This window comes from Vibrio sp. Sgm 5 (assembly GCF_026241575.1).
In the GTDB taxonomy this organism is placed as follows: domain Bacteria; phylum Pseudomonadota; class Gammaproteobacteria; order Enterobacterales; family Vibrionaceae; genus Vibrio; species Vibrio jasicida.
In genome coordinates this window covers 1-53,213 of the sequence record NZ_JAPHPY010000042.1, presented here as the reverse complement: position 1 = coordinate 53,213, position 53,213 = coordinate 1, and the positions used below count along the sequence as shown (strand labels likewise).

General features: G+C 46.6%; 53 protein-coding genes. 18 read left to right on the top strand and 35 right to left on the bottom strand.

Going from position 1 to position 53,213, the window contains the following annotated elements; translation table 11 throughout:
• Positions 1 to 100 precede the first annotated feature (100 nt).
• From OQJ86_RS20010 to yidD, 3 genes are all read right to left on the bottom strand, one after another.
• Positions 101 to 898 carry a Cof-type HAD-IIB family hydrolase gene (locus OQJ86_RS20010; RefSeq protein WP_038869755.1) on the bottom strand — a complete coding sequence of 266 codons (798 nt, stop codon included), beginning with the start codon at positions 896 to 898 and terminating at the stop codon, positions 101 to 103.
• A 149-nt stretch (positions 899 to 1,047) separates the two neighbouring features.
• A complete protein-coding gene (locus OQJ86_RS20005) occupies positions 1,048 to 2,022 on the bottom strand; it encodes a DUF3137 domain-containing protein (protein ID WP_265989641.1) in 975 nt (324 codons plus the stop codon).
• A 31-nt stretch (positions 2,023 to 2,053) separates the two neighbouring features.
• Entirely contained in the window at positions 2,054 to 2,404 is a 351-nt protein-coding gene (gene yidD / locus OQJ86_RS20000) for a membrane protein insertion efficiency factor YidD (protein ID WP_265989639.1), read from the bottom strand.
• Between the two features lie 246 nt (positions 2,405 to 2,650).
• Between yidD and OQJ86_RS19995 the strand changes: the two genes are divergently transcribed.
• On the top strand, positions 2,651 to 4,330 hold the full coding sequence (locus tag OQJ86_RS19995; protein ID WP_265989637.1) for a pseudouridine synthase: 1,680 nt from the start codon (positions 2,651 to 2,653) through the stop codon (positions 4,328 to 4,330).
• A gap of 78 nt (positions 4,331 to 4,408) precedes the next feature.
• Here OQJ86_RS19995 and OQJ86_RS19990 read toward each other — a convergent pair whose 3' ends face one another.
• The 9 genes from OQJ86_RS19990 to OQJ86_RS19950 form a co-directional block, all read right to left on the bottom strand.
• Positions 4,409 to 5,749, bottom strand: a complete 1,341-nt coding sequence (locus OQJ86_RS19990; protein ID WP_265989635.1) for an MATE family efflux transporter — start codon at positions 5,747 to 5,749, stop codon at positions 4,409 to 4,411.
• Positions 5,750 to 5,958: 209 nt separating this feature from the next.
• Complete coding sequence (locus tag OQJ86_RS19985; RefSeq protein ID WP_265989633.1) at positions 5,959 to 6,981, bottom strand: LacI family DNA-binding transcriptional regulator; 1,023 nt, start codon at positions 6,979 to 6,981, stop codon at positions 5,959 to 5,961.
• A gap of 134 nt (positions 6,982 to 7,115) precedes the next feature.
• Positions 7,116 to 8,210: an ABC transporter ATP-binding protein gene (locus OQJ86_RS19980; protein ID WP_038869766.1), complete on the bottom strand. Its 1,095-nt coding sequence runs from the start codon at positions 8,208 to 8,210 to the stop codon at positions 7,116 to 7,118.
• Positions 8,210 to 9,559, bottom strand: coding sequence for a GH1 family beta-glucosidase (locus OQJ86_RS19975; protein ID WP_265989630.1), 1,350 nt, complete (start codon positions 9,557 to 9,559; stop codon positions 8,210 to 8,212). Before OQJ86_RS19975 ends, OQJ86_RS19980 begins: the two co-directional genes overlap by 1 nt.
• A 23-nt stretch (positions 9,560 to 9,582) precedes the next feature.
• Positions 9,583 to 10,467 carry a carbohydrate ABC transporter permease gene (locus OQJ86_RS19970; RefSeq protein WP_039975225.1) on the bottom strand — a complete coding sequence of 295 codons (885 nt, stop codon included), beginning with the start codon at positions 10,465 to 10,467 and terminating at the stop codon, positions 9,583 to 9,585.
• Position 10,468: 1 nt separating this feature from the next.
• Positions 10,469 to 11,458 carry a carbohydrate ABC transporter permease gene (locus OQJ86_RS19965; protein ID WP_038869770.1) on the bottom strand — a complete coding sequence of 330 codons (990 nt, stop codon included), beginning with the start codon at positions 11,456 to 11,458 and terminating at the stop codon, positions 10,469 to 10,471.
• Positions 11,459 to 11,518: 60 nt separating this feature from the next.
• Entirely contained in the window at positions 11,519 to 12,766 is a 1,248-nt protein-coding gene (locus tag OQJ86_RS19960) for an ABC transporter substrate-binding protein (RefSeq protein WP_038880189.1), read from the bottom strand.
• Positions 12,767 to 12,788: 22 nt separating this feature from the next.
• Positions 12,789 to 13,793 carry a LacI family DNA-binding transcriptional regulator gene (locus OQJ86_RS19955; protein WP_045424808.1) on the bottom strand — a complete coding sequence of 335 codons (1,005 nt, stop codon included), beginning with the start codon at positions 13,791 to 13,793 and terminating at the stop codon, positions 12,789 to 12,791.
• A 418-nt stretch (positions 13,794 to 14,211) separates the two neighbouring features.
• On the bottom strand, positions 14,212 to 15,543 hold the full coding sequence (locus OQJ86_RS19950; protein WP_038869775.1) for a carbohydrate porin: 1,332 nt from the start codon (positions 15,541 to 15,543) through the stop codon (positions 14,212 to 14,214).
• A gap of 447 nt (positions 15,544 to 15,990) precedes the next feature.
• Here OQJ86_RS19950 and OQJ86_RS19945 point away from each other — a divergent pair, with 447 nt between their 5' ends.
• Positions 15,991 to 17,175, top strand: a complete 1,185-nt coding sequence (locus tag OQJ86_RS19945) for a GGDEF domain-containing protein (protein WP_265989622.1) — start codon at positions 15,991 to 15,993, stop codon at positions 17,173 to 17,175.
• A gap of 20 nt (positions 17,176 to 17,195) precedes the next feature.
• On the opposite strand, the gene OQJ86_RS19940 is transcribed toward OQJ86_RS19945, so the two are convergent.
• Complete coding sequence (locus OQJ86_RS19940; RefSeq protein WP_038869778.1) at positions 17,196 to 17,477, bottom strand: hypothetical protein; 282 nt, start codon at positions 17,475 to 17,477, stop codon at positions 17,196 to 17,198.
• A gap of 163 nt (positions 17,478 to 17,640) precedes the next feature.
• Positions 17,641 to 17,925 carry a pyrimidine/purine nucleoside phosphorylase gene (locus OQJ86_RS19935; protein ID WP_005448986.1) on the bottom strand — a complete coding sequence of 95 codons (285 nt, stop codon included), beginning with the start codon at positions 17,923 to 17,925 and terminating at the stop codon, positions 17,641 to 17,643.
• Between the two features lie 221 nt (positions 17,926 to 18,146).
• Here OQJ86_RS19935 and OQJ86_RS19930 point away from each other — a divergent pair, with 221 nt between their 5' ends.
• Together OQJ86_RS19930 and OQJ86_RS19925 are read left to right on the top strand one after the other, a co-directional pair.
• Positions 18,147 to 18,650 (top strand): DUF2850 domain-containing protein, encoded by a 504-nt coding sequence (locus OQJ86_RS19930; RefSeq protein WP_265989619.1) that lies wholly within the window; start codon positions 18,147 to 18,149, stop codon positions 18,648 to 18,650.
• Between the two features lie 394 nt (positions 18,651 to 19,044).
• Positions 19,045 to 21,585, top strand: a complete 2,541-nt coding sequence (locus OQJ86_RS19925; RefSeq protein ID WP_265989617.1) for a glycosyl hydrolase family 18 protein — start codon at positions 19,045 to 19,047, stop codon at positions 21,583 to 21,585.
• A 113-nt stretch (positions 21,586 to 21,698) separates the two neighbouring features.
• Here the strand turns inward: OQJ86_RS19925 and OQJ86_RS19920 are convergent, their stop codons facing one another.
• Positions 21,699 to 22,553, bottom strand: a complete 855-nt coding sequence (locus OQJ86_RS19920; protein WP_038869784.1) for an alpha/beta fold hydrolase — start codon at positions 22,551 to 22,553, stop codon at positions 21,699 to 21,701.
• Between the two features lie 122 nt (positions 22,554 to 22,675).
• The gene (locus tag OQJ86_RS19915) at positions 22,676 to 23,266 is read right to left on the bottom strand and encodes a TetR/AcrR family transcriptional regulator (RefSeq protein WP_038869909.1); all 591 of its coding nucleotides are present in this window, start codon (positions 23,264 to 23,266) and stop codon (positions 22,676 to 22,678) included.
• Between the two features lie 253 nt (positions 23,267 to 23,519).
• Between OQJ86_RS19915 and OQJ86_RS19910 the strand changes: the two genes are divergently transcribed.
• A complete protein-coding gene (locus OQJ86_RS19910; RefSeq protein ID WP_265989614.1) occupies positions 23,520 to 24,545 on the top strand; it encodes an acyltransferase in 1,026 nt (341 codons plus the stop codon).
• A 420-nt stretch (positions 24,546 to 24,965) separates the two neighbouring features.
• Complete coding sequence (gene nhaD / locus OQJ86_RS19905; RefSeq protein ID WP_038869787.1) at positions 24,966 to 26,396, top strand: sodium:proton antiporter NhaD; 1,431 nt, start codon at positions 24,966 to 24,968, stop codon at positions 26,394 to 26,396.
• A gap of 26 nt (positions 26,397 to 26,422) precedes the next feature.
• Here the strand turns inward: nhaD and OQJ86_RS19900 are convergent, their stop codons facing one another.
• Positions 26,423 to 26,818, bottom strand: a complete 396-nt coding sequence (locus OQJ86_RS19900; RefSeq protein WP_038869788.1) for a GFA family protein — start codon at positions 26,816 to 26,818, stop codon at positions 26,423 to 26,425.
• Positions 26,819 to 27,036: 218 nt separating this feature from the next.
• Here OQJ86_RS19900 and OQJ86_RS19895 point away from each other — a divergent pair, with 218 nt between their 5' ends.
• Complete coding sequence (locus OQJ86_RS19895; RefSeq protein WP_038880163.1) at positions 27,037 to 27,645, top strand: YitT family protein; 609 nt, start codon at positions 27,037 to 27,039, stop codon at positions 27,643 to 27,645.
• 72 nt (positions 27,646 to 27,717) lie between these two features.
• On the opposite strand, the gene OQJ86_RS19890 is transcribed toward OQJ86_RS19895, so the two are convergent.
• The 3 genes from OQJ86_RS19890 to OQJ86_RS19880 all read right to left on the bottom strand — a co-directional run bounded on the left by OQJ86_RS19890 (position 27,718) and on the right by OQJ86_RS19880 (position 30,494).
• Complete coding sequence (locus OQJ86_RS19890) at positions 27,718 to 28,539, bottom strand: hypothetical protein (protein ID WP_038880160.1); 822 nt, start codon at positions 28,537 to 28,539, stop codon at positions 27,718 to 27,720.
• A gap of 108 nt (positions 28,540 to 28,647) precedes the next feature.
• The gene (locus OQJ86_RS19885) at positions 28,648 to 29,130 is read right to left on the bottom strand and encodes a methylated-DNA--[protein]-cysteine S-methyltransferase (protein WP_038869793.1); all 483 of its coding nucleotides are present in this window, start codon (positions 29,128 to 29,130) and stop codon (positions 28,648 to 28,650) included.
• Positions 29,127 to 30,494, bottom strand: coding sequence for a DNA-3-methyladenine glycosylase 2 family protein (locus OQJ86_RS19880; RefSeq protein WP_095760321.1), 1,368 nt, complete (start codon positions 30,492 to 30,494; stop codon positions 29,127 to 29,129). Before OQJ86_RS19880 ends, OQJ86_RS19885 begins: the two co-directional genes overlap by 4 nt.
• Before the next feature lie 203 nt (positions 30,495 to 30,697).
• On the opposite strand from OQJ86_RS19880, the gene OQJ86_RS19875 reads away from it, so the two are divergent.
• Together OQJ86_RS19875 and OQJ86_RS19870 are read left to right on the top strand one after the other, a co-directional pair.
• Complete coding sequence (locus OQJ86_RS19875) at positions 30,698 to 30,901, top strand: hypothetical protein (RefSeq protein ID WP_020195070.1); 204 nt, start codon at positions 30,698 to 30,700, stop codon at positions 30,899 to 30,901.
• A 349-nt stretch (positions 30,902 to 31,250) separates the two neighbouring features.
• Positions 31,251 to 31,694: a DoxX family protein gene (locus OQJ86_RS19870; protein ID WP_265989605.1), complete on the top strand. Its 444-nt coding sequence runs from the start codon at positions 31,251 to 31,253 to the stop codon at positions 31,692 to 31,694.
• 160 nt (positions 31,695 to 31,854) lie between these two features.
• Here OQJ86_RS19870 and OQJ86_RS19865 read toward each other — a convergent pair whose 3' ends face one another.
• On the bottom strand, positions 31,855 to 32,748 hold the full coding sequence (locus tag OQJ86_RS19865; RefSeq protein ID WP_009696587.1) for a LysR family transcriptional regulator: 894 nt from the start codon (positions 32,746 to 32,748) through the stop codon (positions 31,855 to 31,857).
• Positions 32,749 to 32,896: 148 nt separating this feature from the next.
• Here OQJ86_RS19865 and OQJ86_RS19860 point away from each other — a divergent pair, with 148 nt between their 5' ends.
• Positions 32,897 to 33,250, top strand: coding sequence for a DUF413 domain-containing protein (locus tag OQJ86_RS19860; RefSeq protein ID WP_005434702.1), 354 nt, complete (start codon positions 32,897 to 32,899; stop codon positions 33,248 to 33,250).
• Positions 33,251 to 33,396: 146 nt separating this feature from the next.
• Here the strand turns inward: OQJ86_RS19860 and OQJ86_RS19855 are convergent, their stop codons facing one another.
• Positions 33,397 to 33,648, bottom strand: coding sequence for a DUF3081 domain-containing protein (locus OQJ86_RS19855; protein WP_009706732.1), 252 nt, complete (start codon positions 33,646 to 33,648; stop codon positions 33,397 to 33,399).
• Between the two features lie 375 nt (positions 33,649 to 34,023).
• On the opposite strand from OQJ86_RS19855, the gene nagB reads away from it, so the two are divergent.
• On the top strand, positions 34,024 to 34,824 hold the full coding sequence (gene nagB / locus OQJ86_RS19850; protein ID WP_005434699.1) for a glucosamine-6-phosphate deaminase: 801 nt from the start codon (positions 34,024 to 34,026) through the stop codon (positions 34,822 to 34,824).
• Positions 34,825 to 34,942: 118 nt separating this feature from the next.
• Here nagB and OQJ86_RS19845 read toward each other — a convergent pair whose 3' ends face one another.
• The 8 genes from OQJ86_RS19845 to OQJ86_RS19810 all read right to left on the bottom strand — a co-directional run bounded on the left by OQJ86_RS19845 (position 34,943) and on the right by OQJ86_RS19810 (position 42,004).
• Positions 34,943 to 35,809, bottom strand: a complete 867-nt coding sequence (locus OQJ86_RS19845; RefSeq protein WP_009706731.1) for a phage antirepressor KilAC domain protein — start codon at positions 35,807 to 35,809, stop codon at positions 34,943 to 34,945.
• A gap of 151 nt (positions 35,810 to 35,960) precedes the next feature.
• The gene (locus OQJ86_RS19840) at positions 35,961 to 36,389 is read right to left on the bottom strand and encodes a hypothetical protein (RefSeq protein ID WP_005434695.1); all 429 of its coding nucleotides are present in this window, start codon (positions 36,387 to 36,389) and stop codon (positions 35,961 to 35,963) included.
• A 183-nt stretch (positions 36,390 to 36,572) separates the two neighbouring features.
• The gene (locus OQJ86_RS19835) at positions 36,573 to 37,454 is read right to left on the bottom strand and encodes an L-ribulose-5-phosphate 3-epimerase (protein ID WP_038898432.1); all 882 of its coding nucleotides are present in this window, start codon (positions 37,452 to 37,454) and stop codon (positions 36,573 to 36,575) included.
• An 8-nt stretch (positions 37,455 to 37,462) separates the two neighbouring features.
• The gene (locus tag OQJ86_RS19830) at positions 37,463 to 38,110 is read right to left on the bottom strand and encodes a 3-keto-L-gulonate-6-phosphate decarboxylase UlaD (RefSeq protein WP_265989597.1); all 648 of its coding nucleotides are present in this window, start codon (positions 38,108 to 38,110) and stop codon (positions 37,463 to 37,465) included.
• Positions 38,111 to 38,115: 5 nt separating this feature from the next.
• Positions 38,116 to 38,937, bottom strand: a complete 822-nt coding sequence (locus tag OQJ86_RS19825; protein WP_265989643.1) for a Cof-type HAD-IIB family hydrolase — start codon at positions 38,935 to 38,937, stop codon at positions 38,116 to 38,118.
• Positions 38,938 to 38,941: 4 nt separating this feature from the next.
• Entirely contained in the window at positions 38,942 to 39,634 is a 693-nt protein-coding gene (locus OQJ86_RS19820; protein WP_009696581.1) for an L-ribulose-5-phosphate 4-epimerase, read from the bottom strand.
• 9 nt (positions 39,635 to 39,643) lie between these two features.
• Complete coding sequence (locus OQJ86_RS19815) at positions 39,644 to 40,120, bottom strand: PTS sugar transporter subunit IIA (RefSeq protein WP_009696580.1); 477 nt, start codon at positions 40,118 to 40,120, stop codon at positions 39,644 to 39,646.
• A gap of 123 nt (positions 40,121 to 40,243) precedes the next feature.
• Positions 40,244 to 42,004, bottom strand: a complete 1,761-nt coding sequence (locus OQJ86_RS19810; RefSeq protein ID WP_005434683.1) for a PTS ascorbate-specific subunit IIBC — start codon at positions 42,002 to 42,004, stop codon at positions 40,244 to 40,246.
• A 386-nt stretch (positions 42,005 to 42,390) separates the two neighbouring features.
• On the opposite strand from OQJ86_RS19810, the gene ulaR reads away from it, so the two are divergent.
• Positions 42,391 to 43,146: an HTH-type transcriptional regulator UlaR gene (ulaR, locus tag OQJ86_RS19805; RefSeq protein ID WP_265989590.1), complete on the top strand. Its 756-nt coding sequence runs from the start codon at positions 42,391 to 42,393 to the stop codon at positions 43,144 to 43,146.
• Between the two features lie 123 nt (positions 43,147 to 43,269).
• A complete protein-coding gene (gene ulaG, locus OQJ86_RS19800) occupies positions 43,270 to 44,337 on the top strand; it encodes an L-ascorbate 6-phosphate lactonase (protein ID WP_265989588.1) in 1,068 nt (355 codons plus the stop codon).
• A 282-nt stretch (positions 44,338 to 44,619) separates the two neighbouring features.
• Here the strand turns inward: ulaG and gltS are convergent, their stop codons facing one another.
• A complete protein-coding gene (gene gltS, locus OQJ86_RS19795; RefSeq protein ID WP_005448891.1) occupies positions 44,620 to 45,846 on the bottom strand; it encodes a sodium/glutamate symporter in 1,227 nt (408 codons plus the stop codon).
• A gap of 447 nt (positions 45,847 to 46,293) precedes the next feature.
• On the opposite strand from gltS, the gene OQJ86_RS19790 reads away from it, so the two are divergent.
• The 3 genes from OQJ86_RS19790 to OQJ86_RS19780 are packed head-to-tail and all read left to right on the top strand — an operon-like array spanning position 46,294 to position 48,349.
• Positions 46,294 to 46,665, top strand: coding sequence for a GntR family transcriptional regulator (locus OQJ86_RS19790; RefSeq protein ID WP_005428840.1), 372 nt, complete (start codon positions 46,294 to 46,296; stop codon positions 46,663 to 46,665).
• Positions 46,662 to 47,519 (top strand): ABC transporter ATP-binding protein, encoded by an 858-nt coding sequence (locus OQJ86_RS19785; RefSeq protein WP_265989580.1) that lies wholly within the window; start codon positions 46,662 to 46,664, stop codon positions 47,517 to 47,519. The genes OQJ86_RS19790 and OQJ86_RS19785 overlap by 4 nt, the downstream gene beginning before the upstream one ends.
• The gene (locus OQJ86_RS19780) at positions 47,519 to 48,349 is read left to right on the top strand and encodes a hypothetical protein (RefSeq protein WP_265989578.1); all 831 of its coding nucleotides are present in this window, start codon (positions 47,519 to 47,521) and stop codon (positions 48,347 to 48,349) included. Before OQJ86_RS19785 ends, OQJ86_RS19780 begins: the two co-directional genes overlap by 1 nt.
• 79 nt (positions 48,350 to 48,428) lie before the next feature.
• On the opposite strand, the gene OQJ86_RS19775 is transcribed toward OQJ86_RS19780, so the two are convergent.
• From OQJ86_RS19775 to OQJ86_RS19765, 3 genes are all read right to left on the bottom strand, one after another.
• Positions 48,429 to 48,554 carry a hypothetical protein gene (locus tag OQJ86_RS19775; protein WP_265989575.1) on the bottom strand — a complete coding sequence of 42 codons (126 nt, stop codon included), beginning with the start codon at positions 48,552 to 48,554 and terminating at the stop codon, positions 48,429 to 48,431.
• A gap of 72 nt (positions 48,555 to 48,626) precedes the next feature.
• A complete protein-coding gene (locus tag OQJ86_RS19770) occupies positions 48,627 to 49,790 on the bottom strand; it encodes a tetratricopeptide repeat protein (protein WP_265989573.1) in 1,164 nt (387 codons plus the stop codon).
• Between the two features lie 74 nt (positions 49,791 to 49,864).
• Positions 49,865 to 50,434, bottom strand: a complete 570-nt coding sequence (locus OQJ86_RS19765; RefSeq protein WP_010644408.1) for a TetR/AcrR family transcriptional regulator — start codon at positions 50,432 to 50,434, stop codon at positions 49,865 to 49,867.
• Between the two features lie 135 nt (positions 50,435 to 50,569).
• On the opposite strand from OQJ86_RS19765, the gene OQJ86_RS19760 reads away from it, so the two are divergent.
• Positions 50,570 to 51,667: a flavin monoamine oxidase family protein gene (locus OQJ86_RS19760; RefSeq protein ID WP_104026195.1), complete on the top strand. Its 1,098-nt coding sequence runs from the start codon at positions 50,570 to 50,572 to the stop codon at positions 51,665 to 51,667.
• 195 nt (positions 51,668 to 51,862) lie between these two features.
• Positions 51,863 to 52,390: an RNA methyltransferase gene (locus OQJ86_RS19755; RefSeq protein WP_038869860.1), complete on the top strand. Its 528-nt coding sequence runs from the start codon at positions 51,863 to 51,865 to the stop codon at positions 52,388 to 52,390.
• A gap of 95 nt (positions 52,391 to 52,485) precedes the next feature.
• Here the strand turns inward: OQJ86_RS19755 and OQJ86_RS19750 are convergent, their stop codons facing one another.
• A complete protein-coding gene (locus OQJ86_RS19750) occupies positions 52,486 to 53,031 on the bottom strand; it encodes an OsmC family protein (RefSeq protein ID WP_265989566.1) in 546 nt (181 codons plus the stop codon).
• Positions 53,032 to 53,213 lie beyond the last annotated feature (182 nt).

The window sequence follows — 53,213 nt, the reverse complement described above, 5'->3', positions numbered from 1 at the left end:
CGAATACATTAGCGCAAACCAACTCCGTTATTACTAAATTGTAGTTGCAATAACGGGGCGGACCATACATTTTTTATGTTCGAAACTGGCGAGGCAGAGATTAAAGTACTTTCTCTTTGATCACTTTCATTACGCCCGAGTCACGATTGCTTGGTGCGGAGAAACGTGCGATTTTCTTCACCGCTTCGTGCGCGTTTTCCATCGCGTAGGAATGCTCGCTCACTTGCAGCATCTCTAGGTCATTCAGGTAATCACCAAACGTCATGGTCTCTTCTGGACCAAACCCCATGGTATCTTGAAGGTGTTTGATCGCCGCGCCTTTTGATGCTTCTGCATTCATCACGTCTAGCCAAATCTTCGCGCTCACCACAACTTGATGACTGTGACCAAACTTCGCACTCATGGTTGGGAAAACCAACTCTTCAGAACCACCAAAGTGACAAATCGCTACCTTGATAAACTCATCGTCAACGGCCAATAGATCTGGCACGTATTCACAGCGATGGTAGTACTTCTGGAACTCTTCCAACGCTTTAGGATCTTTGGTTTCAATGTAAGCCGAACGCTTACCACACAGCACTAGGTGCGTGCCTTCAATTTCACGAGCCGCTTGGATGATCGCATCAATTTCTGTTTTTGGAATGGTGCAGCTATATAGCTCTTTATCTTGGTACATCACCAAGGTGCCGTTTTCCGCCACATAAATCATACGGTCTTGAATCGGTGCAAACGTATCGCGCAAACTGTAGTACTGACGCCCCGATGCCGCCGAGAATAGAATGCCCTTCTCTTCTAGCTGCAAAAACAGATCAAAGAACTCAGGGTCTAAACGACCGTATTGGTCAAGTAAGGTGCCATCCATATCGGTGGCAATAAATTTGATGCTAGCTTGTGACATGAACTTAAACTCAAATAAAGCAGCGCAGGTCACTCATCGAATGAAAGCAGGCTGCAAAAAATAGTCTTGGTAAGGTACAGGATATTGGGTGAATCTCAAGCCGAAATGATAGGGTATCATTCAGGAATCAGCTTGAGATAATGAGGAAATTAGGCGGTAGCCAAGGTACTAGATTCCGCCATGGGCTGAACCATTGGTTTGGCCAGCCCCAGACTGTGAATGGTGCCAATCAAGAAATCGAGTTCGCGATAAATCTCAGCAACGGCTTCAAACTCCCCCGCTGGCTCATCCAATTTTGGCTCAAACAGTTCTTTCCAATGCGAAATGGCAATATAGAGCTTTCCGTTCACTTGAGAAAACGACAAGCGAGAAAACTCGCTCTCACGATGAAAAGTCAGCACACGCTCGATCAATTCATCCGTCAGCAGTTGCTTTGCGGTGTCTAAATCGTCGCTGTACACCTCATACTGTTGGTCAAACTCTGGGTGACCCATTCGCACTCTTTTACCTATCTGAATCTTGAAGAAGCGGTCCCACAGCTTTTCACGAAGCGTTGGCCCATCATCGCGGTCACTCAAAACAAAGGTGCAAACGTCGTCATTCATCGGAACGTCTATTTCACAAAACAACCCCGCAAAAAACACGTGATGCTTACTCGAACTATCGCTTCCTGAACTGATGAGCTTCGACGCTTCTATCTCAGACATAACCACCCTCGCCTCTCCAATGGTGCCTGAAATAAAATCATCACTCTCGAAACCATCACAACGGTCTAAATACAAACCACTGCGCTCGAAGGCTTCTTTGGAAAGTTTACGATTTGGGTCCCATGTGAGTGAGGGCTCAATGTGCGCTAACAAGCTCTGCATGATGTGCTGCTTGTAGGTGGTGCGAAACTGATTGTGCTTTTGATTGAAGTACGCCCAACCGCCGAGCATCAATGCCAAAAGAACAAACATCATTGCGGAGGTAGTGAGGTCAAACACGACGGTGCCAAAGAAACCCAGAACCGCCAAACCTAGAAACTTGCGTCGACGCAGTGCTTCTAAACGTAAAGCTTCAAGCGGTTCGAGCTTGTGCCTTAAGTCATTTTCAAACAGCGTTTTGAGCTGATCTGTCGTCATCACTTTCCTTTCATTTTTAGAGTTGAGTCCATTACCAACAATGGCAAGATGAGTCGCTGCTACCGCTACAAGCGTCACTCGGAACGCAATCCAAAGAGCTGCATCCCATGTCCGTTACACAAGATGAGTCTTTGTTCTTACGCCGCTTGCGATTACGGGAAGGTTCCTTAGCTTGAAGACGCTGATGAGCATGTCGACAGCGTGTAAACTGCTCTTGAACACTGGTATAGCTAGAAAACACGCCTTTGCGTTGAATCATTTTGCTGATGGCAGCAGAACAAGAATCCGTGCCGTAATACACCGCATGAGCGCAGCGGAAGCCTTTGTGTGGGGAAAGATAGCGTTGATAAAATCGTATCAATGCCAACACCAGTTTAGACATGCTTTTCCTTTTGCATCTAATGAGTCATTCGAGAACCATGCTCTCAACTATCAATCAAAACAGTACATCACTCAAATTAATCATTTCAAACGCAATCCTAATTTCTGCGCTCTAAGCGATGAAAATCATTGAGATAGGAAGTAAAGGCAAGCCGACACAGCTAGCCTAGAAGCGCCTTCGAATAGCAATCACTGCCAAAACAGGTACAATCCGTGCTCGATTTTTATTTCGCGCGGACTCACTCTCATGCACTCGCCTGAACAATGCTTTACTCGATTTACTGCGGACATTTCTGGCTACGACTTGCCGGCGCAGTTTACGTTTCCGTTCTACTACACGCCTCACCCATTGTGTGTATTGGCTGCCGGGCAATTGCAGCAGCACCTAATGACACAAACTGACTTCGAACACAATTTCGGTCTTGAGGATGAGCAAAACGGACGCGGCAAGATGTTCGGTGTTTTGCTAGTACGTAACCCGCAAGGTGAGCTTGGTTATTTCAGCGCTTTCTCTGGCAAGATTGCCGATCAAAACTTGCTTCTAGGTTTTGTTCCACCCGTATTCGACATGCTGACAGAAGAAGGTTTCTTCCGAGGTGAGACAGATGCCATCAATGCTGCGAACGCGGAATACAAAGCCTTTGCTGCCAACCCAGAATTGGCACAACTGAAAGCAGAAATCAAAGCCGACCGTGAAGCGTATCAGCAAGAAGAAAATGCCCATCGCCAAGTTATGATTGCCGGCCGTGCAGAACGCAAACAGCAACGCAAACAAGGTGAACAAACTCTGAGTCCAGAAGATCTGACAGTGCTATTGGATGATTTGGGTAAACAAAGTGTGGCTGAGAAGAATGTGCTCAAGTACCTCAAACAAGCTTGGGACGAAAAGCTCGCAATCAAAGAAGCGCGCTTAACCGAACTAGAACAAAAACTGGCAGAACTCAAAGAGCAGCGCAAAGACTTGTCTAACGCGCTACAACACAAACTGCATAAGCAATACCGCTTCTTGGACAACCACAGCGCCGAGCGCGATTTGGTAGATATTTTTGCTCCTACCACCAATCCAGTACCACCAGCAGGCGCTGGAGAGTGCGCAGCGCCGAAACTGCTTCAGTTCGCATACAAACATGGCTACCAACCGCTTGCATTAGCTGAGTTTTGGTGGGGCGTATCGCCGAAATCGGAAGTGCGCCAGCACAAAAAGTTTTACCCATCTTGCAACAGCAAATGCCAACCGATTTTGGGGCACATGCTGCAAGGCTTGGATGTTGAACCAAACCCATTGGCAGAAAACTGGGCAGAAGATAAAGAGCTGGAAATTCTCTTCCAAGATGAAGCCCTGGTGATCGTCAACAAGCCTTCGGGTCTGCTTTCCGTTCCGGGGAAAACCATCAAGGATTCGGCATACACACGCCTACAAGCGATGTTCCCAGATGTCGAAGGGCCGTTCGTCATTCACCGCCTAGATATGGCGACATCGGGGATTTTAGTGTTTGCTTTAACCAAACGCGCCAACAAGAGCCTGCAAAAGCAATTCATCACACGTGGCGTACAAAAGCGTTATATTGCGCTGTTAGAAGGCGTGTTAACCGAACCTGAAGGTGAAATCTCGCTACCGATGCGTGGCGATCCAGATGACCGTCCACGTCAACTGGTGTGCTTTGAACACGGTAAGCCCGCTGAAACTTACTGGCAACTGATTGAAGTGAAAGACGGACGCAGCAAGGTATACATGTACCCGAAAACAGGGCGAACCCACCAGCTTCGTGTACACAGTGCTCACCACATGGGTTTGAACATGGCGATGGTTGGCGACGGCTTGTATGGCGAGAAATCCAATCGTCTGCATTTGCATGCGGAGATGTTGGAGTTGGACCATCCATACAGCAAAGAGCGTATGTGTTTCCAAGCAGAGTGTGAGTTTTAAAACGACTTATCAATGCAGAATAGATAGCAAAAAGGCACTGAATTTCAGTGCCTTTTTTACGTTTAGAGCGAGATAAGGTTAACTCACCTTAAACTTGGTCCACACTTGAGAGCGCCAGCGTCTTGCCATGATGATACCGCGTACCCATTCATCCAGAGCAATCGCCATCCAAGCACCAATCACGCCGTAACCCAAATGAATACCGAAGAGGTAAGAAAACACCACACCCAAGCCCCACATGCTCAGAATACCCATCTGTACTGGGAACTTGATATCTCCAGCGCCTTTCAGTGCCGAGATGAAGATAAGGTTAAACACGCGGCCCGCTTCTAGCACGATTGAGCCCATCACTAATGCGCCTGCCAATGCCAAGATTTTAGGCTGATCGGTAAATACACTCAAAATCTCTTCGTGGAACAGGTAGATCAAACACGTTGCCGCCGTTGATGCAGCAAAGCCAACTAAGAAATAAATCTGCACGCGTTTCAGAATACTGGTTACCCAACCTTTACCTATGTAATAGCCAGTCTGAATTTGAGCCGCCTGTCCAATGGCCAACGCAAAGGCGAACGAGAAACGCGCGATGTTTTGCGCATAAGTAAACGCCGCAAGTGATGACGTCCCCATTTGCACTACAAAATACACGATACAGATCTGCGCCATGTTGTAAGACAGCACCTCACCCGCGTTCATACCACCGATTTTTAAGATCTTCTTGAACACGTCTTTCGGCACTTGTTTTACCTTGGACATAGGCAGTTCAATGCTGCTGCGTTTCAAAATCACGCCCAACAATAACGTACCAATGACTTGGCTAACTACCGTTGCAACCGCTACGCCCTCTACTCCATAAACAGGCAAGCCAAATGGCTGATAAAGTGCAATGTAGTTACCGATGATGTTGAACACACCAGAAATCAGGTTCACTACCATTGGTGAGCGTGAATAACCGTGGCTACGCAGAATCGTGGTAAAGACGATACCGATGGTGACGTTGAACGTCATCGCACCGCTGATCAGCAGGTACTCGCGCGCATATTGCTCAACCTGAGCTTCTAAACCGTAATACGGTAAGAAGAAAACCGCGCCAATCACGGCGAGTACACTTAAGAACGCACCAACAATGACCGATAACGCAACACTGGCGACACCGACATCGACCGACTCTCTTTCACGCCCTGCACCGTTATATTGCGCAATCAAAATGCCCGTGCCACTACTGACAAAGGTGGATACGATGATCAGGAAAAACGTTAATTGAGTGATAACGCCGACCGCAGACACGGCTTTGTCTGAGTAACCACTCAACATGAATACGTCACTGGTTCCTAAAGCCGTCCGTAGCAAAATTTCGACAAGTATCGGCCAAGCCAATGCCACGATGGACATACGTTGGTTGATATTCTGGCTTTTAGGCATGTGTTTGGGACCTTTCCTACAACTAAAACTGCCCCACAGAAAACTGTGAGGCAGTTCAAAAAATTAGATTTCTTAGAATTTGGCTATGTTTGTTGATTGTGTATTTAATCAACAAAATGCAGGCGCGAATTCTAGACGGACTTTGGTCACAAATACAGCGATATTTCGCCTGTTTCGCAAAATATTTTCTAATGGATTAGAGACGCACTTTAACTCGGAGAACGAAACTTAGACACAGTCGATTGACGGACAATCAGATCAATCGGTGGCAGACGAACTTCGTGCCTATCTCCGCTCAACAAATTGAGAATGGACTCAGCACAAACTGCACCAACTTCTTCAATCGGTTGACGCATTGTGGTAAGCGCAGGTGTGAAATATTGCGAAGTTGGCAAGTCATCAAAACCAATCACAGAGACATCTTGAGGCACACGAATACCATGATCATGCAATGCCTTTATCGCCCCATAGGCCGTTTGGTCATTGGCGGCAAACAGTGCTGAAAAGTGCACTTTCGATTCAATCAACTCAACGGTTTTTTCATAACCGGTTTCACTGCTGAAATCGCCTTGCTTGACCAATTTTGGCAACACTTTAATACCTGCTTCTTGCAGGGCATTTTTGTATCCCACAAAACGAGCCACCGCATCCGGTTGATTCAACAACCCTTTGATATGGGCGATATTCACATGGCCCTGTTGCATTAGATGCAGCGTCGCCATGTATCCGCCCAATACATTATCTATATTTATCGATCGAACCTTGTCACCTATCACGTCATATCCAACAGCAACGACGGGAATTCGCTGGGCATAATCGAGAATCTGCTCTTCCGTTAAACTGCCCGTCACGATGATTACACCGTCTACATTACTCTTTGCCAAATACTCCAAAGCATGAGATTCCAGTGAACGCTGCCAATGCCCTGTAGCAATCACAAGTGAATACCCCTGAGCATTGAGCCCCTTTTCCATGTCATTCAAGATACGACTGGAGTGTGGACTTTCAGGATGCTGGATCAGCACACCTATCGTCATTGAACGCGTATTGGTGCCCTGTCCCATTTGATAGTTCGGTTTGTAACCGAGTGATTTGATCGCCTTTTCAATATTCTGACTTTTCTCGTCAGAGACATACGTCGTGCGATTGAGGAAACGTGAAACGGTACTCGGGGAAACCCCCGCCAACGTTGCCACATCATAAATGGATGCCGCTTTTTTATTTTTTTTCATTGTAGGAATTTTCCCAGCAAGCTAATAATAAAAATATAAGTTGCGACGGGGAGCGCGACAACGTTTTGATAAGGGAAATGAGAACTAGATAAGTCGCCAGTACGCAAACGCGCACTGGCTTTCATATCGGGGATTTAGAATGTTGCGAGCGAGTTTTCACTCAGCGCATCAAATAGATGAATAGCATCCAAATCTAAGTAAAGTGTGAGTGTGTCCACATCCACTTCTGCGGCTTGAGTTTCCACCATCAAAGGCTGGCCCGCGATTTCAGTCTTCAATAGAATGCTGGCGCCTAGTAGCTCCTTGTCTTTAATTTTGACAGGGAATGGCAGTACGCGATCGTGATCGACCTGTTCTGCACGCAGATGGATATCCGTTGGACGAACACCAAAGTGCAAAGCTAAGTTCTTAGACGCATGCGCTTTAAAACGTTCTGGCAACGGAATACGAACCTCGCCCAATTCCACTTCCCAGTTGCCTTCCTCACCCACTAGCTTCGCATCCAGCATGTTCATTGATGGGTTACCAATAAACTGAGCCACAAATTTGTTTGCCGGGCGTTGGAACACTTCTGTTGGTGTACCGACCTGAGCCACATAACCATCTTTTAGAATCACGATGCGATCCGCCAATGTCATGGCTTCAATCTGATCATGTGTCACGTAAATGGTAGTGGTCTTCAGTTCACGGTGAAGGTGTTTGATCTCTTCACGCATGACGCCACGTAACTTGGCATCTAGGTTCGACAACGGCTCATCAAACAGGAATACTTTTGGCGTACGTACCATTGCACGACCCATTGCCACGCGTTGACGTTGACCACCAGACAACTCTTTTGGCTTACGTTCTAATAACGCGTCAAGCTCAAGCATTTTCGCAGCTTTGCGTACTTCGACATCGATTTGGTCTTTTGGCATCCCTTTTAGCTTAAGGGCAAAAGCGATGTTCTCGTAAACCGTCATATGTGGGTACAGTGCATAACTTTGGAACACCATCGCAAGGTCACGGTCTTTGGCATCGACTTTGTTCATCAACTTGTCACCGACGTAAATCTCACCACCAGTGATGCTTTCCAACCCCGCAAGCATACGTAGTGTAGTCGACTTACCACAGCCCGAAGGACCGAGAAAAACCACAAACTCGCCATCTTGAACCGTAAAGTCGAAGTGTTTCACAACCTCAACATCATCGTAGGATTTCTTGATGTTTTTGAATTCGACTTTTGCCATTACTGGTTCTCCTCTGCTCGATCTAGCAGCATGTTGCGATAAGCAATTGCGCTCGCTTTTAAGGTGCGTTTTTGTGTTTGGTAATCCACGTGAACAATGCCAAAGCGCTGCTTATAACCATAAGCCCACTCAAAGTTATCCATTAGGCTCCAAGCGAAGTAACCATCGACCTTCACACCAGCCTTAATAGCTGCATCTAGCGCTTCTAGGTGCTGCTGGAAGTAACGCACACGTTGCTCATCATTCACTTCGCCGTCAATGCAATGGTCATCGCCAGCCGCGCCGTTTTCAGTGATGTAAAGTGGTGGTAGGTTCGAGTAACGGTCGTTCAAACGCAGGAGTAAATCCGTCAGCGCTTGTGGGTGAATTTCCCAACCAATGAATGTGTGCTCTTGCTCCGGTTGAGGTACTGTTTCAATATCGCCATGTTCGTTGTAGCGCACCACACAACGGGTGTAGAAGTTAATGCCAATAAAGTCCAAGTCAGTTTGAATAATATCGAGGTCGCCTTCCAGAATCATAGGTAGGTTATGCGCCTGACGATCCAACACAATTTGAGGGTATTCCCCCTTCAGTACTGGGTCCATAAACCAATGGTAGCCTTCTGCATCACTGTATTCTGCCGCACCAATGTCTGCATCACTGTATGGGTAAGCTGGCGTCGCATTGAAGACACAACCGTGCATCGCATTGGGTGCATTCTTACGCATGTGTGGAATCGCAAGACCATGGGCCAACATCAAGTGGTGCGCAGACAAGAAACCTTCACGTTCCCCCTTAAGACCCGGAGCATGCTCGCCCCAGCGGTAACCTAAATAAGCAGAGCAGAACGGTTCGTTTAATGTTGCGTACGAATCAATTTTGTCGCCGAAGTAAGCACTAACTACTTTTGCGTATTCCTCAAACTTGTAGGCTGTTTCTCGGTTTAGCCAACCGCCTTTGTCTTCAAGGTATTGCGGTAGGTCCCAGTGGTATAGAGTCACGAAAACCTTCAAACCGCGAGCGTGGCACTCATCGATGATTTGCTCATAGAACTTCAAGCCTTCTTCATTCACCTTACCATCTTCAGGAATGATGCGAGGCCACGCCATCGATAGACGGTAAGCGCCCACACCCAAACCTTGGATCATCTCGATGTCTTGCTTCCACAAATGGAAGTGGTCACACGCCACGTCGCCATTATCTGCGTTATCGACAGCACCTGGCTTATCGCAAAAGGTGTCCCAGATTGAAGGCGTACGCCCACCCAGTTGTGCGCCACCTTCAATTTGATAAGAAGACGTTGCGACACCGAATAAGAACTCTGGGCTGCGTAGTTTAGAATCTTGTGGTAATTGGAATTTATTCATTGTTATAAAACCTTTTATTTCGCTTAGCCCTTGACGGCACCAGAGGTCAAACCGCTGATCATCTGTTTTGAGGCAAATAAGTAAGTAATCACTAACGGTAAAATGGAGATGGTGGTTCCGAGCATCACCGCTCCCCACGGCGTATTCGGAATGCCCTGCACACTTCGCAGTGCCTGCGTAATCACGTAGTTTTCTGGCGTTGTCAGAACCACAAGTGGCTGCATAAACATGTTCCAGAAGAAGACAAACTGCACGATTGCTAGGGTTGCGAGCGCCGGTTTCATCAGTGGCAATACCACGCTCCAGTAAGTACGGAATTCACCTGCGCCATCTAACTTCGCCGCTTCTAACAGCTCTTTAGGAATCGATGCCACGACGTGTTGGCGCATCAAGAAAATACCAAATGGTGTGGTCGTGAACGGCAACCAAACCGCTAAGTGGTTATCGAGTAAGCCAAGAAACTTCACGATCATGAAGTACGGGATCAAGCTCAATACAGGTGGAATCATCATCGAACCAACCAGCATGCCAAACAGCAGGTTTTTTCCCTTGAACTTGTACACCGCAAAGGCGTAACCACCCATGCTACAAAACAACAATGAAATCGTGGTACCTAGGAACGCGATGTATATAGAGTTAAACATCGCCTGCCAAAAAGGCATGATTTCCAGTAACTTGGCGTAGTTCACCGCGAGGCTGTCACCAATCGCAAAGCTGATGCCTGTGCCGAAGATTTCAGTGCGGTCACGCGTCGATAGCAACGCCGACCAAATGAACGGGAATACGGTCATGATGGCAGACACCACCAACACAGTGCCGAGCATCACCATCAGTATCTTGGTAAAGATCTCGATGCTGCGGTCGCTTGGACGCCAACGCTGCGCCGTAGGTAAGGTAGTTGTAGTCATCTTATTGCTCCCCTAGACCTTTCTTACCGAAGAAGAAGAATTGAATCGCCGTACAGCCTGCAATCAAGGTAAACAGTAACCATGAAATCGCTGACGCAGTCCCCATCTCTAACCACTCCCAGCCCACTTTGTAGAGGTACATAGAGATGGTTAAACCTGATTGGCCTGTACCACCCGTACCGCGCGTTAGGACAAAAGGTTCTTCGAACAGCTGCAAGTTACCGATGATGGTCATGGTGACCGCAAAGAAGATGAATGGACGAATCATTGGCAGCGAAATGCTCCAGAAACGACGCCATGCGTTTGCACCGTCCATGCGTGCCGCTTCTAGGATGTCTTTAGGAATCGTCATCAAGCCCGTGGTGTAAAGCACGATGTTGAAACCGGTGTATTTCCAGAACACCATGATGGCGATAGAAGGCTTCACCATAGTTGCATCATCTAACCAACGGATTGGTTGGAAATCGTTCACCCAAGAGAATGCCCAGCCGAACAGCGTGCTATCTGCCAACGCCATCAAGCTTTGGTTGATAATCCCTGAGTTTGGCGAATACATGTTAAAGAAGATGAGCGACGCAGCCACCGTTGAAGTTATGAACGGCAAGAAGTAAGCCGACGTCAACCAATGACGGAAGCGATCTCCTAGCGACACCAAGATGTACGCAACAGGCAATGCCACCAAGTGTTGCGCGACACCAGAAGTTACAGCTAGCCAGAGTGTGTTCTTTAATGAACGCCAAAGCCACGGGTCGGTCAGTGCAATGTGGTAATTCTCAAAACCCACATAATCCATCGCCCCCAAACCTTCAACAGGGTTCCACTCATGGAAGGAAAGAAAAATAGAAAACAGTAACGGGAAAATCCCAAACACGGAAAAAATAATCAAAAACGGCAGTAGGAATCCATACGGTGTAAGCGCTTTCAAATTTAGACGAGAAAAAATACTCTCACGCTCTGATGTTTCCATTACCTTGCTCGCTGCCTGATTCATAGTAACGACCTCTCATCAGGAGGGCGTGGTGCCCTCCTTGCTTACCAAATAGCAAATTGCTTACATGTTGCGAGTACGGCGCTTGATCATGCGCTCTGCATCTTTCAATGCCGTTTCAATGTCTTTGCCTTCATCCAACACTTCCATCAGTGCATTTTCTAAGATGATAGAGCGAGCAACGTGGTCGCCTTTAGCTGGTGCCACTGGTTTGATGTTTTGTGCTACTTCTGCAAACAGTAAGCGCGCCTGCTGACCACCTAAGAATTCAATTTTCTCTTCAAACATAGGGTCGTCGTAAGTTGTGGTGTTTGCAGGGAACGCTGCAATAGTGTCGAAGTGTTTAAGTTGAATCTCACGCTTAGTTGTCATGTATTCGATCAGCTTCCAAGCGTCATCTTGGTGCTTAGATTGCGTAGGAATCGATAGAAATGAGCCGCCCCAGCTTCCGTAAATACCATCAGGAAGGTTAGATACGCCCCAGCTGCCTGCTGTTTCTGGCGCAATCCAGTTGTTTAGGTGACCAAGTAGCCAAGCACCAGAAAGCTGTGTTGCAAATGTGCCGTTACGGAAGCCTTCGTACCATTCGTTTGACCACGCAAGAATGCGACCGTCCAAGCCTTTATCACGGATCTCTTTTGCTACTTCAAAAGCGTGAACAAAGCGCTCTGACGTCACTACTGGGTTGCCGTCTTTATCAAAGTAAAGACCTTCCCCCTCGGGTACTGTGGTGAAGATGATCGCTTGCGCCACATCTGCTGCAGAGGCAATCAATTGAACATTCTGTTGTTTCAATTTTTCACCCGCCGCGATGTAAGAATCCCAATCTTTGATCGCTTCGTTGATATCAATACCCGCTTTTTCAAAAATGTCAGTGCGGTAATACATCACACCTGGACCAAGGTCGACAGGCATACCGTACACATCACCGTCTGCGCCTTTACCTTGCGCCCATGCATAAGGTGCGAAGCTCTCTGCATATTTATCAGCGCCGTATTTTTCAGACAGGTTAACCAAACCACCCGACGCCACAAATGGGCCTATTTTCTCTACATCAACAACAATCACATCACCCGCACCAGAGCCCGTTGCTAGGTTGGTTGTTAGCTTTGTATGGTGATCACCGTGGTTATTCATCAGGTAATCAACCTTAATCCCTGTTTCTTTCTCGAAATCCGGTAGCAGCACTTTCAAACTGCTGTCGAAATCTGGGAAGCCATCAAAGCGAATTTTGGATTCATCAGCTGCGTTTACCGTCGCAGCCACACCCAATGCAGCGGTCATCGCAAGCGTCAAAGTTTTCAGTTTCATGTTGTTGTCCTTAATTATCGTTTTATAGGGTATGCAGTTCCTTGACCGAACTTCTTGGCACTAAGGCCGGTGATAATTTGAAGTTCACATCTCGTTTGTTTTTATTGAGGATTTGAATCACGAGCTGGACAGCTTCAGCACTCATTTGCTCAATAGGGAAGTTAACTGTGGTAAGGGCTGGCGTGAGGTAGCGCGCAAACAAAATGTCATCAAATCCAACCAGAGATACTTGCTCAGGAACATCAACGCCATGGGCTTTAAGCACTTCATAAGCACCAAAGGCCATGTGATCATTACAAGCAAATACGGCAGTAAAATGACAATCGCGCTTCAACAACTTGCGCATTGCGCTTTCCCCAGACTCTTCGGTAAAACCGGCCTCTGAGACCAATGCTTCGTCATACTCCATTCCCGCTTCTTCAAGAGCCTTGCGGTAACCTTGTAGACGCCCCCGTGCATCGGACTTGTCCAGAGGGCCGGTGATACACGCTATGTTGCGATGCCCCATACGCAACAAGTATTCGGTCGCCAACTGGCCACCAAATTCGTTGTCGATCTCAATACAGCTTTGTGCCATTTCAGGGATGAAGCGGTTAACTAACACCACCGGCATACCCTTTTCTTTAAGATCGATTAAATAATCATCTGTTAGGTTTTGTGCGTGCAAAATCATGGCATCAACGCGTCGACCAAGCAGGAACTCCACCGATTCACGCTGACTTTGTTCTGAGTTAGAACCCGCTGTAACAATCACGTGGTAGCCAAAACGACGTAGACGCTCTTCCATGCTGTGTAAGATGCCAGAGTAAAATGGACCACCAAGCTCCGGCACTATGATGCCAATGCTGCCCGTACGGCTTGATGCCAATGCCTGCGCAATAGAATTAGGACGATAGCCAAGTGTTTGAATCGCTTTTTCGACTTTCAGCTTTTTATCATGACTCACTCGGCTGGTGCCGTTGATCACACGAGAAACCGTAGCCTGAGAAACACCAGCGTATTCAGATACATCTTTAATCGTCGCCACAAGAAACCTCTTCCACTTGAACCTCAAGATTCAATCTTGCTTCGAGATAAGCTCCTCGAAACCGCTTTCATGGCAGCTAGTATTTCGGATTCACTGATGTGTTATCGTGAGAGAAATCACACCGAAATCCCTTTAAATTCGGGCAATGTTTGAAAGAATGAGGCGCGTGGCAGTTTGCTTTCATTTCATGAAACCGTTTCATGAAATGGTTATTTCACGCTCAAATAAAACCAAGCAAAGGCATTGATTTAACAACTCTTTAATATCGATCCATGAATCAAAAACGGCGAGTAAGAAACAAAAAAAGAGCCGCAAATGCGGCTCAAAATAGGGTTAAGAATGGACAGTTTGGCACTCAACTGGCTGCAATGAGCGCCATGACAAAATAGAGAGAGTTAAGAGTGTAGTTTGAGATGGCTTACCACCAAGCTTCCCACATCGCACCTAGGCTAACCGTATCTTGCTTAGGATCGTTGATGCCAGTCGCTTTGTTGTCCACCTCACCGACTGTTGCGTAGAAGCGCAGCATTGGTCGAGCACCAGCGCCCCAATCAAACGAGATGTTTTGTGATAGGGTGACTTTCCAACCTGTGTTGTCATCGTCAGCACGTGCGTAGTCGACCATCTGGTAGCCTGCTTCTAACCACGTAGAGTGTGCATCGTTCCAAAAGTACATCGGACGTACGATAGCACTGTAGTTGGTGCGCTCATCTTCCACCGCACTTGAACCATCAACGGAATAATCGTGGTAAGCCAATAGGTATTCAATCGCGGCTTTTTCACCGAGATCGGCATTACCTTCGAAACTTGCATAAATCGTAGTGAGGTCTTCTGTTTTCCAGAATACGCCGTTATCGGCATTGTCTGAATAACGCAATACTAAACGGTTTGAACCACTATCGTGTGCACGAGAGATCACCGCACCCAATTGGTACGCGTCTATGTGCTCAGAGCTATCAATCGCTTCGGAATCAAAGCCGTAGTTTGCGTACAACTCTAGATCTGCAAAACCCATGTCGATACCATGCAATTTAGAAGTGAAAGCGTATGCGCCGCTGTCACCCGTTCCTGCACCACCCGTACATGAGATAGAAGGGTTTGAACCTGGATCGACAATTTCTGGGCTACAATTTTCTACCGCTGCAACCACACCGAAATCCAGCTTCACAGAGCCAAGCTCAAGGTTATTGATACCACCACCTTGACCATCATGCATCATCCAAAAGTAGTCATTGATGCCTTGTTGTGGACGTTGATGGAAATCACGACCCGCCCAAATGTAAGCATTCGGCTGGCTTTCGAAAACATTCGTTACCCCTGCGTAAGCCTTTTTCAGGTTTACTTCATCGCCCCAGTGATCGAACATCACAACCACATCCCAGATCGCACCGCTGTCATTCTTGAACGCTTTCGCTAACTGGAATTCACCGCCGTTACCTTCGTTACCTAATCGACCAATTGCTGATGACCCATTAAATGAACCATCAACCATCACATATTTCTGGTCGCCAGCTTGATAATGTGCGCCGTAGCGAGCATAGCCGGAGAAGACAACACCATAAGGAATCTCAATATCCGGAGTCAGTACAGCCGGTTGTTGATCATCAACATAATTAGGATCGATGCGATTCTCCAGTTCTTGAATGCGTTTTTCCAGAGCTTCTACATCAGAATCGGCAGCAAAAGTAGAGAGAGAAGCAAGCGAAGCGGCCACTGCAAGCGCGAGAGGTAAAACCTTTAAGTTTTTCATGTGATTTCCCTAAGTTTTTAGTAGGTGTAATTATTTCAATAGGGATCTTAAGGAATGAAACGTTTGAAAAGCCGCTACGGCTTCACATGGCCATCGTGTTCAAAATGACATGAAACAACGCGTGAAACTAAAAATATTTATTAGCTCGTAAAATCAGACAGTTAAAATAGTGCTTGTTAGATTTTACATTTTGAAATCGCTTTCATTTCACAGGATTGTTTAATTTCTATCACGTTAATTTGTGCAAAATAAGAGCAATCCACTCATGATGACATGAAACATTTCATAATCATGAAACATTTCATACTTCGTAAATTTCTTACAAATTCAACAAGTCACATAAATAACAAACATGCTTCATATCACAATTAAGGGCTTTGCTATTCCATGTACTACTTAATTACGACCTAGAATAGGCATTAAGTAAGTCTAAAGTAGGGATACACAATGTCGAAATTGGCCGGAGCACGCCTAGAAGAAATGGCGGATATCCGATCGACAAGAAAAAAGAAGATAGTTTTTCTCTGTTCTAGCATCGCCACTGCATTTTTAACCTATGGCTCTGTCCTACACTACCTTGAAGGAAATTGGGGGCTCAGCTTACTCATTGGTTTATGTGCTTTGGCATGCTTAACCATCAGCTATTTGATCAAAGTCCGTGGTCACCACCAATACGCCGATCTGCTACTCACAGGCGTATTGATGTTTGATGGACTGTTGCTACTGCTTTATAACGACGCCCCTTCAGGTCGACTGCTTTGGCTCTACCCGATAGTGGCCGCCATTATCTTGATCAACGAATTCAAAGTCGGTCTGCTGTTTAGCGTGACGTACTCCCTCATCATCTTTTTCGGTTTAACCTTTTTAGAGAGTGTACCCACCGCCAGTGACATGACCGAGCGCCGATTTATGTTTACGCTGGTGGCGATCTGCTTTGTTTGTCATACCTTTTCTTACTATTACTCTAAAGTCGTGAACTACATTCAAACCCTGTATCGCGAAGGCATCGAAGAACTGGCTTACCTTGACCAGTTAACAGGATTAGCCAACCGTTGGAGTTTTGAAACTTGGGCACGTGCCAAGTTAGAAGAGTTGGAACAAGTTGAGACCAAAAGTGTCACGGCTTTAGTCTTTTTAGATATCGATAACTTCAAGCACATTAACGACAACTACGGACACGATGTTGGCGACCGTGTGTTAAAGCACTTTGCGACTCGCTTAAAAAACAACATTCGTAATAAAGACAGAAAAACGGACAAGCATGACTACTCAATTGCTCGCTTTGCTGGTGACGAGTTTGTCTTAATGCTTTACGACGTGCGCGGTAAGAAAGACCTAGACAATATTTTGGATCGTATCGTCAACCTGTTCCAAAAAGGCTATCAAACGGACGACAACATCAATGAGTTAACCATGAGTGTAGGAGCGGCCATTTACGGCCAAGATGCAACAGATTTATCTGAACTGACTCGTTGCGCAGACAAAGCTATGTACGCTGCGAAGCACACTGGCAAAAACCAGTATGCATATTACGAGCATTGCTCACATGCAGAAGAGTTGCGTCATCAAAGACACTCGTTGGTTGGCGCAATGGGAAATGTGACTTCATTGCAGCGTGACGCCAGCTTATAAACCAAACTGTAGAGCCTAAGTTAGGCGTACATATACATGGCCCATAAGCCAACAAGTAAAAACGTGACAAGCCAGATCACTTGGCCGATTTTGCTTGGTTTATCATCTCGTGGGACAAGAACAGGTTTGAGCGCTCGCTCTTTCATTTTGCCGACAAGGCTTTTCTCAATCGCTCGCTTATAGAAAGCACGTCGTTTTTGAGCCGCGTTGGCCACCTTAGTAAAGCGGTGACGTTGCTCATTAGTAAAATCCGTTGCCTCATAGCGAGGAGGAAGATCGGAATGTTTAGGTTGTACTGCCATCTCATCCTCCTTGGTCGATGGGTGCACCTGTTTTAAGTATATACATAATTAACGCTTTATTGCCAAAAACCGTTGCATCTGAATAACATGCATAAAAAAAGCCACCCGCAGGTAGCTTCTATATAAATCAGTCTTCAATCACTTGTCAGAGATGGCGCTGTGCTTATAAGTACTCACATAGGTAAGCCGTTGCGTCTTTAACTTGAAGCTCAAATGATGAGTTACCTTCGACTTCAAAAAACTCACCGCTGTTGTAAGTCACCCAATCAACCTCTCCAGCTTTCTTTACGATCAGTGCACCTTTGACGACACTCATACGTTCAGGAGCTTGTGTACCAAACGTGTATTCACCTGGCAACATCACACCGACACTGACATCCTGTCCTTGTTGGCTAAAACCCAGTGACTTTACGCCACCAGCAAAATAACTGTTTTCCTTAATACTCATTCTTTGGTTTCCTTATCAAAAATCAGCTCTTTTTTACCCTGTTTCGGTTTACGACTCAAGTCTCTAAATTGACCTTTTTTGAGCTATCGAATACTCAATAACTGTGTTTCGGAATGTAAAAGTGGACATCAGATCATAGTTTAGGTGTCGCAAAGGCGAGATTGTTTGTTTTTGCAGCGTAAGCTTCTCACCATATTAAAAAAGGAAAACAAGCAGGGATCATGACGACCACACCGCGCCGAAAACGCCAGAAGAAACCAGAACCGCAACCTTCATTTTGGGCTCGTCATCAGTTCAGAATCATCAAAGGAGGATTTGCGACGTTTGGCTGCGCGCTGTTGAGCTTTCTCGGCTACCAACTTTACGCTTCTTATCTCGACTATATCGATCCAGATAAAGTGTATGGCGAATGGATTGAAATTGGTGCGCCGCCTTATCAGACCGAACAACTTTCCTTTACGCCCGACGGGGTCTTTCGCAACCATCGCCTCGTCGCTACCCAGTTTGAGTTCGATGGCAAAGTTGTCACCCTAAACACCGGACTAGGTAAAACAGCCTACCAACTGTCTGGTTCTCACCTCTCTCCCCAAATACGTCGCGTAGAACCAAAGCTACCTGACCAACGTTTTATTCTTAAAGGATTCGAGCACACCGTACAAGGTTCAGAAATTGGTGCCGCGTCCAAACGCCGAGCCGCATTGAGCGAGCACTTCAATCGCAAGTAATCTTGTTATCGACCCCATCAATCATACGTATCTTTCCCCAAATTCAACAGGGCCGTTACTGGCAATTTCTAACGTAACTTGCTCTGTTACATAATAAAAATTTAATTTCACTCGCAAAATAACACTGCCAGACTGAGTAGATAATTAATTAAACGCATGCAAAATATTTATAAATTATTGGCTCAATATTGTATTTTCTATGCAAAACAATGTTTCTTGTAGTGAGATTTGTGTAACAGAGTCGAATCTTGATTTATTTTTTTTTGAAAAAAAAAAAGGTTCTGAAATGCTGAATGTGATGCTTTTGCACAGTGTGTGAATCGGTTGTCTTTTCTGTCGCAAGAGCAGCTTGTGTTCGTGAATGAACATAAAATCAAGGATTGAGAGAGAAGTTATGATTCGATTTAACCTATGTGCAGCTGGGGTTGCCCTAGCTCTTTCTGGCGCTGCAAATGCGGCTCCAACAGCACCAAGTATCGACATGTATGGTTCTAATAACCTGCAATTTTCTAAAATTGAACTGGCAATGGAAACCACATCTGGCTACAACGACATGGTTAAGTACCATGAGCTAGCTAAGATCAACGTGAAATTTAACCAGTGGAGTGGTACTTCTGGTGACACTTACAACATCTACTTTGATGGAGTTCAAGTCGCAACAGGCCCTATCACTGGTAGCCAAACTACTGCGTCGTTTGAATATGGCCAAGGTGGTTTGTACCAAATGGAAATCGAAGCGTGTGACGCAACAGGCTGTGCGAAAAGCGCACCAGTAGAGATTACGATTGCGGATACAGACGGTTCTCATTTACCGCCGCTAACTATGAACGTTGACCCGAACAACAAAACCTACAACACCGACCCAAGTGTTGTCATGGGTACTTACTTTGTTGAGTGGGGCATCTATGGCCGTGACTACACGGTTGATAATATGCCGGTCGACAACCTGACTCACATCCTTTACGGCTTCATCCCAATTTGTGGTCCAAATGAATCAGTGAAATCGGTTGGTGGCAATAGCTTCAACGCACTGCAAACCGCTTGTCGTGGTGTGAACGACTACGAAGTGGTTATCCATGACCCATGGGCAGCTTATCAAAAGAGTTTCGCGCAAGCTGGTCACGAATACAGCACGCCGATCAAGGGTAACTACGCGATGTTAATGGCATTGAAGCAACGTAACCCTGATCTAAAAATTATCCCATCGATCGGTGGTTGGACACTGTCTGACCCATTCTTCGATTTCGTTGACAAGACCAACCGTGACACGTTTGTCGCATCTGTGAAGAAATTCCTAAAAACATGGAAATTCTACGACGGTGTTGATATCGACTGGGAATTCCCTGGTGGTGGCGGTGCCGCAGCAGATAAAGGTGACCCAGTAAACGATGGCCCGGCTTACATCGCATTGATGCGTGAACTACGTGCAATGTTGGATGAGCTAGAAGCAGAAACAGGCCGTACTTACGAGCTAACGTCTGCAATCGGTGTAGGTTACGACAAAATTGAAGATGTTGATTACGCAGACGCTGTTCAGTACATGGACTACATCTTCGCAATGACTTACGACTTCTACGGCGGTTGGAACAACGTACCTGGTCACCAAACGGCACTTTACTGTGGTTCATTTATGCGCCCAGGTCAGTGTGACGGCAGCGGTGTAGATGAGAACGGTGAAGCGTACAAAGGTCCTGCATATACAGCCGACAACGGTATCCAACTTCTTCTAGCTCAAGGTGTTCCTGCGAACAAACTTGTACTAGGTACAGCAATGTATGGCCGTGGCTGGGAAGGCGTAACACCTGATACGCTAACCGATCCAAATGACCCAATGACAGGTACTGCAACAGGCAAACTGAAAGGCAGCACGACTCAAGGCGTCTGGGAAGATGGCGTGATTGACTACAAAGGCATTAAGTCATTCATGCTTGGTGCAAACAATACTGGTATCAACGGCTTTGAATACGGTTACGATGCACAAGCAGAAGCTCCATGGGTGTGGAACCGTTCAACAGGTGAGCTGATCACATTTGATGACCACCGCTCTATTCTTGCGAAAGGTAACTACGCGAAGTCGCTAGGTCTTGCAGGTCTGTTCTCTTGGGAAATTGACGCAGATAACGGCGACATCCTGAATGCAATGCACGAAGGTATGGCGGGTGGTGTCGTTGTTCCACCAAACCGTAAACCAACGGCAGCAGCAGGTGCGGACCAAGCAGTAACAGGCCCTGCAAGTGTTGTGCTTGATGGCAGCAACTCAACAGACTCTGATGGCACAATCGCAAGCTACGCTTGGGAGCAAGTATCAGGTACAGCAGTGGCTCTATCTGGCGCAAACACTGCGACAGCAAGCTTTGATGCAGCAGAAGTGACTGCAGAAGAACAGCTAACGTTCAAGCTAACCGTGACAGACAATGACGGCGCAAGCGCTTCTGATCTTGTTGTGGTAACGGTTAAGCCTGCTGGCGTGATTGATCCACCAAATACAGCACCTGTTGCGCAGGTCTCTGCACCTGCAAGTGCGAAAGCTGGTGACGTGGTTGTAATTGACGCTTCCGCTTCTAGCGATGCTGACAACGACACACTCACGTTCGATTGGACGCTACCTCAAGGTCTAAACGCAACAGTTAACGGTGCGAAAGTGACGTTCACAGCAGCAGAATACCCGCAAAACACTAGCCTAAGCTTCACAGTAAGCGTAAGCGATGGCCAAGCAGCATCTTCAGCAAGTGCAACCGTTGTTGTATCTAAGCACAGCACAGGTGGTGGCACTTGTACTAACGCATGGGATGCAACAGCTGTTTACACTGGCGGTGACCAAGTGACTTACGCAGGTAAAACTTGGGAAGCGAAGTGGTGGACACAAGGACAAGATCCTAGTAAGTCTGGCGAATGGGGTGTTTGGAAAGAAGTGGGCCCAGCTAACTGTAACTAAACACAGCTAAAGTGTTGTGATTCAACACTAATCGCTCTGAATATTGTAATAAAAAGGACAGCTTCGGCTGTCCTTTGTTGTTCTAACAGAATCTATTAAGTGCTTTTCAATAATCAGCTAGCTTCAATTAAACGGTCGAAACTCTGGAACACCTCTTCACACTTCATCACACGACCGTGACCTTGGCCTTGAGTCGTCACTAATTCAACCCGTGCCATCTCACTCGCTGCTTGCGCAGAGACACTGTGCTTAGTGAACTTGTCTTGCTCATCATGAACAATGATGGTTTTTGCTTCGCGCTCTGCAAGACGCTTTTCTGGGTCAATCGACTGCAGTGGATAGCCAAACTGGTCCTCAACCTCAGACACCACCGCTTTGAATAACTTCATGGAGTATCCTGAGCGTGCAATGCTACCAAACAGGTTTTCTACATAATTCAGAACCGGAGCTATCAACAAAAGAGGTTTGTTCTCTAGTTTACTGTGGCGACATTCCAGCGCCGACGCAGTGCCCATGCTGTGCCCAACTAAACCTGCTACGTCTTCCACCGAATCCAATACATCCTCTAGGCCACGAACAAACGCAGGGATGTGTCCGTACTGACCATCACTCTCACCATGTGCAGGATGGTCGTATGCTAATGCGGTGTAACCAGATGCCGCAATGTGCTCCATCAACGGATAGAACTGACTGGCAGTTCCAGACCAACCGTGAGTAAGAATCCATACCGGACCGCTTCCAAGCTGATAGATTTTAATTGCCCCGGCATGACCTTGGATTTCACTTTTGATCAGTCCCTGTGGCTCAGCGTTTTTTGGCTGAGTACGCGCAGGAGTAAGCAGCAATTTACGCGCGGTATTTTTTGCGTGTGAGGGCGCTAGCGTGTGATGTAAACGCGTACTGATGTTGATCAGACTGCGCTTAACACTGAATTTCTGCGAAGTATTGAAGTAAATTTTCTCACTCATGATCGTTTCCTTAACTATCAGCTTTGCACAAAATAGAACGGTCGTGCTTTTTAAGCTGATAAGAAAGAGCGCTCTGTGTCGCTCTTTGTTATGAATCTCTTACTACGCCCGTTACCGCGGGGCTAGCGCTTCCATCGAGTAAACAAGTTATCGATGCCTTGCCAAAACAGTCTCTGGCTTTCTTCTTCCCCTTTGATCGAATAAAACACGTGTGCACTTAAGTACTGTCCGTATAAATCAAAGGTCGCTTGTCGCGTGTCTAAATCCACAACAAACTCTTGGTTTTCTTTGCCTTTCTTGATCTGAATTTCGAGATAATTCAACCAAGTATCAATCGACTTACGCAATGCCGCTTGCAATGCACAACCTTCTTCTGCGGTGTCGTTCCAAGCATCAAGGAACATGCAACTGCCTTGAAAAGAGTGGTTCCACGTCATCCAAGTGTCTAGTAAGCCACGTACTTTACGTTCAATATTGCTGTCACCTAACTCACGTGCAGGCGCAATCACACGCTCAGCAAATACTAGATTGGCGTGTTCCAATACTGACAGCTGAAGATTTAACTTCGAGTTAAAGTGAGCAAATAAACCACTTTTCGACATCCCGCACTGCTTCGCTAACTCACCAATGGTAAGACTTTCCAATCCATTTTCGCTCGCCAGTTGGAATGCACGTTGCAGAATAAGTTCTTTGGTTACTTTTCCTTTTTTCATAACTGCATTTTTAGCACGACCGTACTTTTTTGCAATATTAAGTTTACTGGTCAAACCAACCATCATGATCAGACACAGCCTCGATCTCAATACATTGAAAGAAGTAATGAATCTTGATTTTAGAAATTAGAGATGGGTCTGAATTTCGCAAACTGGTTGCCGTCAATTGCACATGAGTTGATTTTTTACCGCGAGAACTGAATCGTTAACTGCTAATTTCGCAGCGATTTTTCACTTTTTTAGGTAAGCACTTATGGCAACAACAAAGAAAATTGCCAGTTTAGAATTTGCCCGCATCATCGCAATGTTTGCGATCATTGGGCTTCACTGTCAGATGGCTCTCACGTATTGGCAATGGGATGAAGTACCTTGGGTTGGGTACATGCTTAACCAATTGGCTCGCTTTGCTGTACCACTGTTTTTTCTCATCTCCGGATATCTAATCCAGCCTAAACTCAGTACAAATCCCGTTGAGACACTGAAAAACTACGCCAAGCCTCTGCTCAAAATATGGCTGATTTGGAGCCTGATTTGTCTGTTAATGCCGTTTCGCTGGCAAGTAGTTGCAGAAGCAGGTTACCTCGTCGAGCGACAGGGTTATTGGGGTTACCTGATGTCGAACCCAGTGAACTCGCTCTTAGAAGGTGGCTTGGTGCATTTGTGGTTCATTCCTGCACTTGTCATCGCCGTGGCTATTATTGCGTTGCTGGTTCGCATAAACATGGTACAACTGTTGCTTCCTGCGGCGGTATTACTTTACGTCTACGGTGTGTTTGCAGGCAGCTACGTCACACTCACTGAACTACCAACGCCCTTCTTTACACGTAATGGTCCGTTCTTCAGTACTTTATTGGTGGTGCTTGGTTACTTAGCAAGACAACATCAGTGGCAATGGTCGCGCAATAACACCATTCGCTTAATATTGAACGGTATGGCACTGCATTTTGGCGAAGCCTATTACCTTATGAATTATGAAATCGCATTTAACTCACACGACTTCTTGTTTGGTACCGTAATTTGGTCGTTGGGTGCATTCATGTGGCTTCTTGCTCACCCAAACTTCGGCAATATGCCATGGGTATTTAAATGGTCACCGAGTATTCTAGGCATCTACGTGAGCCACCTATTGGTGATCATCATCATGATGAACATCGCAGGTATGTTGGGGCTAGAAAACCTAGCTAAAGACGCCTTTATTTACCCAGCAACGATTGTGGTCACTCTGCTGCTTGTGAAAGGCATCGAAGCCACTCCACTGAAAAAACTATTGCTGCGCTAAATCCATTCAGCACTATGTATGGCTTGCTCTAACACTTTGGGGTTAAAGCAAGCCTCTCAAAAATGAGAGCTCTCTCTCACTCGCCAACATTATCACTTCTAATGCTACGTAATTTGCTTTCACTCACAAAAAACATTGTTCATTTACTTTAGATTTATTCGACATCAACAAAATGCTCATTAAACGGAGGCGGTATGTGGGCAGGTCAAGGACTCGTTCCTTTTTTAGAAATTAGCCATTGGCTAACTTACGGTTTATACGCTGCAGTATTCCTATTTGGCGCTGCAAGTATTGCGTCACTCAGAAAGTAGTGGCGCAAGCTACATCAATTCAAAACTCCTACCGTTAATTCGAGCTTTCTCACACTTAACTTATTAATTTGTGGCTAAAATTTCTCCAGTCAGACAAGGAGAAATGTCTATGTCAATCTATCCAATTGTCGCTTTCTGCTGCTTACTCTTTTCAAGCCCCAGTTTTGCAGCGTCCACCAGTGACCTCAACCTCGTCAATTCTGCCGTCGGCTATGCCGCACTGATTCTCTTCACCATTGCTTACATTCTGGTGATGCTGGAAGAATACCTGCATATGCGAAAATCCAAACCAGTACTGCTCGCCGCGGGATTAATCTGGATTTTGATTGGGTACACCTTTGCCCAACACAACCAAGCTGACGTCGCTAAAGCCGCACTGGAACACAACCTTCTGGAATACGCCGAACTTTTATTGTTCCTACTAGTAGCGATGACTTACATCAATGCAATGGAAGAGCGGAGGCTGTTTGATGCTCTGCAAGCATGGATGGTCGGTAAAGGTTTCGATTTCAAACAGCTATTTTGGCTTACAGGCGGCTTGGCATTTGTCATTTCACCTATCGCGGATAACTTAACCACGGCCCTGTTAATGTGTGCGGTGGTGATGAAAGTTTCTGGCGATAATCCAAGGTTTGTGAACCTTGCCTGTATTAACATCGTCATTGCGGCGAACGCTGGCGGCGCATTCAGTCCATTTGGTGATATAACGACCCTGATGGTTTGGCAGGCAGGACACGTCAGTTTTGCTGAATTTATGCCGTTGTTTGTTCCGTCATTGATCAACTACGTCATTCCTGCGTTCATCATGTCGTTGTTTGTACCAAACACTAAGCCAGATACGGTCCATGAACATATTGAATTGAAACGTGGAGCAAGACGAATTGTAGGCTTGTTTATTCTCACTATCGCGACTGCGGTATCTTTCCACGCGGTACTTCACTTCCCGCCAGTAATCGGAATGATGATGGGCTTGGCGTACCTGCAGTTTTTCGGTTATTTCCTGCGTCGAACACTAAAACATTCACTTGCTAAAAAAGCGGCCGAAGCGATTGCCAATGGCGATGATTATGCCTTAAAGCGTTTAGGTTCAGTGGTACCGTTTGATGTATTCCACCGTGTATCACGTGCAGAGTGGGATACTTTACTGTTCTTCTATGGTGTCGTCATGTGTGTCGGCGGTTTGAGTTTGCTCGGTTATCTTGGGTTAGTTTCCAACGTGATGTACACCGAATGGAGCCCAATCTGGGCTAACGTCATGGTGGGGATTCTCTCTGCTATCGTGGATAACATTCCAGTGATGTTTGCTGTATTAACGATGGAGCCAACCATGTCGATGGGGAACTGGCTGTTAGTCACGCTGACTGCAGGCGTGGGTGGTAGCTTGCTTTCGATTGGTTCAGCGGCTGGCGTGGCATTAATGGGGGCAGCAAGGGGACAATACACCTTCTTTGGCCATTTAAAATGGGCACCGGTGATTGCGCTAGGTTATGCCGCAAGTATTGCGGCGCACCTTTGGATGAATGGCAGTTTGTTCACTTAACCTACCTTGATCAATATTGAATATTCTTACCGGTCTGATGGGTGGTTCACGCCATCCATCACCTCAATATCTCCCAGCTCATAAGGATTTACATCTTCTAAGCAACCAACGTTATAACCGTATTCACTCGGGTCAGAACGGCGCTGATGATGCGTGTAGATACCGCATTCACCACAGAAAAAATGCTTAGCCGTGCTGGTATTAAACTGATACAGCTTGAGTGCCTCCTCACCTTGGATGATGCGAATCCCATTCAAAGGTACTGATGCCACAATCGCGCCACGACGTCGGCACATAGAACAATCACAACGTCTAGGCTTCTCGATTCCATTTGGTAATGACAGTTCAATTTGTACTTTTCCGCAATGACAAGAGAGCTTATGCAAAGGCTGAATTGTGGTACTACCCACTTGTTTAATCATGACTTTTCCTTGTTGCTTCAGTGTTCATCTAGCTTAATGTGTAAAGTCTGTTAAACAGTTAACATCCGCGCAATCTAGGTCAAAAACTCGACATCAATCACTTTTCACGACATTTTATTCATCGATTTATCACTATTTGGTTGGCGTTTTGCCAACCGCATCCGTTTTGGTTGTGCGCTTGCAGTTAAAACGGTTTTAAAACCAAGGAAAATACTTTTATGGATAAAGATCATAGCCTTAGAGAGAACCTCTTGGCTCTGACGCTCGGTAGTGCGTTGGTGTCACTTGGGGTTATCTTTTTTAGCAAAGTGGGACTGCTGACAGGTGGCACTGCTGGTCTTGCTATCTTCCTCACTAAAGTGAGTGATTTTAGCTTTGGTCAGATCTTCTTTGCACTGAACCTACCTTTCTACATTTTGTCTGTGATGCGCATGGGTTGGCGTTTTACCATCAACACTTTTATTGCGGTTTCGATCGTGTCCTTTGCGGTAGACCACCTGCACCATGTGATTGAAATTTCTCGTATTGAACCCGTTTACGCCGCCCTCCTCGGTGGAGGCCTGATTGGTATGGGAATGCTGGTAATTTTCCGCCACAAGATGAGCTTGGGCGGTTTCAACATATTGGCACTTTACCTTCAGGAACGCTTTGGCATTCGTGCAGGCAAAGTTCAAATGGCGCTCGACTGCACCATCGTGGTGATGTCTCTATTTATCGTCGATATTCACTTGATCGCCCTATCTATACTTGGCGCGGTGGCGACCAACTTAATCTTGGCAATGAACCACAAACCAGGGCGATATCAGCCAACGCCACAATCGGCATAATCTTCTAACACATGACAAAAACCAAAGCCCCGAGACAAATTCTCGGGGCTTTTCCTTGTCCGCTACATAAGACTACACTAGAGGCGAGTTCTCACAGTATTGTTGGTCCCCTTCAGCCAGCTTGAGCTTGTTTTGTTGGCTTAAGTGATAATGCACCAGCATCAATAAATCATTCGCGTAGAAGAGCTCAAAAGCATCTTCTCCATTTTGTCGACAGATTGCCTCACAGCGATCAGCGTGCACTTTGGCTTGGAGTGGGTTTCCTGCTTTAAGTAGGCTCATGGCTAAACGATATTCTGCGCGCTCTTCTTGCATCCAACCACCAGCAACCTTCCAATTCTCAAGCGCCAATGTTGCAGCCTCTAGCATTCGCTCTACCTGGGCTTCAGAGCGCGTTTCAAGCTCTTCATATTGGCAGGCAAGGTTGTTGCCCGTAATGGCAATTGAACGTGCCAACGGCTCGGCAGTTTGGTCTGAATCTATCCCGTTGGCTGCTTTTGCTAACCATGTGCTAGCTTGCTCTAGCTCGTTCATCGCAGATAGCTCGTTGGCAATCTGAGCAAAAACGCGGCGCTGATCGACATCTTCCAAGTCAACGATATGGTCCGTCGTTTGATCCACAAAGTACTGCGCGACAATTTTGGCTCTCTGACGCACCATACACTGACTCGCTACGCCATTTTCGAGCTTATCTAAACTGGTGAGAAACTGCTTCGGGTCGTGCAGATGACCGATGGAAGTGTGCAGCATCAAGGGTAAGATGCGCTCAGCATGGTTAGTGTCTTCCACCTCACTAAGCGCTTGTTCTAATTGAGTGTATGTTTGTTGTGGCTGCGCTTCATGCTGCTGCCAACTTTGGTTTATGAATGCATCAAAATCCGTTTTGAAAGACATATCCTTATTTTCCTTTTTCATTGCTCTGGATTGCTCTTTAGCTCAACAACCCTACACAAAATCGAAGCAAATAAGGTAAACCTTGCCGGATTCTGAGAATGGCCTCACTTAAAGTGGCGAGCCCTTCTCCAAAGCCAATAATCGCTGTTTGCGCTCTACCCCGCCCGCATAACCAGTGAGCTTGCCACTTTTTCCAATCACACGATGGCACGGCACCACAATCGAAATAGGATTCTTACCGTTCGCCAGTCCCACCGCTCGTACCGCCTTCGGATTGCCGATGGCATTCGCCAAGTCTTGGTAGCTCCATGTTTCACCATAAGGAATGGTCGTTAGCGCATGCCAAACTTGAGTTTGGAAATCAGTGCCTGTCGCTGCAAGTGGCAAGTCAAATTCGTTACGCAGCCCAGCAAAGTATTCTTCCAATTGAGTAACAGTCTGACTGAGCACTGCATGTTGATCATTACGCTCACCCAAATCATCTGGTTTGGTGGTACACGTTTCAAACCAAATTCCGAGCAAACCTTGATCGTTAGCTTGAATGGTCACAGCGCCTAACGGACTTGGCATTACCGTATAAAGTGATTTCATGATTGATTCCATAAGTGAAAAGTCGCGTAACTGCCCCAAGGCGATGCAGTATGAGCATTCAATGACGGATAGTTTGGCATGGCTTTCTTCACCACCAAGTCTTTATCTAAAAAACAATCGGGCTGAGATTGGCCACGCAATTGCGCATAGCTCACCGTCCACGGACCAATGCCTTTTAATTCCAGCCATTGCTGCGGATCGGCTTCTGGGTTTTGCTGCATGTACTGAGCAAATCGCACGAGCGTGTCTTTACGGCTTTGCGGCATACGCAAGAAGCTAACATCGGCATTAGCAATCGCTTCTGGCGTTGGAAAGTGGCGCGCATGCTGATCGCTGCTGAGTGTTTCCACTAACAAGTTAAGTTGCCCAATTGCGGCTTTGACCGACACTTGTTGACCCAACACGGCACGTACACCGGCTTCCCACGCGCTCCAGACGCCCGGAATCCGAATCCCTTGAGTTTTCATCAATCCCGGCGCGATGTATTCAAGGTGCTGCTCCACCGTGCAAATATCCGCATCAAGGTCGAACATGCGACGCACACCAGACACCAAATTCTGCAATTTAGTGACGTCTTCAATGTCGAACTCCATCTCAAGGTAACCCTCCCCTTGAGTGACCTTAAATCGTGCATGGCAATCATCGAGTAGAACATTGCGCTGGTAAGCGTCTTGTGTGACTTGCTCCATTCCTTCAATCGCACGCAGACGATAAAAATCGAGCATGTGTTGCCAGTTCAAAGCCCCGCGATAAGGGAGCACGATTCGATTCGTCCCCACGCCATCAAACTCCTTTCTGCGCACTTGAGAAGGCGTTAGCTGAAGAATCTTTTGAAACGCATCATTGAAACGTCGAGTGCTGTTAAAACCCGCGGCAAAGCCGACTTCAGTGACCGACATCGAACTCGAATGCAGAAGCTGCTTAGCAAACATCAACTGTTGATACTGCGCATACTGCTTTGGTGACATCCCCAAATATTGCTCAAACAGCATACGCAAGTAACGATCCGAGATCCCGAGACGCTCAGAGAGATCCGCAAGAGACTGATGATGCAATGCACCTTGATCAATCATATTGATCGCACGTTGAAATGTGGTTTCAACCCCTTTCCAAGCCCATGACCCTGGCGCACTGTCTGGGCGACAACGCAAACACGGACGATAACCCGCCTTCAAAGCTTGCGTCTTGTCAGTGAAGTACTCGACGTTTTCCTCTTTGGGCAAATTAGCTGGGCAGATCGGGCGGCAGAAGATCCCTGTCGTTTTCACCGCAATGTAAAAGCGTCCATCAAAGCGGCTGTCACGTGCCATGCGTGCTTTTTGACATTGTTCGAAGGTCAATGATGTGTGTGGGTGGATGAACATAGTGCTGTCCTTGCGTACACAGTGGGTGTTTAACGAGTGGGTAACTTGCTCGCCACTCGATCGGTATAACTTCATTGTAGAACGGGGAGTTACTGTAGATTAGCCATTTTCGGAACTCAATATTGAGAAATTTTGGCATTAGTAAATTTGTGCACTAAAGTTAAATCAGAACAACACAACAACGTCGGCTAAAGGGAATTGGCATGGACTTACATACGTGCGTGATTGTACTTAGAAATCACAAGGTTATTACCAGTAAATCAGTCGAGCACTCGATAGGGATTATCGAACGCGACTCTGATAACGAGATTTCAGAAATTCAAATCAATGCGACTGATGGTGTGAATATTCGCACTTATCACTACCGTAGTGTGGAAGACTCGCTTGAAAGCTTAATGAATCTATAAAAACTCCTTTCTCCCTTGTTAATCGTAAAAGCAAAAGAGCACTGGTTACTGTGCTCTTTTTTTTGCTCTGCATTTACGGAATTCTTGTTTCAAAATACAAAACACGTTCGGAAAGTTATTCGAAATTTTGCGATTTCCATAATCAAAACCACCACAGAAGCAGCCAATATACAACGCCTAACAACGACCTAAGCATCTGTATTTATTTAGTTAAAAACGTTCCATCGAATTTATCGAACGAGAACATCAAATTGCCCCAATTTTTTCTTTCTCTCCTCCTACCTACACTGATTTCAACGGCAAGGGAGTCACCACTCCTCATCAGAAAAATTCGAGAAAGGATAAAGTCATGAAAGCACTACTACAGAAAATCACCACTTCAAACGCGGGTTACAGCGCACTCGCTCTTCGCATTCCAGTCGGCATCATCTTTATGGCGCACGGCGCACAAAAACTTTTTGGCTGGTTTGGCGGTTATGGTCTTGAAGGTACAGGTCAATGGATGGCATCGATTGGTTTAGGCCCTGGCATGTTGATGGCATTTTTAGCTGGCAGTGCAGAATTTTTTGGCGGCTTGTTCATCTTGCTTGGTTTGCTTACCCGCCCAGCAGCAGTGGCTTTAGCATTCACCATGTTGATCGCCATTTTCTCAGTTCACTTTGAAAACGGTTTGTTTATGTCGAACAACGGTTACGAATTTGGTCTCGCATTACTGGCAGCTTGCGTTTCTCTCGCAATTTCTGGCGCAGGCAAAGCAGCACTGGATGGCACACTTCATCAAAAACTGGCGTAAAACAGGTTCGTCATGGGCCTAAATTCTGCCATGACTCTCGCTTCAAGCATCACGCTGAATTTATAAACATCTGTAAATTTACGCAAACCAATACAAAAAGCCCCTTGGTTTATACCAAAGGGCTTTCGTTTAAATTTGCACTGGATCGCAAAAGCAGAAATTACTCGTCTGCCGGAATGTCCGCAATTTGCTGCAAGCTGTACGCCGTTAACGGGTCAATCTCTTTTACGATTTCTTCAACCTGCTTAATCGCTTCTACAGACGTGCTGGCTTTGCGATAGCTCAAATAGATAGGGCGGTACCAATCTTCTACACCAGACACCTTGTGGAGCTGCCCGCTTGCAATAAACGGCTCTACCAGAGACGCTGGTAGGTATGCGCTGCCACCTTTCTCTAAAACGAAGTCTAACGCGATACGAGCGGTAGAAGTGCGAAGGTAAGGCGCTGGGATTTTCGGGTGACGTTCCGCGTGTTCTGAAGCGAAGCGCGTACCCCAATCAACGTAAACGTATTTCTTGTTAAACACCGTATCAAGAGAATCTTGTTCGGTAGACACCAGCACCAACACCACGTCAGCAACTTTTTTGCAGTTAAGCTCATCCGCTTTGATTTGATCGAAGGCGAAAGCCATATCGAGTGTACGTTCCAATAGGCTGCGGCTTAGCATCTCACGTCCCATGACTTCCGCCATAAAACCGTAACCACCAAACGAGTCCGTTACGACACTCAAACAGTTTTGCAGGTAAGCATCCCAAATGTTCGGCGTACCACCCATGGTGAGCTGTAACGCTTTGCCATCTTCGAGGGATAATTCGAGTTTGGCTTGCTGCAAAGTGGTGACCATCACCTCTGCATAGCCTATTAAACGCTCACCTGCGGAGGTCAACTTTATGTTATTTCGATCACGAATAAACAACTGCGTATCGAAATAACTTTCGAGTTGTTTGATGCGTGCGCTCACTGCGGCTTGAGTAATGTACAAGTTCTCAGCAGCTCGTCCGAAGTGACGAACCTTTGCCAGCTCTAAAAATGTTCGAAAGACCTTTACATCCATAAACCATCTCCTGGTCAATATAAAACCAGATTAACAACTAATTAAAATTTTGACGACAAAAAAGTTTTGTTTTTCTTTTGTTAGCTTTGCGCCTAATTTTCGCCGTAATTCATCACATTCATCAATAACGGTTACAGAGGCTGTTGATATGTCTGACACTGAATTTCGTCATGGCAAAAAACGTTTTTACGACAACGTAAAATTCCCACGCGGCTTTGCAAAGTCTGGCGATTTTACTCTTTCGGAAGAGGAAATCCTAACAATTTATGGGGATACTATGCTTGGCCTAGAGTCAGGCGAGTTGACACCTGAGAACAGCGAAGAGAAACACTTCGTAAAAGTTCTGGAAAACCCAGGCAAAGCGAAAACTAAGATCGAGCGCACTTGGTTAAAATACACACAATTAGCTCGTGGTCGCAAACGCTTCCACACGCTAAATGGTCGTAACAAACCAGAGGCGTCAGATGACTACGCAGAAGAGAGCCTAGCAGAAGACGATTAACCGACTCTGCCAAGCCTTAATGCTTGGTTAATCCTCAGAGTGTTTCATTCTGTGGAGTTGCAAAAATTTTTCTTTTCCAAAAGCCCAGAGGTGTTTCACCAAAGGGCTTTTTCATTTTTTAGCAAACCTATTTATCCGGCGAGCACTCACTTCGCCAACATGGCGACCTTCTTCAAGAAGCTGTCTTTAAGATGCTCTTGATCGTACTCCAACTGATAGGTGTTGTGGAAACCCACTTTAAGCTCCACGCCATTGCCTCTCAGAAACACGTTATAGCCGTCGTAATCAGAAAAGGCTTCTACCCCTTCATACATCTTGCCAAACTCGGTAGGCGTGCCGTTGTTCATCACACATTCGTATGCTTGCAACACTTTGGTTGCGTCTAAGTCGTTTTTCATTGCGATTCCCTCAGCAATAAACACACTTTAAGTATGGTTAAGGAAGAAACGCCGTGCCACACCATAGATTGCGTGAGATCATAACTTCGGCACTTTTCTTCTCTTTCTCCTACGCAACTCGGTTCAATTTGGCTCGCTCATTCAGCCAAAAAACTTTTTTTCAGTCATAAATTTTAAACGCTAATCAACTAGTCTAACGTCCTCTATATAAGAGGGTAATCGCAACAAGCAAACGTGAAAACTGTTGAGAAAAGCAACATTGGTTAAAGAAAAAGCAAAATTTTGACCTAAAACAATAGCAGATCGCCATTACTTATTTTATAATGCGAATTAATGTTTCAGGACATCTTAAATTCCAATAACTAGGGGCACAAAATGAGACTTATCCCGTTAGCTCAAGCAGCACAAGTAGGCAAGTGGGCAGCAGCACACATCGCTAAGCGCATCAACGACTTCAAACCAACTGCTGAGCGTCCGTTCGTTCTGGGTCTACCTACTGGTGGCACTCCTCTAGCAACTTACAAAGCATTGATCGAACTTTACCAAGCAGGTGAAGTGAGCTTCGAACACGTTGTGACTTTCAACATGGACGAGTACATCGGTATCCCTGCGGATCACCCAGAATCATACCGTTCATTCATGTACAACAACTTCTTCAACCACGTAAACATTCAAGAAGCGAACATCAACCTTCTTAACGGTAATGCGGAAGATCACGAAGCGGAATGCCAACGTTACGAAGACAAAATCAAGTCTTACGGCAAGATCAACCTATTCATGGGCGGCGTAGGTAACGACGGTCACATCGCATTCAACGAGCCAGCATCTTCTCTGTCTTCTCGCACTCGCATCAAGACACTAACTGAAGACACTCGTATCGCGAACTCTCGTTTCTTCGATGGCGACATCAACCAAGTTCCTAAATACGCACTAACTATCGGTGTTGGTACGCTACTAGACGCTCAAGAAGTAATGATCCTAGTAACTGGTCACAACAAAGCTCTTGCTCTACAAGCAGCAGTAGAAGGCAGCGTAAACCACCTATGGACGGTTTCTGCACTTCAACTACACCCTAAAGCAGTGATCGTTTGTGATGAGCCTTCACAACAAGAGCTTAAAGTGAAGACAGTTAAGTACTTCTCTGAGCTAGAAGCGGAAAACATCAAAGGTTTCTAATCCTTCGGGTAACAACCAAAGATAAACACTGAATACACAAAACCCGTGAGTCATCACGGGTTTTTTCGTTTTTAAAGACTGGAAGGTTTAGGAATTTAAACAACCACTAGCGAAGCGTTTAATAAGCTTGAATACCAAACTGGCGCAGACGTTTTGGCAATACCTCATCGAGCTTATCTAATTCGCTCGGTTCGACCTCAATGAGGTTGAAGTTATGCTGCTCGTAAACCGCACGAATCTTCTCTCGCTCCGCTTCTAACATCTCACCGGTGTCGCTACCCCAAAACTGCAAATAGACTTTGCCACCCGGAAGGTAGAAATCGCTTGTCACGTCTTGGTCGATCGGCAGCTGACGCTCATAAGCGTGTACTACTCCTGCCAAATACAGCCAGTTATCGATCAGCAGTTCTCCTTTAGAACGAACATAATGCCCATCTAAAGTGCGGTGCTTAGCTTCAAACTTCTGGCGAAAACTAGAAAACGACTTATCTGTGGAATGGGACTCGGCATCTTGACCTAAAAACTCAATCACAGACTGCTTGAGTCGCTTGTTACGCAGCACTACGTCGTGCCACACCACAAAGGTATTCTGCGACTCTTTATCGGTTCTCTGCTGCCCACCAGCGCGGATTCCGGCTTCGGTTAAGCTCCAACCTTCTTCGGATTTGCTGATCCAGCCTAATTCACTTAACAGCTGGTTCATGCGCTTGGCATTGAGCTTTAACTTCTCACCCAACTGGGTTGCACTGTAGGTTTTGCCAGACGTTGCCGCAAGCTCGATGTGCAAGTTGGTCGGCCAAACAATGAACTGCCCAAATTTAGGGTGATCGACATACTCACCGCCAAACTTGGCGCCCTCTTCGGTCAAAATCCATTTCTCGTCTTGGCGAACGATGTAGCCTGCGCGTTTCAGATCAGCAAACAGCAGCTTGGCTTCTATCTGACGCATTTTTGCCAGCGCCGACGTCGATATTTTTTCAGACACGTTTCATGCCTCCTGCTACTGTTTGAAATAAGGTAATGACTTGGATATTAACGCATTGATTTCATTGCTTGAAGTAAGAATAGTTGGGATTTTCTATCCACAACAAAAAAGGAGCACTTTGGCTCCCTTCTCTACATCGAATTGAATCGGCTTAATTATTCGCGAGTTTGGCAAACTTGCTGTAGGTACTGATTTTGCCGTTGATGTACTCGATACCGCTGTGCACATTGTTTTCGGTGTGACCAACAATTTGGTATTCGACGATGAATTCACCGCTGATGACTTTGATAAATAAGAAGCCGTCGCTAACCTTCCATAAACCCTGTAAACCGCGCTCGCTGAACAAGTCTTTTTCCACTAACGTGCCATTTGGTTTAAGCTCTAAAATCGACGAAAAACCGTCGACGTTCACTTTTACCCAAGGCTGTTGATGCACTTCGTAGCTGAGGATTTTGCGGCGTGTTTTCGCCCACTCACGCAGTTCTTGCTCTTGCGCTGGGGTGAGAATTGGCAGGTCTTCCATCTCCAATAGGGTGTGATGTTTTTCGTACCAGAAAAGTTGCAGATGGAGTAATTTCATTCAGATTAACGGGGTTTCATAACGACAAAGCGCAACTTTGCGCCAACCCTGATGGTAAGTCAACCAATGAAACGAAAGAGTGCAGTTTTCACGAGGGTTAAAAACTGCACGTTCCCACGATGGGAAAACGGTGCCCAATAACGAGCACCGGAGCATGTAAGTGTTTATACGGTTTAAAGAGAATTATGCGGCAAACAACCTTGGTAATTCCGCATGATCACACGCTTGATTTAAGCGCTGTTGGGCGGTTTGAATGTGCGCGCGCCAATGTTCATCTTGCGCCCACATCTCAATCACCAGCGGCACGACGCAGTCTGTCTCTTTGAGTGTGCGGAAGATGGCATCGAAGTTCACTTCACCATCGCCAATCACGAGATCGCGGAACTGACCTTTGTATTCCGGCGTCACACGATAGGTGTCTTTAAGGTGGATTTGGGTAATGTGCGGCTTACTCAATTTCAGCTCAGTACACACGTCATAGTTCCAACCCGAGATATTGCCTACGTCTGGATAAGCAGTGAAATACGGTGAATTCACTTCGCGATTGAGCACCTCGAACTTACTCAATGAATTGAGGTAATCGGTGTCCATGATTTCAACAGCAAGCATCACACCTGCGCGCTCTGCCAGTTTCGCCGCTTCCTTCATTCCTTCAATAAAGCGCAAATGCGTGGCACGGTTTGCTGGCTCGTAATACACATCGTAGCCAGCTAATTGAATGGTACGGACGCCAAGTTTGTACGCCAATGCGATCGCCTTTTCCATGTGCAGCACGGCTTGCTCGCGTATCTTCGGATCAGCCGAGCCAAACGGGAACTTGCGGTGCGCGCTCAAACACATCGACTGCAATGGCATGCCATAACGTTCGCACTGGTGACGCAGGGCGTAGATCGTCTCGTCGTCCCAATCTAAGCGGCTGCGGCGCTCGTCTGATTCATCCACCGAGATCTCAAGAAAGTCGAAGCCTAATTCTTTGGTCACACTGAGCTTTTCTTCCCAACTCAACTCGTTCGGCAACGCTTTCTCATACAAGCCAACACGATGACGTTGTAGGTTCTGATACATGTCGCCCCCTAGTTCCAGTAACGGTCGATTTGCGCTTTTAATGCTTCTGCGGTTTCTTGCCCTTTGTCGCCCGCCAATGCACGACCTGCGATAAAGGTTTTCGCTTTGATGCCTTCGAACAGGTAGATGTCTTCTGGCACGATACCGCCCGTGATAGAGAGCTCGATACCTAGCTCAGAGAGTTGACGCATCTTGTTGATGTCAGCATCTGTCCAGCCAATCCCTGCCAACTCTGCATCGCGAGAACGGTGGTAAATCGCTTGAGTGATACCGAGATCCACCCACGCTTGCGCATCTTCCATCGTCCAGTTGCCGTAGATTTCGATTTGGATTTCGCCACTAAATTCATCCGCCACTTTCTTACACGCTTCGATGGTCGCAATGTGCGCTGCGGCTGAGACCGTAATCCAGTCAGCGCCCGCTTCAAACGCCATGCGAGACAAAATTGCGCCACCATCGGTGGTTTTCATATCGCAAACCAGAATGTGGTCTGGATGGTTCTTACGTAGCGTCGAGACCGCATTCATCCCTTCTGCGAACGCGAGAATGGTGCCCACTTCAATCACATCAACATAGCTGTATACATTGCTTGCAACCGCCACGGCGTCAGTTAGGTTAGTTTGGTCTAGAGCGATTTGAATCATTGGTTTGGTCATGATGCTTATCCTTGAATTTTTTCACGTATCAGACGAGCTAAGCCGTCGTTATTGTTATCGGTTTCGCACACCAAACGGGCGCTTGAGCGTACCGTCTCGTCTGCGTTATTCATGGCAACGCCTAATCCGGCGTAACGGAGCATGGAAATATCATTGTGGTTATCGCCCACGGCAATGACATGATTCGGGTGATAACCCAACTCAGAAACGTATTCCGCCAGTCTTAAGCCTTTGCTGTTGCCTTTTGCTGCGAAGTCGATGCGATTCGACCACGAGCGTTCGCCGTTGAATTTCTCTTTCACCCATGGGTTTTCAATCAAGCGTTCTACCGAGCTTGGTAGGCCTTCCACCACGAATTTCCACACGAACTCGGTATTGCGCACTTCTTCGCTGAACGAGTCGATTTTGTAGATCTTCGGTTGAAGATGCTCTGGCGCGGTTTTCGCCCACTTTTCCAACGCTTCCATATAATGAATTGGGTTGTAGTTTGAGTACGTCATGGCATCGGTTACGTACATCACCATCTTGACCTGAAACTCCTTCGCCAAGGCGATGAACGTCAGCGCGTCTTCCTTATCAATGGAGTTGTGCTTGAGCACTCGATCATTGTGGTAGTCATAAACATAAGTGCCGTTGCAGCAGATGATAGGCGTGGTAAGACCCAACTCATCGTAATACGGACATGCCGCAGTGTGATGGCGTCCGGTGACAATCACCACGTGACACTTCTGCTGCGCTTCTTGAATCGCTTTTTTCACCTTTGGGTGAATGCTGTGGTCATCGGTGAGGACGGTTCCGTCTAAATCTAAAGCAAGCACTTTGTACATGTCGTTACCTCTGCCCGTAGTAGGCGTTTTCACCGTGCTTACGCAGGTAGTGTTTGTCTGAAAGCTCAGGCTGGATCTTGATGCCACTGTTGAGTGAACGTGTTGCTAATGCCATGGCAGAAATCTCTTCCAATACCACTGCGTTGTGCACGGCATCATCGGCGTTAGTGCCCCAAGAGAAAGGCGCATGCCCTGCTACAATCACGCTTGGCACTGCCATTGGATCGATGCGGCGTTGACGAAACTCTTCCACTATCACTAAGCCAGTGTTCTTCTCGTACTCTTCGGCAATTTCGCGTTGTGAGAGCTTGCGAGTACATGGAATGTCACCGTAGAAGTAGTCGGCATGAGTCGTGCCCAGCGCAGGAATATCAATCCCTGCTTGCGCCCAAATCGTTGCGCTGCGTGAGTGGGTGTGCACCACGCCGCCCACTTGTGGGAACGCTTTGTAGATCTCAATGTGGGTCGCGGTATCGCTGGATGGATTCATGTTGCCTTCCACCACATTGCCGTCTAAATCGACCACCACAATGTGCTCAGCGCGCATGCCATCGTATTCCACCCCCGACGGTTTAATCGCAATCACGCCGCGCTCGCGGTCAATCTCAGACACGTTGCCCCAAGTGAAGGTCACCAAGCCGTATTTCGGCAGTTTGAGGTTGGCTTCGAGCACACGTTGTTTCAGTTCGCTGTACATGATTTCTCCTTAGGCAGTAACAGCCAGAGCTTCATCAATCACGTTGAATACATCGGTTTTGCTGCGGCAACGGCGAAGCTTGTCTAAATCCACGCCCGTTTCACTGTCTTCATCATCCAACACTTGGGTCACTTCCATCAGACCTTCCATGTGCTCATCGGAAGAGCTGCCCGCTAGCGTGATTAGCACATCAACTGGCTCGTCTTCCCCTTCAAAGTAGATTGGCTCTTCTAGCGTAACCAGTGCGAAAGCAGTACGAATTACGCCGTTTTCTGGGCGTGCGTGTGGCAGTGCCAAGTTAGGCGCGATGCAGATGTAAGGACCTAACTCTTCCACGCTGCTGATGATGGCGTCGTGGTAAGAAGGCTGAATCGCACCAGAGGCAATCAACATGTCCGTACCAATCTTGATGGCTTCACGCCAATTCGACGCCTGCGCTTGCAGTTTGATTGAGTTGTTGTCGATCAGTGATTGTTTTAATCCCATTGTTCTATCTCCAGTTTGGGTGCCGTGACTTTGGCTTTCCGAAGTCCGGCACCGCTGTTGTTATCCGTTGTTTGTTATTGGTTTCTTATCTCTTCATTGAGAGAAGTATTTGGTCATGTTGTTTTATTTTGCTGGTACAAAGTTTTTATTGATGATGTCGAGTAGCTCGTCCCCGAAGGAGTTAGGGTTAAGCATGTTTTGCACCCCGAGTACAAACTTGCCTTCGCCTGGTTCCATCTCTGCAGACAGGTGCTTCGACGATACGATGATGTCTGTGCTCGCAAGCTTCGACTTGTAGTCCGACACTGCGCATGAGTCCATCACGTGAGGAATGCCTTTCTTCTCTAGGTATTTGCCGATCTTCATTTTCATCATCATCGATGAGCCTTGACCGTTACCACATACCGCTAGGATGCTGACTGGGCGCAGACCGTCACTCGCTTTGATTGCTTGCTCTACCGCTTCAATCACTTCTGGTTCTTCACTGATTTCTACTGTGCCTTGCGCGTCTTCTTCAGCACGTAGCTTGCGAGAAGCGAAGAACATGTAAACCAGAGACAGACCAACAAGAACGAAGAAGAACATTTTCGATGCAGACAGACCTTGCATGATTGGTGGGAATACAAGCGCCCAGTCCGCCATGCCCATCCAGCCGTTGAATTCTGTGCCGTGTTGGCTAAATAGGTGGATAGCCCAAGCAGAACCTAGTACCTCGATGATGCCCATCACGAAACAGATCTTCATCACCGCTTTCCAGCCACCGAAGTGGTTAGCAAATACGCCGATGGTCGCGTTAGAGAAGAACATTGGAATGAAGCCAGGGATGATCATGATTGGCGCATCGAATGCCAACATCGCCAGTACTGCAGCGAACTGACCCAGCGCACCCCACATGAAACCAAATACCATTGCGTTTGGAGAGAATGCGTAGATAGCCGCACAGTCAATCGCCAATACCGCATTTGGAATCACGCGCTCAGAGATGCCTTTGAACGCTTCAGACAGCTCAGCAACGAACATACGTACACCGGCAACAATCACCTGAATCGCCACAGCGAATTTCAGACCCGTTTCTAAGATGTAGATAGTCCAGTGTGTGGTGCCCGCCATTTCTTGAAGGTTATCAAGACCGAATGAAAGCAGAATAATGCCGAAGAACACCGTCATGACGATCGCCGTTGCTGCGATGCTGTCGTGGAAGATGTGTAGCCATTTAGGCAGTTCTAGGTGGTCAACGCTGTCGTTCTTATCACCCAGTTTTGGCGCGACTTTTGTTGCAATCCAAGACGCGACCTGTTGTTGGTGACCAATAGAGAAACCCGCCCCGCCGGTGACTTCTTCAGTTGGCTTGAACATGATGTTGGAGGAGATACCCCAGTACAGCGCCATTAACACCGCAGAGTAAATGATGGTTTCCCACATGCTTGCGCCAAGCACAAAGTAGAACACGGCAATCAGACCTGCTTGCTGGAACATGATGTGACCAGTCAGCATGATGGTGCGGATACCCGTGTAGCGGCGGAACAGTACCAAGAGGATGTTGATACCTAATGCTAATAGAACGGCGTAACCCACCCAAGAGTAGTTGTCGCCCATCGCTTCCATGGTAGACATCATGGAGGTGTAAGGGTCAATGACCGAGCCGGTTAGCCCGTGGTATTCGGAAAGTTTGGAGATCACAGGTTTGAAGCCAGCAACTAGGGTGCCCGCACCCACTTGAACCAGCATGAAACCCACGATCGTTTTGATGGAACCTTTAATGATGGTGGTGGCGTCTCTTCTCAGCAACCAATAGCCAATGCATGTTACCAAACCCAGCAGTAGTGGGGCTTTGGTCATAACTTGGCTGTAAAAAATATAGAAGATGTCGTACAAGAACTCCATATCTTTACCCCTAGAGTGTTTTTTATTTGTAATAGTATGTAGGTCAGAGTGATTCCATCTGATGTCGTAGAATCTACTCAGTTTTTGCTCACGAAATAAACTCTAACAATCAAAAGTAATCACGCAATGCTCATTTGTGATTATTTTGATATTTATCAATTTTGCCCTCCAAAAAACCCTACAAATGGTAAGTGGATCACACATGAAAATTAAATCATCAATAAATACAACAACTTATAAATTCTTGTGATGAGGTTCAGATTTTCATCAGTCTTGAATTTGACAATCAAGAGCGTGATTAATAGAATCAAAACAAATCACAAGTAATCACCAAATAATCACTAGATACACATTTCGGTGAATTTGAATCAAATAAGGTGATGGGTATGAATGAAGTACAAAGACACAATGGCATTCTGTCTTTACTAGAAGAAAATCAGACGATTAACGTCTCACACATTATTGAGAGCTTTAACGTCTCTCCAGCTACGGCTCGCCGTGATATATCTAAGCTGGATGAGCTAGGCAAACTACGCAAAGTACGCAACGGCGCAGAACGCGTCGAAGCAGAAAAGAAAAAATGGTCACCGCTGAACATCAACAGCACTGAGTATTTCGAAGAAAAATCCTTGATTGCGATGCAAGCCGCTGAGCTTTGTCAGCCTGGCGACAGCGTGGTCATTAACTGCGGTTCGACCGCTTTCCTACTTGGGCAGAAGTTGTGTGGGCAAGACGTGCAGATCGTCACCAACTACTTCCCATTGGCAAGCTACCTGATCAATGAAGACCATGACGATGTGATCATCATTGGCGGTCAATACAACCGTTCACAAAAACTGTTCTTAAATCCGGCGCCCAACTCGCTTGGCAGTTACGCAGGCAATTGGATGTTCACCTCGGGTAAAGGGTTAACCGAAGCCGGACTCTACAAAGCCGACATGTTAACTGCAGTGGCAGAGCAGCAAATGCTTGAGCAAATCGACAAGCTCGTCGTCGTGGTAGACAGCTCCAAAGTGGGTCACAGAACGGGCATGTTGTTCTGTCCTACCGAGAAAATCGACATTCTGATCACTGGCAAAAACGCCAACCCAGAGGTCATCAAAGCGATAGAAGCAAAAGGGACACAGGTCATTCTGGTCTAACGCGCCCTAGCCTCTTTCTCAAATAAATAAAAATAATTCAGCTCAGTGCCTTAACCACAAATTAAGGCGCTCGGCTCCCTACATCCCAAATTTAATAAAATTGTGAAACAAAAAGGTGTTGCTATGAGTAAAGTAAATGAAATCACTCGTGAATCTTGGATCCTAAATACATTCCCTGAGTGGGGAACCTGGTTAAACGAAGAGATCGAAAATACGGTGGTAGAACCAAATACATTCTCGATGTGGTGGCTAGGTTGTACAGGTATCTGGTTGAAGAGTGAGGGCAACACCAACATCTCTATCGACTTCTGGTGTGGTACGGGCAAAAAGACGCAAAAGAACGCCTTCATGAAGAACCAGCACCAAATGATGCGTATGGGCGGTGTCGAAGCGCTGCAACCAAACCTACGTACTGCTATCTTCCCGCTCGACCCATTTGCTATCAAAGAGATCGACGCTGTGATGGCATCCCATGACCATGCTGACCATATCGACGTGAACGTCGCGGCAGCGGTACTGCAAAACTGTGGTGAACACGTGAAGTTCATCGGTCCACAAGCATGTGTCGATTTATGGATGGGCTGGGGCGTGCCAGAAGAGCGTTGTGTTGTCGCGAAAGTGGGCGATGTGCTTGAGGTCGGCGACATGAAGATCCGCGTACTGGATTCATTCGACCGCACTGCACTTGTAACGCTGCCAGAGGGCACTTCGTCTTACGATAAAGAAATCCTCGACGGCATGGACAAACGCGCGGTGAACTACCTGATTGAAACTTCAGGTGGCTCGATTTACCACTCTGGTGACTCACACTACTCGAACTACTACGCCGCACACGGCAACGAATACCAAATCGACGTGGCACTGTTGTCATTCGGTGAAAACCCACGCGGCGTGACTGACAAGATGACGTCTTCTGACATCCTACGCGCAGCAGAATCGTTGAACTGTGATGTCGTGATGCCATTCCACCACGATATTTGGGCGAACTTTCAAAACGACCCACGCGAAATCGAAGTGTTGTGGAACATGAAGAAAGACCGTCTGCAATACAAGTTCTCACCGTTCTTCTGGCAAGTCGGGGGCAAATACACCTTCCCAACCGATAAAGGTCGCATGCACTACCAACACTTCCGTGGCTTTAGCGACATCTTCAAAAACGAACCAGAACTGCCATACAAAGCGTTCTTGTAGCTCCGTCGCAACGTCCGTCTGGCAGGAATAAAAAAAGCCCGTCGCGATGATGGATGCGACGGGCAATTAGCTAGAGTCTTATAAGGAGAAAAGGAAATTACTGATAATAAATGTCCGACGATTTCGCATCAGTAACGTCCTCAACAAACCGAATATTAGTCATTGATAAATTTAAAGGACATGGCTCATTCCAGTAATCTAAATTGTTGATGCCTATTGCTCTAAGCCAATCAAAAAAGCCAGTCTCTCGGGACTGGCTTTTGTTTTATGGAGCGAGGTTGGTTACTTAATAAAAGAAATACAGCCTTGCAGAATCACTAGGTTGACGATGTCGATAAAGAACGCGCCAACGATAGGCACCACCATAAAGGCTTGTGGTGATGGACCGAAGCGGTTAACGATAGAGCCCATGTTCATGACTGCGGTTGGGGTAGCGCCCAGACCAAAGCCACAGTGACCACTTGCGATGACTGCGGCATCGTAGTTGCTGCCCATCACGCGGAACGTTACGTAGTAAGCAAAAACCGCAAGAATCACCGATTGCACTGCCAGAATGATGAGGAACGGGATTGCTAAGTCGAAGATGTTCCACAATTTTAGGCTCATTAGCGCCATAGCTAGGAACAAAGACAGCGAAACCGTACCAAGAATATCGACCGTCTCAACATCCACTTTGCGAACTTTGGTCACTTCCATGATGTTGGTGATCACCACACCGATAAACAGCGCGTAAACAAAGTCCGGAATCATCAACCATTTGATGCCAAAGCTGCTCACCCAACCTTCTAAGTAGCCAGCACCAGTGACACACAGCAGGATAATCGATAAACTCTCGACCACTTTCTTTGCTGTCACGCGGTCTTCTTCGTGCTCGTTGTAGGTCACCAACTCAGGGAAACGCTCGTGAGTCTGGTTGGTGCGCCCGTATTCAGATTCAAGGTTGTGCTTATCAATTAAGCGCTGCGCTACTGGGCTGCCGATGATGCCACCAATCACCAAACCAAAGGTAGCGGATGCCATTGCCACTTCTAAAACGTTGTGCAAGCCGTACATGTCTTGGAAGGTTTGCGACCATGCTGCGCCCGTACCGTGACCGCCCGATAGTGTTATAGAACCGGCAATCAAGCCCATTAGCGGGTCTAAGCCGAGCGCGGTTGCCAAAGAGACACCGACCGCGTTTTGGATAAGAATGTACACCGATGCCACGGCTAAGAAGATAAACACCTTAGCGCCGCCTTTGATCAACTGGGTGTAGTTCGCCGCTAAGCCAACGGTGGCGAAAAACATCAACATGAAAGTGTTTTGCAGCGGTAAATCGAAAACTAAATCCACGCCATTGAAGTGCATCGCGGTGATCGCACATGCGACAATCAAACCACCCACGATTGGCTCGGGAATATTGAATTTCTTTAAGATCGGTAATTTAGCGTTAACGAATTGTCCCAAGAACAACACACAAATAGCGACGAGAAACGACTCTTGTGGACCGACAGAAATGACCTGATTCATAAAACCTCTTTGCCTCCTTTTTCTCATCCTTTGAGTAACAACTCGCAGGTTGAGCGGTATTTAGGCAGGTCAGAGTGCCTACTGAACGTGTGGTTTTCTAGGGTCCAAACCCACTAAATTCTCATTAAATAAGAAAGCAATAGCTCGGATATTTACCCAATTCTCATTCAATGAAAAAACATACTTTTTCACCAAGTTTTGTGGCGCAATTTTCTCGTTTTTTTGGATCTTCTCAACTTATGAGAAGTGAACAATTTTTTACCAGTTTTTGAAGGCAAAAACGTATGCGATTGCGTGCAAATTTTGCGTGAAAGTCTGGTGCAAACTTTGTCGAATTTTCATCGACAAAAGTGATTGAGAAAACAGCGCAAGAAGATTGGCGCTTTCTATCCCATCGCCAAGGTGTTATACATATATATAACACCAATTCAGCCAAGGAAACCAATCATGACGCATTGGCATGATCGCCAACCGATTTTCCGTCAGTTGGCTGACCAGATCACACAGCAAATATTGCAAGGTATCTGGCAAGAGGGCGAAGCTTTGCCTTCGGTACGCAGTGTCTCTGCGGATATGAAGATCAACCACCTGACGGTCATGAAGGGCTATCAGCTATTGGTTGATGAAGGATTGGTTGAGAAGAAACGTGGGCAAGGCATGTTTGTCGCCCAAGGTGCAAAAAAACAGCTGCTTGCTGATGAAAAAGCCCGTTTCCTTGAACAACAAATTCCGCAGATCGCCGACACACTACAACGTCTGGATATGTCTCTTGATGAATTTATCCAACAAATCCAAACACATATTGAAGGTGACCAATGAGCGCATTAGTCAGTGTAAAACACGTCTCCAAGCAATATCGTCAGCAGGGTGAAGCGCTGCATGACGTGAGCTTTGATCTACAAGCGGGTCAGGTGCTTGGCTTGCTAGGTCATAACGGTGCGGGTAAATCGACTCTCATTAACGCCCTACTCGGTGCACACGAATATCAGGGCACCATTCGCATCAACGGCTTTGAGCCAATCATGCAACGCGACAAAATCATGCAGAGCTTGTCTTACATCTCGGATGTGAACGTTCTGCCAAACTGGATGACGGTTGCTCAGCTGCTTGATTACACCGAGGGCGTGCACCCAGGTTTTAATCGCAGCAAAGCCGATAGCATGCTTCGTCAAACCGACATCAAGCCGCGTGCACGCATCAAATCCCTATCGAAGGGCATGAAGGTGCAATTGCACTTGGCCGTCGTCATCGCGACCAATACGCAGATTCTGATTCTGGACGAGCCAACGCTTGGCTTGGATTTGGTTTATCGCGATACCTTCTACCGTCACTTGCTGGAATGGTTCCACGATGGCAAGCGTGTGCTGATCATAGCGAGCCATGAAGTATCGGAAATCGAACACCTACTGACGGACGTGCTGATTCTTAAACACGGTCGACCTGTTCTGAAAACCTCAATGGACAGCATCAGCGAAGATTACTTCATTCTCGATGCCAGTGATGAGCATCGCGCACAAATCGAAGCGCTGAAACCACTGTCATCGCAAAAGGGCTTAGGCACGACTAAATGGTTGTTGTCATCACAAGACGCAGGACAAGTTGCAGGTCTGGGTAATGTGTATGGCGTCAAGCTTGCGGATCTGTTCTTGGCATTGCAGAAGGAGGCAGCATAATGAAATCGATTATCGCGATGTTGCGTAAAGAATGGCTAGAGAACCCGTTGGTTACACGCGTGCCATTATTTATGTTTGCCTGTGGCGTGCTGCTGTTTGTCAGCTTGATGAGTAGCTCGACACTGCAACACAATATGTTCTTCCAAATGAGCCTTGGTGGTGATGTCAGTGACATCCACAAAGAACTCGGCGATGACGTCAACATGCTGATCACCGGTGGCATTGGTTTGTTGTCTATCCTGCTTGGCACTCAATACTTCCCAAGAACGCTGCGTAAAGAGCGCTCAGAGGGCAGTATCATGTTTTGGCGCAGTATGCCTGTCAGTGACGTGAAAAACCATCTGATGAAGCTGACGTTTGGTTTATTGGTGATTCCACTGGTGTGTTCGGTATTGGTTTTCGCTGCGGACTTTATGCTGTGGATGTTGAATGTTTCAACCGACCACCAGCTGGCGTTATTGTATCGCCAAGCATCATTGGGCTTCGTGCTGCTGAACTGGATTGAATTCTTGCTTCGAATGGTGGTGGCAGGCGTGTTGTTATTGCCGCTCGCACTAACCGCAATGGCTATCTCACAGAAAGTGAACTCACCACTGTTGGTGATCTTGATTGGTATTTACGCACTGCGTTGGATGCCGATTGCGATGTTCAACTTCTATGGTCTGGATGATTTCTTCTCAGCGATTTTCTATCTACCACTGCACGCGATTCTTGCGCCAAACCCGTTCAGCGCGATTCCAGATGCAGGTTGGATGAATGTCGGTATTTACGCCTTCATCGGTGTGCTTGCTTGGACGGCTAGCATCAAATTTAGCCGCACCGTGAACTAGCAAACACAGGCAAAACAAACCCAACAAAAGCGAGGTACTGTCCTCGCTTTTTTATTTCCGCGCCCAAGCAGCATTTGTGCTAAACCACTTTGACTAAACTAGGCAGCAGAGCGTCGATGTTTTTCACTTCATCGAACTGAGCCAACTTTCGCTTTATCTGTTCTGCTGGCAGCGCTTGTGCTCTTGCGATATAGCGGTTTTTCAACAGACACGCCACTTGGTCCCACTGTTGTATATGCGCATGGGCCATCAGCAGGTATTGTGAAATGACATCTTGCTACGCGTGACTTCCCCCCAGCTTGCTGTGCAAATCTCTCACCTGGTTAATCAACTCAATGCAATGACGGTAGTTCGAACTGTGGTACGCCTTGATGGCCTGCATCAACTTGCTGCCTGTCATAAACTCCACTTCCTGAGTTTGTAGTGGCGAACTGATAATTTGCGTTATATTGGCATCTAACTGGTCATGATGATCGGTTTTCGCTAACACCATGGCATTGTGAATTTCAGTAAACATGATAGTGCTGTCGGCAGAAATCTCTAGTGCTCCGGCACTCAATCGATGCCAACGTTCTCCAACATCAGCCCCCATGAATTCCAAGCGAGCCAATAACGAAGCTGCGTTTTGGATATCAAGGTATATCGAAGACTCTGCAGGGTAGATGTGCTGATCAAACAAAGCCAAGGCACCATCAATATTGCCTTGCTCAAGATGGAACAACGCAAGGTGCCACCAAAGATGGCCGCGAAACGCATTGTGATTTGAAAACGTATTCGTATGACCTTGTAAGAACTCAATGCCCTCTTTCGCCTCGCCTTGCATCTCAAAAATATGAGCCATCGTATGCTTAGCGATTAGATCTTGGTGGTTCAACCCTAACGTCTGGCGCGCAAACGCTTCTGCCAACTCATATTCCCCCGCCTCTTCGAGTGCAAAGGCATGAGCGGCGGCAAACATCCAATATCCTGGTGTCTGCTCATCCCAGTAGGGTAAAACTTGCAAAGAAACTTGCAGTGCCCGTTGCTTTTGGCCAAACCAAAATGTTTGCCCTGTAAATTGGCGGTAGGCAATGATATCCAAAGGCCAAAGACTCAGAATATGTTGCCACGTGTCCAGAGCCCCCTTCAAGTTGCTTTGGCTCCACTGTTTCAATGCATGCATGTGCAGCGCTTCACGCTTGGTGGCCGATTGCGCGAACTGATCCAACTGCGTAACCATTTTAGCCACGATGGGTAAAGTAGAACGACGCCCATCACTCGCATGGCTGTACGCCTTAAAAATCCATCCCATCATAAAGTCCGGATAGAGCAGTAGCAGTTGATCGAGATCGCTCATTGCACTGGGAAGAAAGGTCAACGTATCTTCGAGAATCCGTTCAAATTGTTCTGCCCCTGCAGCATCAATGCCGTTCATCTCTAGCGTTCTTTTGTCTTTAACCATTACATACCTACTAGTAGATAGTTATTGAATTTAAAATAATACCCGCACTTATCGCGGGCAGTATTATGAAAATATTAGCGTTTAAGGAGTGCGAGACAACTCGCCTTCACGCTGCGAATGTAATCGGCATCTTTAAACTGAGAAAGTAACATACTGCCTTCCAGCGCAACAAAGATTAGCCTTGCAACTTGGGCTGATTCCACTCGTAAGTCGAACTCTCCGTTCTCTACACCCTGATCAATGATTTTTTGTAGCCATTGCTCATTCGTTTGCACAAAACGCGACAGCAGCCCTTCTAGGCCATCTGCCAAAGAGTAAAAGTCAGAAGCGTACATACCACACAAACACAACTTATCTTGCTCGCGTACGCCAATAAAAATATCAGCCAACGCTTCAATTTTTTCCTCAGCACTGCTTGGTTGGCTCTCGATCTGAATTAACGCCGCTTCGTAGTTTGCGAGATAGCGCTCAAACACCGCTTCAGCCAAGTCTTGCTTGGTTTTAAAATGGTAATGAATACTCGCGGTCTTAATACCCAGCTCATTTTGGATGTCGCGAAAGCTAAAACCATTAAAACCTCGGCTTTGTATGTAGCTTTCAGCAAGGTCGGCAATCTTTGCAGCCGTCGGGCTAAGTTCTTTCATGTGGCTTCCACCTTAAACATTTTTGCAAAAGATAGCATGCCCTCACAAACCTGTCTACCTACTGATAGGTATTGTTTGTTTTTCAAAAAAGACTTAACCTACCTATCAATAGATAACCAGCGTTAAAGGCAAACAATGAAATACGATTTTATTATTATCGGAGGCGGTTTGAGCGGTCTCTACACCGCAGCGTACCTAGAAAAAGCGGGGCATAACTACTTGCTACTTGAGGCGAGAAGCAGACTCGGCGGTCGAATTCTTTCTTCTGCGAGCTTGGCAGCAAACAGTCAACACGACCAATTTGACCTCGGCCCATCTTGGTTTTGGCCCAAGATGAATCATCGCGTCATGAGGCTTGTCGACAACTTATCGCTTCCCATCGTAGAACAGTATGAAACTGGCGATATGTTAATCGAACAAGCCGGGCAGGCTGGTATTCGTCAAGTGTCGAATCAATTCTTTTCTTCTCCTCAATCCATGAGAGTATCGGGTGGCATAGCGCAATTGGTGGCAGGAGTAGCAAAGTTACTCAGCCCAGAAAACATCAAATATGAACATCAAGTACACGCAGTAAGCCATAATGAAGCTCAAGGTTATAGCGTCGATGTCATCCACCAAGCAGAGCAGCTGACTTTAGAGAGTGAGAACATCATCTTTGCGCTCCCTCATCGTTTGATTGCCAATAACATCCGCTTTACGCCAACCCTTCCAGAAACGGCGTTTAACGCGCTGGACAAAACGCCCACATGGATGGCCGCTCACGCGAAATTCTTCGCCATTTATGACCGACCTTTCTGGCGAGCAAACGGATTGTCCGGTTACGCAAACAGTCAAGTTGGTCCATTGGTGGAAATTCATGACGCCAGTGCTGAAAATGGCCATGCCGCCCTGTTCGGTTTTATCGGTTACGATGCTCAAGCTCGCGCACAGCTAGGCGCCACCGAACTGAAAACCATGGCAGTTGAGCAACTAGCGAGACTCTTTGGCCCCGAGGCGTATAACGTCACTGAAGTAAAGCTGCTCGACTGGTCGAAAGAGGCATACACGGCGGTTGAAAAGGATCACACCATGCCAACTCATCACCCGCGTTATGGGCTCAACGCATCACTGGAGCAATTAAGCCAACAGGGCATGTACTTTGCGGGAACGGAATCAGCACAAGAGTTCGGTGGATTTATTGAGGGCGCGTTAGAAGCAGCAGAGAGTGTTATTGAAAAGCTTGCCGCTCGTTAAATTGCTCTATCCATTCATTTATGGGGAGGTTGTTGCTCCCCGTAACCCACTCGTCCCTTAGTTCTACTTCTACTTCTACTTCTACTTCTACTTCTAAAAAATATTGTGATAGTACTTCTGGCGGGTTAAGTCCATAATCCCACGATCAACGAGCATCAAGCTCTTATCTTGAAACCATTAAGTAGAACAACAGCAATGACAGCACAGTCAACGGTCATTCTTGGACTGTATAACCCGAAAGATCCAACCAATGTGGGAGCGGTAATGCGCGCAGCAGGTTGTTATGACGCCACACAAGTTCGTTATAACGGTACTCGCTATAATCGTGCGGTAAAATTCCGAACCGACACGAAGAACATGCACGAACGTATCAATTTGATCGAAATGGACGATCTCACCGCTCACCTTGCTGAAGACGTGAAAGTGGTGTGTGTTGAGTTGGCAGTTGGCGCTACGGCGTTGCCTCTTTTTACTCACCCAGAAAACGCGGTGTATGTCTTTGGCCCAGAAGATGGCTCACTGCCGCAAGAGGTTGTCGATAAGGCTGACCACGTAGTGTATGTTCCCACCAATGGCTGCATGAACTTGGCGGCAACGGTCAATGTTGTCTTGTATGATCGTTTGGCTAAAAATCTGGGCACGATTGACGACCATCAACAAGTGATTACCAACCGAGACAACAAAAATCGATTGAAGGTCAAAGACTGCGTATCAGCGCAATAATTTGTGCTCGGTACTGCTTAATAAAAAAAGAGCCTATATCGAAATATAGGCTCAAAGCAGTGAAAAAGTGTGCGTGATTTTGATTAATATTTTAGTTATGCAACGATGGCTGAAACTTTGACCGCATCGCTAATGGTGCGATAGTTTGGAGAGAACTGCTGTACGCTCGCAATGACTTCGTCATAATCAGCCTGAGTCCCCTCACCTTTTACTTCAAATTGAAATTGGATTTCATCAAAGCCAACCGGCGCTTCTTCGGTCACATTTAGGAAGCCACGTAAATCCAGGGCACCTTTGATGGTTAGTTTCACAGCGTCTAGCTTGATACCACGAGCACTCGCACCCGCAACAAAACCCACCATCATGCAACCAGCCATACCGCCCAATAGGTAATCTTGAGGTGTTGGGTATGCATTGTTGCCCAATAGCTCTTCTGGCTCACCAACTTCAAAGCTGAATTCTTTGACGATTTCTTTTCCGCCAACCTTTTGATTCAAAGTACGGATTTCACTGTGAACACCGCCTTTCCATTCAGCAACAATGCCGTATTCAGAGATCGCCTGCGTTGCGTCTTCAGTGATCACTTGAGTGTAAGCCGCTAGGTCATCGAGTTTAATGCCGTTTAGTGGTGAGTTCTCCATGATATGTCCTTGTTATTATTTGATGTCGTGTTTACTACTGAATTTTTAATTGGGGCCTTTAGGGATGGAGTGAAAGGCCCCAATTCGCACGTTTAGTGATGTTAGTTAACCTGAGATCGGTTTAAGCCATCGCCATCAGCCCAGACTTTTCAGCATTGGTGATGTTGAGTGATGGCTTCTCT

Bases quoted from the DNA above. Each gene is read 5' to 3' on its own strand.
- OQJ86_RS20010 (WP_038869755.1), bottom strand. From the start codon at position 898: ATGTCACAAGCTAGCATCAAATTTATTGCCACCGATATGGATGGCACC.
- OQJ86_RS20005 (WP_265989641.1), bottom strand. From the start codon at position 2,022: ATGACGACAGATCAGCTCAAAACGCTGTTTGAAAATGACTTAAGGCAC.
- yidD (WP_265989639.1), bottom strand. From the start codon at position 2,404: ATGTCTAAACTGGTGTTGGCATTGATACGATTTTATCAACGCTATCTT.
- OQJ86_RS19995 (WP_265989637.1), top strand. From the start codon at position 2,651: ATGCACTCGCCTGAACAATGCTTTACTCGATTTACTGCGGACATTTCT.
- OQJ86_RS19990 (WP_265989635.1), bottom strand. From the start codon at position 5,749: ATGCCTAAAAGCCAGAATATCAACCAACGTATGTCCATCGTGGCATTG.
- OQJ86_RS19985 (WP_265989633.1), bottom strand. From the start codon at position 6,981: ATGAAAAAAAATAAAAAAGCGGCATCCATTTATGATGTGGCAACGTTG.
- OQJ86_RS19980 (WP_038869766.1), bottom strand. From the start codon at position 8,210: ATGGCAAAAGTCGAATTCAAAAACATCAAGAAATCCTACGATGATGTT.
- OQJ86_RS19975 (WP_265989630.1), bottom strand. From the start codon at position 9,559: ATGAATAAATTCCAATTACCACAAGATTCTAAACTACGCAGCCCAGAG.
- OQJ86_RS19970 (WP_039975225.1), bottom strand. From the start codon at position 10,467: ATGACTACAACTACCTTACCTACGGCGCAGCGTTGGCGTCCAAGCGAC.
- OQJ86_RS19965 (WP_038869770.1), bottom strand. From the start codon at position 11,458: ATGAATCAGGCAGCGAGCAAGGTAATGGAAACATCAGAGCGTGAGAGT.
- OQJ86_RS19960 (WP_038880189.1), bottom strand. From the start codon at position 12,766: ATGAAACTGAAAACTTTGACGCTTGCGATGACCGCTGCATTGGGTGTG.
- OQJ86_RS19950 (WP_038869775.1), bottom strand. From the start codon at position 15,543: ATGAAAAACTTAAAGGTTTTACCTCTCGCGCTTGCAGTGGCCGCTTCG.
- OQJ86_RS19945 (WP_265989622.1), top strand. From the start codon at position 15,991: ATGTCGAAATTGGCCGGAGCACGCCTAGAAGAAATGGCGGATATCCGA.
- OQJ86_RS19940 (WP_038869778.1), bottom strand. From the start codon at position 17,477: ATGGCAGTACAACCTAAACATTCCGATCTTCCTCCTCGCTATGAGGCA.
- OQJ86_RS19935 (WP_005448986.1), bottom strand. From the start codon at position 17,925: ATGAGTATTAAGGAAAACAGTTATTTTGCTGGTGGCGTAAAGTCACTG.
- OQJ86_RS19930 (WP_265989619.1), top strand. From the start codon at position 18,147: ATGACGACCACACCGCGCCGAAAACGCCAGAAGAAACCAGAACCGCAA.
- OQJ86_RS19925 (WP_265989617.1), top strand. From the start codon at position 19,045: ATGATTCGATTTAACCTATGTGCAGCTGGGGTTGCCCTAGCTCTTTCT.
- OQJ86_RS19920 (WP_038869784.1), bottom strand. From the start codon at position 22,553: ATGAGTGAGAAAATTTACTTCAATACTTCGCAGAAATTCAGTGTTAAG.
- OQJ86_RS19915 (WP_038869909.1), bottom strand. From the start codon at position 23,266: ATGAAAAAAGGAAAAGTAACCAAAGAACTTATTCTGCAACGTGCATTC.
- OQJ86_RS19910 (WP_265989614.1), top strand. From the start codon at position 23,520: ATGGCAACAACAAAGAAAATTGCCAGTTTAGAATTTGCCCGCATCATC.
- nhaD (WP_038869787.1), top strand. From the start codon at position 24,966: ATGTCAATCTATCCAATTGTCGCTTTCTGCTGCTTACTCTTTTCAAGC.
- OQJ86_RS19900 (WP_038869788.1), bottom strand. From the start codon at position 26,818: ATGATTAAACAAGTGGGTAGTACCACAATTCAGCCTTTGCATAAGCTC.
- OQJ86_RS19895 (WP_038880163.1), top strand. From the start codon at position 27,037: ATGGATAAAGATCATAGCCTTAGAGAGAACCTCTTGGCTCTGACGCTC.
- OQJ86_RS19890 (WP_038880160.1), bottom strand. From the start codon at position 28,539: ATGTCTTTCAAAACGGATTTTGATGCATTCATAAACCAAAGTTGGCAG.
- OQJ86_RS19885 (WP_038869793.1), bottom strand. From the start codon at position 29,130: ATGAAATCACTTTATACGGTAATGCCAAGTCCGTTAGGCGCTGTGACC.
- OQJ86_RS19880 (WP_095760321.1), bottom strand. From the start codon at position 30,494: ATGTTCATCCACCCACACACATCATTGACCTTCGAACAATGTCAAAAA.
- OQJ86_RS19875 (WP_020195070.1), top strand. From the start codon at position 30,698: ATGGACTTACATACGTGCGTGATTGTACTTAGAAATCACAAGGTTATT.
- OQJ86_RS19870 (WP_265989605.1), top strand. From the start codon at position 31,251: ATGAAAGCACTACTACAGAAAATCACCACTTCAAACGCGGGTTACAGC.
- OQJ86_RS19865 (WP_009696587.1), bottom strand. From the start codon at position 32,748: ATGGATGTAAAGGTCTTTCGAACATTTTTAGAGCTGGCAAAGGTTCGT.
- OQJ86_RS19860 (WP_005434702.1), top strand. From the start codon at position 32,897: ATGTCTGACACTGAATTTCGTCATGGCAAAAAACGTTTTTACGACAAC.
- OQJ86_RS19855 (WP_009706732.1), bottom strand. From the start codon at position 33,648: ATGAAAAACGACTTAGACGCAACCAAAGTGTTGCAAGCATACGAATGT.
- nagB (WP_005434699.1), top strand. From the start codon at position 34,024: ATGAGACTTATCCCGTTAGCTCAAGCAGCACAAGTAGGCAAGTGGGCA.
- OQJ86_RS19840 (WP_005434695.1), bottom strand. From the start codon at position 36,389: ATGAAATTACTCCATCTGCAACTTTTCTGGTACGAAAAACATCACACC.
- OQJ86_RS19835 (WP_038898432.1), bottom strand. From the start codon at position 37,454: ATGTATCAGAACCTACAACGTCATCGTGTTGGCTTGTATGAGAAAGCG.
- OQJ86_RS19830 (WP_265989597.1), bottom strand. From the start codon at position 38,110: ATGACCAAACCAATGATTCAAATCGCTCTAGACCAAACTAACCTAACT.
- OQJ86_RS19825 (WP_265989643.1), bottom strand. From the start codon at position 38,937: ATGTACAAAGTGCTTGCTTTAGATTTAGACGGAACCGTCCTCACCGAT.
- OQJ86_RS19820 (WP_009696581.1), bottom strand. From the start codon at position 39,634: ATGTACAGCGAACTGAAACAACGTGTGCTCGAAGCCAACCTCAAACTG.
- OQJ86_RS19815 (WP_009696580.1), bottom strand. From the start codon at position 40,120: ATGGGATTAAAACAATCACTGATCGACAACAACTCAATCAAACTGCAA.
- OQJ86_RS19810 (WP_005434683.1), bottom strand. From the start codon at position 42,004: ATGGAGTTCTTGTACGACATCTTCTATATTTTTTACAGCCAAGTTATG.
- ulaR (WP_265989590.1), top strand. From the start codon at position 42,391: ATGAATGAAGTACAAAGACACAATGGCATTCTGTCTTTACTAGAAGAA.
- ulaG (WP_265989588.1), top strand. From the start codon at position 43,270: ATGAGTAAAGTAAATGAAATCACTCGTGAATCTTGGATCCTAAATACA.
- gltS (WP_005448891.1), bottom strand. From the start codon at position 45,846: ATGAATCAGGTCATTTCTGTCGGTCCACAAGAGTCGTTTCTCGTCGCT.
- OQJ86_RS19790 (WP_005428840.1), top strand. From the start codon at position 46,294: ATGACGCATTGGCATGATCGCCAACCGATTTTCCGTCAGTTGGCTGAC.
- OQJ86_RS19785 (WP_265989580.1), top strand. From the start codon at position 46,662: ATGAGCGCATTAGTCAGTGTAAAACACGTCTCCAAGCAATATCGTCAG.
- OQJ86_RS19780 (WP_265989578.1), top strand. From the start codon at position 47,519: ATGAAATCGATTATCGCGATGTTGCGTAAAGAATGGCTAGAGAACCCG.
- OQJ86_RS19770 (WP_265989573.1), bottom strand. From the start codon at position 49,790: ATGGTTAAAGACAAAAGAACGCTAGAGATGAACGGCATTGATGCTGCA.
- OQJ86_RS19765 (WP_010644408.1), bottom strand. From the start codon at position 50,434: ATGAAAGAACTTAGCCCGACGGCTGCAAAGATTGCCGACCTTGCTGAA.
- OQJ86_RS19760 (WP_104026195.1), top strand. From the start codon at position 50,570: ATGAAATACGATTTTATTATTATCGGAGGCGGTTTGAGCGGTCTCTAC.
- OQJ86_RS19755 (WP_038869860.1), top strand. From the start codon at position 51,863: ATGACAGCACAGTCAACGGTCATTCTTGGACTGTATAACCCGAAAGAT.
- OQJ86_RS19750 (WP_265989566.1), bottom strand. From the start codon at position 53,031: ATGGAGAACTCACCACTAAACGGCATTAAACTCGATGACCTAGCGGCT.